The following is a 57671-nucleotide window of genomic DNA, read 5'->3' as shown; positions in this document are numbered from 1 at the left end:
CGTCGGCTCATTATATTGCGCAGCCTCTCGCTCCGCGGCAGCGGTCATTGCAGCGGCCTCACGCGCTTCGGCTTGCTCTTGAGCAATACGCGCTTTTTCAGCGTCGGCTGCCTCTTTTGCTTCACGCCGCTGCTGCGCCTCAAGCGCTTTACGCTCGGCTTCAAGTGCTTTACGTTCTGCTTTTTGCTTGGCTAGTGCTTCCGCACGTTTCGCCTTCTCTGCTTTCTTACGCTCTTTCTCTTTACGACGCTCAATCAAGCGACGTTTAAAGGAACGCCCAATGCCTTCGAAGTCGACCAAGCGGTATTCATCAACCTCGTCGTCATCTAGCTCTCTGTCTCCACCGACGGTATCAGAACGCAATTGACGCCGCCTGGGCGTATCAGCTGCATGTTGTACTGCATCTTCAGGTTCAACTCTTAGCGTCGGCTCTGCTTCTGCAGTCGGCTCAGCTGCAGCACTGGGTTCTTCTGACGCTTTTTCGATTGAAGCCTTTACGGTTGATGCAATTTGTTCACCAGTTCCAACTGATACCGCCTCTAGGCGGCTGTTAGCTTCAAGATTAGCAGCTTCTTCGTGTTGAGCCGTTGGCTGTTCTTTCTCAACATCAACTTGCTGACCGCTAACGCCTGACTCGTAATGCTCGGTGGGTTCAGGTACTGACTGTGAATCGTGGCTGTCAGGGCGACGGGCTTCAGCTGTAGCGGCAGGCTGGCTACTCGTCATTTGGTGAGTAGCGTCTGTGTGCTGAGTTTCATTGCTAACTGTATTGCTGGGATTCTCATCAGCCATAAATATGCTAGGCTCCCGGCGCTCGGGTTCAGGAATTGCAGACATGCCTAACGTGTGCTCGGCTGAAGCAGTATCTGGCTGAACGGATGTATGGCTCGTCGACGTGGGATGCCCGACAGCAGAAGACTGTTCATGTTTTCGAGGCTCATTTTTACGAGACCACGAAAAATGCGCATTGGCTTTTGACTTGGCCGAACTGGCAGAGTTGGAAAAAGAACGGCGAAAATCAGACAGTACTTTGGAAGGCCCTGGGTGCTCTTGGCGTTCCAGCTTAGGTTTTTGACCAAGGTTGCTGTAGTCAGCAGGCTTGACGACCCGGGCACCACCGTTAGGCAGTTCCCAGTTTATTTCCGCTTCTTTGACTTCATCATTAAATTCTTCGAATTTAGCGGCTGGCAAGTCTTTAACTGCTTGATCCAGACGGGGCACACGGCGTTGGCGCTGAAGCCTTCGCACACCGTCAACTACGATGAGCGAAACCAGTGCCAGTCCTAGAATGATTAACCACTCTCTTAATTCCATGTCGAGCATTCCATGGGTCAATATACCGGTTGCAAAGGCGCAATGCCTAATGACGTAACATATCCGAAATTAGCTAATTATCATCAAGCATAGCGCGGTTGCTACGAAAAGGGCCACTTTTTGCAGATTTTCACGCTTTAACACTCCTACAAGGTGGTTTTAGGCCAAATCTTTGACTATATCAACCAAGAAAAGTGCCATTTTAGCGCTAATTTATCCCGACAGGACACATCGTCACATCATCGTCTGCTTTCTATAGGGAGAAATTTCGCTCCCTTGGCTCGCCTTCTCACACCGTAACATGACAAGCCCACATTCAAACTTACGTAACGTAACGAAACGCCACTGCTCTTCTGCTCAATTGCCCAGCCAACTGCTGTTCGATCAAAAGCTATTCTGCTACAAACCTATCTATTACAAACATATCTATTACAAACCTATCTATTACAAACCTACGTCACCAAAAATTCCGTCGTAACGAGTAGTATTTAATAGCTAATGAAATCATAGCATATATGTTTTAAACCCTTAACTAACGCTATACAAAGGTAATGAAAGTTCACATTTCAGATTTGTCAATTTTAGATAGATGAACATGCTTAACTGCACGATACGCTTTAGCAGGAGCAGCCCTCAGCGCCCATGATCAAAGCAGTTAATCAGAAACCTAGAATAAATATAAATCATTGATAAAAAAGGAATTTTATAATAAAAAAATGAAGAAATAAACGCTATCAATAGCCACTAATGAACCTAATCTGGGATAGCTAAGCAAAAGCAGAAAGACTCACTATCGGTTCAGCACACAACCCGTCATAGGCTTGCTCTACCGCGATTTTTACATATTTCCCGAGGCTTTTAATGGGTGAAAACTCGTTTAGTTCACCACCATTGAAGGCGTCAAATTTGCTGAGAAAGCACTTAGTCAACCAGTGCTGCAGCCTCATCAATCCCTACCGAAACAAGCCTAGACACACCAGGCTCCTGCATGGTGACACCCATCAAGCGCTCAGCAGCCTCCATAGCAATTTTGTTATGGGTGATATAGATAAACTGAACGCTTTCAGACATTTCTTTAACAAGTTTGGCGTAGCGCCCTACGTTGGCATCATCCAGCGGCGCATCGACTTCGTCCAACATGCAGAAAGGCGCAGGGTTCAACTGGAAAATTGCGAAAACCAGCGACAGTGCTGTTAGCGCCTTTTCTCCCCCTGAGAGTAGGTGAATAGTGCTGTTTTTCTTACCAGGCGGCCGCGCCATAATTGCCACACCGGTTTCCAGCAAATCATCCCCGGTGAGGGTTAGCCAAGCAGCTCCCCCACCGAAAACCCGTGGAAATAGCGTTTGTAGACCCGTATTAACCTGGTCAAATGTTTCTCGAAAGCGAACGCGAGTTTCCTGATCGATGCGTTTAATCGCCCGCTCTAACGTTTCCAATGCTTCCGTAAGCTCAGCATGCTGAGCTTCCAAGTAGTTACGCCGTTCAGCTTGCTGATCGTACTCTTCGATCGCGGCAAGGTTAATGGCGCCTAAACGGCGAATCTTATCTGTGGTGTTTTCCAACCGCTCCTGCCAAGCAGTTTCACTGGCGTCGCTAGGCAAGTGCTCTGCTAAAGCATCGGGATCATGGCCTAGCTCAGCTAATTGTTCATCTTGGGTTGCCGCTTTCAGCGCCAGCGCTTGTACATCCATACGCCGCTGTTGTAACTGTTCACGACTCTGTTCCAAGTTGCGCTCGTGCTGCTGGCGAGCCAGCTCGTCGTTGCGCAGTTGCTCTGCCAATGCCTGAGCTTGCTGGCGGGTATCATTAAGACGCCGCTCCTGCTGCTCGCGCTGGTGTAGCAACTCCTCTAATTCTTCAGCAGCCAGTTCGTCTGGCTCTACCAGCATTTCCCGTGACTCTTCTAACTCAGCAATACGCAGCGAAAGGCGCTCTTCACTATCGCTACTACGACTTTGTTGGGCTCGCAGGCTATCCCGCTCAGCATTTAATCGCTCTCGCTCTAGCGCCAATGCCTGCTGACGCGCCTTCATGGGAGCATGTTGTTGATTTAACTGGTCACGCTGCTCACGTTGGCGACTACGCTGTTCAGCACTGGTTTCACGGGCTTCGGCAGCAGCTTCTAACTGCTCCATCGCTGCATGCCAGCGCGCGCGCTGCTCTTCTAAAGTGAGCGTTAACTCCGCCTCATCCTCTTGTAGTTGGGCGAGCTCATCATCCAACTCAGTGGCGCGGCTCTCTAAATGTTCTAGGCGCTGAGCTAGTCGCTGCTCTTTCACCGCAAGCTGTTGGAGCGAAGCGGCGTGGGCACGCTCTTGCTCAGCCTGCTGCTCACGGGTTTGCTCTAGCACTTCAATGGCTTCGCTAGCGGCTTCGCACTGCTCATCCAGCAACGCTAACGCGTCTTCATCCTGTGTAAGACGGGCGTCTAATTCGTCAAACCGACGGCGTGTCACCAACAGTGCATCAACACCTTCACCATTGGCCTGTTGATGCAACCAGCCGCGTCCACGCCATACGCCTTCGCGGCTGACAACACTCTCTCCAGGCGCCAAATTACCTAGTAGCGTCTCAGCATCTTCGTTCGTTTCTGCGAAGTGAATACTCGCTAACCATTCGCCTAACGCACCTGCCCCAGACACCAGAGAATCCAAGCGCTGCGCGGATGTCGCTGGCCGCTCAGCCTGGTCGATTAAGCACCAATCAGTGGCTAGGGCATTAGGCAGCGCGTTTAGCTGGTTCGCTGACACTAAACGGGCGTTTAACCACGGCGCAAGCAGCCAGGAAATCACTCGCTCCCAGCCAGATGCAACACTAATCGCTTCACCAAGACGTGGCGCATCGGCTAAGCCGTGAGCCACTAATGCATCGCTCAGATCTGGGTCGTGATCAGCTAAGGCGGCATCAATTAACGCCTTCAATGACGCGAGTTCGCCTTGATGTTGACTTAGTTCAGCACGCTGCTGATCTCGCGCCTGGGTGGCCTGCTGATAAGCGGCTTTGGCATCGCTATAGCGCTGCTGCCAATGGTCACGTTCGGTTTGAAAGGCTTCAGCACGCTGCTCAGCCTCTTCCCGCTGGGCTTGGCATTCGGCGTGTTCATTGCGCAGTTCAGTGACATCGGCAAGTTCGCCACGCTGCTGACGGCGGCGCTGGTTCTCCGCCTGCATGCGCGCAATACGCTGCTCTAAATCGCGTAATTGGTCTTGGCTACGGTCCGCTTCCCGACTAGCATCGCGCCAGTGATTTTCTGCATCGGCCCACTGCTGTTCGGCAGCTTCAAGAGCGGGGGTCGCATCCGCTAAGGTTTGCTCAAGCGTCTCTAGCTGCTCTTCAAGGGCTTCATGCTCTGGAAGCAAGTCCTCTAAACGAGCCTCTATCGCGACAAGTCGCTCTTGATCGCCTTCGCTGACTCGGCGCTGCTCATCAAGGTCGCGGCGCGCCGTTGCTATATCGCTCGCCAATTGAGCTTCACGACTGCGGCGGTGCGCTTGATCCTGCTCCAGGCGGGCAATACGGGTGGTGGTTTCAAAGAACTGTTGCTGGTGGCGTTCTAGCACATCGGCAAGTTCATCGTGCTGTTCACGCGCTTGTTCCAGGCGCGTTTCACACTGACGTACGCCAAATACGTCTTTCTCAACCGCAATTTCCAGCTCGCGCACTCGGCTTTCTTGGTGAGATTGCTCAGCACGCAATGCGCGTCCGCGTACTAACGCCAGCTCACCTTTTAGCCGGTACTCCTGCTGCTTTAACTCTTGGTAGCGCTTGGCTGCTTCTGCCTGACGCTTAAGGCGTTCGAGCTGTTTGTCCAACTCTTCACGGATATCATCCAGGCGTTCCAAATTCTCCTGGGTGCGGCGCATACGGTTTTCGGTTTCTCGGCGGCGCTCTTTATATTTTGAAATACCCGCGGCCTCTTCCAGCGTGGCACGCAGGTCATCGGGGCGTGCTTCGATTAGCCGTGAAATCATCCCCTGGCCGATAATGGCGTAAGAACGCGGGCCTAAACCAGTGCCCATAAACAGATCAGCGATATCTCGCCGACGGCACTTTTGACCATTAAAGAAGTAATTGGATTGGCCGTCGCGGGTGACTAAGCGCTTTACCGCAATTTCTGAGTACTGCGCGTAAACGCCCCCCATGCCTCCATCGCGGTTATCGAACTTGAGCTCGATAGAGGCTTGGCTGATCGGCTTACGACCGGTGGAGCCGTTGAAGATAACATCGGCCATCGATTCACCGCGCAGGGTTTTAGCTGAGGATTCCCCCATTACCCAGCGCACCGCATCGATGATATTAGATTTGCCACAACCGTTTGGCCCAACGATGGCGGTCATATTGCCATCGAAGGGCACCGTTACTGGATCGACAAAAGACTTGAACCCAACAAGACGAATAGAGGTTAAGCGCATTACGACCCTTAGCTGCGGTTGTTTGCGTGGACGTTATTCAAAAACGCGGTCAATAACAACATTTGCCGCATCATCCTCACTAATAGGTCCAACGCTTACGCTCTCTAGATCGCCAAACAGATCACCAGGCTGAGGGGTTGCCTGACCAGATTGCGAAACGCGAACAACTAAGCGTGCTTCGCGCACCTGGGAGATTTGCGCTTGGGGTGACATAGCCGCGTTGTCATCCAGCACAACAGTCATGGGAAGCTCTGACACTTGGGCACGAATAACAGCCAACGGCGGCAGCTCGCCTTTCATGTCTCGAGCAGTGATAAACACGCTAGCATCGTCACTGACGTTATCCATCAGTGCTTCGTCTAATGAGACAGTCACACGCACGCCCTGGCTTTGGGCGGCCTCAACCGCCGCTGCTTCAGGCTCTACCCCTAAACGCTCTTGAGCAACGCGAATACCTTCGCGCAAGGAAGATGCCGTTTCGGGATCTTCTATGTTTGCGACAGCACGACGCCAGCGGTCAATCGCTGTTTCATAGTCCCCATTATCAAACGCATGGATACCAAGCAAACCGAGCACTGTGGGCTGGCGTGGGTCTTGCGCTAGCGTCTCATCCACTAGCGACTGTACTTCGGGAGTCAGTTCGCGTTCCGCCATAAAAAAGCGCAGTTGAGCAAGTTGCGCTAACAGCGGAGGAATCCGCCCTTCAATAGCAATCAACCGCTCTAACGCATCGACAGCCTTGTCGGACTGACCAGTTTCACGGTAAAGCGGAAACAGTGAACTCCACACATTGGGGTTATTCGGCTGACGCTCGGCTTCTGCTTCCATGCGTTCTAAATACATGGCCAGTGAGCCATCGGGATCGTTTTGCACTTCTTGCTGAATAGCGTAAAGCGTTAAATCGCCTTCCGCGCCGTTTTGCTGATACCAAAACGTACTCGCCCCCACCACGGCTACCATAACCAAGGGAATAGCAAGCCTGCCCGCCGTCGCCGTTTTTAAGGGACGCTTAGTACGGCTGGCAGTGTCTTCCAACAGGCTACGCTCTAGCTCCAGACGGTCTTCTTTAAACCGCTCCTCATCCATATCGCCACGTTCGTGAGCAGCTTCCAACGAGGCCAAACGACGCTTAAAAATCGCCACGTTTTGCTCATCAGCGGTATCGTTAGCTTCGAAGTGATCTAGCTTGTCGCGTAGCGTGCGGGCATCGCGCATCGGCGCTATCAATAACCAAAGCGCGGGGAGTAATAGTAAAGCAATCGCAATCCACAGCGGTGTCATGAAGACCTCTCGCGGTTAATCAGGGCATCCAGACGGGCACGTTCTTCGGCGCTAAGCGCTTTCGCTGAGGCATTACGACGAGCGCGAACCATCATCACGACGACCACTACACCGAGCAGCACTAACCCTATCGGTAATCCCCACAACAGGTAAGTACGGTTTTCTAAACGCGGGTTATAGAGAATGTACTCTCCAAACCGCTGCACCATATGGTTAACAATCTCGATATCCGATTGACCATCCTGGAGCAATTGATAGACACGCTCACGCATATCAGCGGAAATTGGCGCATCAGAATCATCGATTGCTTGGTTCTCACATAAAGGGCAGCGCATCGAGGCAGTGAGATCATGGTAACGCTGCTCCATAACAGGATCGTCGAACTCACGTATCTCAATACCGCCGGCCAACGCGCCGCTAGTCAGTGTCAGCAGCGCGACGGTAAGCATTAAGCGTATTAGCGCCATTTTTCCACCTCCGGCAGAATGCGTTCACGAACGTCTTCCGGCGACACGTAACCTTTGTGGTGGTAGCGAATGACACCGTCAGCATCAACCAAGAAGGTTTCCGGTGCACCGTAAACCCCCAGATCAAAGCCAAGGCTACCGTCTGGATCAAACACATTAACTTCGAAGGGATCACCAAACTCGCTCAAGAACTCCAGCCCTTTTTCGCGAGTATCTCGATAGTTAATGCCGACCATGCGAATGCCCTGATCAGCCAACTCCAGCAACTGCGGCATTTCCTGCTTACAAGCGGGGCACCATTCGCCCCATACATTTACCAGGGTGACATCGCCAGTTAACAGGGTTTGATCAACTTGGCGATTTTCATCGCGCAGTGTCGTGGCTTCAAACGTAGGAAACTGCCTGGCCATTAGCGCCGAGTCGCGGTGCGAAGGGTCGCGCCCTAGCCCTTGATAAAGGAATAAGGCAATCCCCAGAAAGCCAATCGGTAGTAGTAAAAGCAATAGACGACGTGTCATACCATAGCTTCCTTCGACGTTGCAGACTCAGACGTTGCAGAAGCCGGGCTAGCAGGCGCTTTGCGCGATACGACACGACGGTACCGCTTATCAACTATCGCCAGAATGCCACCGAAAGCCATCAACAACCCACCGAGCCATAACCAGCGTACAAACGGTTTGTATTGAACACGCATCGCGTAGCTACCATCGCCAAGGTCTTCCCCCATGGCGACATAGAGGTCGCGGAAAAGCCCGGGACGAAGCGCCACCTGGGTCATGGGCATTCTGGTAGCGAGATAGAGGCGCTTTTCTGGGCGCATCACAAAACTGCGTCCGGAGTCGCCGCGCTGCACTTGAATGATGGACGTGTCCGCCAGGAAGTTCGGGCCGCGGCGATTGGTCAGTTCCGTCATGGTGAATTGATACCCCGCCACTTCAACAGTCGTGCCCGGTGACATCCGCACGTTGCGTTCGATGTTGTAATTGGAAACAACCGCCACGCCAACAATGGTAACCGCAATGCCCACATGACCAAGCACCATGCCCCAATACGCTAACGACAGCTTGCGCAGCCCAGCCAAAAAGGAGCTGGCATGGCGGACTTTATCGAGCACGTCACGCACGATAGGCAGTACGATCCAGAGCGCCGAAATAATGCCTAAAGAGACCCACAGATTCCATTCGCCGCCATATAGCAACGGCATAGCACTTCCCAGGACCAGCGCAGCAGCGCCTGACAGCCAAAGCTTACGCCACAGTTCACTGGCATTCATGCTTTTCCAGCGAGCGATCGGACCAAGTCCCATAAACATGCACATCACCACCGTTAGCGGTACAAAAAGTGCATTAAAGTACGGAGGCCCTACGCTGATTTTACCTAACCCAAGGGAGTCCAAAATTAGCGGGTAGACCGTCCCTAACAGTACGGTGACCGTCATAATGACCAGTAGAATATTATTGACCAGCAACAACGAATCACGGGATAACCAATTAAAGCCGACTTTGTGGCTCACACGGGGCGCGCGCAGCGCAAATACCAGCAGCGAAAGCGTTACGGTAATCGCCAACAGCATTAAGATAAAGAAGCCGCGGGAAGGGTCGTTAGCAAACGCGTGCACTGAGGTCAGGACGCCTGAGCGCACCAGAAACGTGCCCATTAATGACAGCGAGAAGGTTGAAATAGCCAGCAGTACTGTCCAGCTTTTAAACGAACCGCGCTTTTCAGTGACCGCCAACGAGTGCACCAGCGCCGTTCCTGTTAGCCAGGGCAGCAGTGAGGCGTTTTCAACCGGATCCCAGAACCACCAGCCGCCCCAGCCCAGCTCGTAATAAGCCCACCAACTACCTAGCGCGATGCCTACGGTTAGAAATGCCCAGGCCACATTAGTCCAGGGACGTGCCCAACGGGTCCAGGCAGCGTCTAAACGCCCACCTAGCAACGCAGCAATGGCAAATGCAAATACCACCGAGAAACCGACATACCCCATATACAGCATCGGGGGATGCACAACCAACCCGAAGTCCTGCAGCAGTGGATTAAGATCAGCCCCGTCTTGAGGCATATTCGGCAGTAGCCGCTCAAATGGATTGGAGGTCATCAAGATAAATAGTAGGAAGCCAACGCAGACCATCCCCATGACGCCTTGCACTCGCGCTACCATATCGCGAGGCAAATCACCGGAAAATACCGAAGCGGCATACCCCCAACCAGCCAGCATTAAGCTCCACAATAAGACCGAGCCTTCATGATTTCCCCACACGGCACTAAACTTGTAGTACCAGGGCAGTAGCGAGTTAGAATTGTTGGCGACGTTAGCAACGCTGAAGTCATCCAGCAGGTAACTGGCCGTTAGGCACAAATAGGCAATGGCAATAAAGAAGAACTGCCCTGTTGCCATGGGCTTGCCATAAGCCATCCATAGTGGACGCCGAGTAGCTGCCCCCGCCAGCGGCATCACAGCTTGTATCACGGCCATTAAAAGGGCAATGACCAGAGCAAAGTGGCCGATTTCAGGAATCATTTTGATGAACATGCGCGCTCCGAATTAGCAGTGGGCATAACCGCCTGCTTGACACGATAAGACATTAATAATCGCTTGCTTGGGGGGTGCCTTCCTGCTCCAAACGCTTACCCACCTCAGCCGCTTTTGCCTGATAATCTGCCGGGGAGTAACCTGCCTCTTCTAATGCTTGCGCCACTTCGGGCGGCATATAATTTTCATCGTGGCGGGCTAGGACTTTATCGGCATATAAGCGCCCATCTGTCTGAAGTTCTCCTACCACGACCACCCCCTGCCCTTCACGGAAAAGATCCGGCAGAATCCCGCTGTAGTAGACCTCCAAATCATCGACGTAATCCGTCACGGTAAACTCAACATCAAGGCTTTCAGGATCACGCGACACTGACCCCTCTTTAACCATTCCGCCCGCGCGAATCTGGCGTTCCATGGGTGCGTCGCCCTGAGCAATTTGCACCGGGCTAAAAAATAAATTGATGTTGGAGCGCAGCGCATAAAGTGTCAGCCCCACCGCTATCGCGGTTAATGAAACCAACCCTAAAATAACGAACAGCTTCTGTTTACGTTTAGGCGTCATTACGAACGTCCCTTTGAGCAGAGTTAACCGGTGCTTGCGCGGCCTGGGGATGGGCATTTTGGCGGCGCACACGGCGCTTCACGCCTTTCAGCAGTTGGCTGCGCTCGAGGCGCGCATGCCAAACTATCACCAGCATCAACAACGCAGTAATGCCCCAAGCAGCCCACACATAAAGCCCGTGGCCACCCATGGCAAAAAATTCATTAAGTGAGGAAAAAGCCATTATCTCACCTCCTCTACTAGCTCTTGCACCCAGCGCTTATTGGTTTCACGGCGCAGTATTTCACTGCGCGTACGCATCAGGGTTAACGCTATAAAAAAGCAGTAGAAACCGAGTACCATAATGAGCAGCGGTGCCCACATTTCCATGGGCATTGCCGAACGTCCGGTAATCGTAAACGAGGCAGGCTGGTGCAGGGTGTACCACCAGTCCACCGAATATTTGATGATCGGAATATTAATCACGCCCACCATCGCCAGCACTGAGGCTGCACGAGATCCGCTATCGCGACTACTGAAAGCGCCGCGCAGTGCAATGACACCTAAATACAAAAACAGCAAAATCAGCATGGACGTTAAACGCGCGTCCCACATCCACCAGGTTCCCCAGGTAGGCACGCCCCATACTGCGCCTGAAAAAAGTGCTACAAAGGTCATCGCCGCACCTAATGGCGCCATCACGGTGGCAGCCATATCGGCTACTTTGATTTTCCAGACCATAAATACCAAGCCTGAAATTGCCATTGAGACAAAAATGGATTGTGCTAGGAAAGCGGCAGGAACGTGGACATAGATAATCCGAAAGCTATTGCCCTGCTGATAATCCGCGGGAGCAAATACCAGCCCCCAAACGCTTCCCAGCAGTAACAGGAGCACCGCCGCTGCCCAGAACCAGGGCTGAAGCTTGGCGCTAATCGCGTAGAACCACTTGGGTGATCTCAGTTTATTTATAAAGGCCCACATGGTGTTTTCGTCCTTTAACCGTTGATGCTGATGCGTAGCGAGGCGGCAATAGCCCAAGGTGCTAGCATTAACGAAATCGCTAAAAGTGCGCCCAAAATAGCCAGATGCGCCGCGATACCATCGCCTAAAATAGCGGCCTGCACGGCGCCAGCACCAAAAATAAGCACTGGAATATAGAGCGGCAGCACCAGCAGTGACAGCAATACACCGCCGCGAGCTAATCCGACGGTCAGCGCGGCGCCAATCGCACCAATCAAGCTGAGGCTTGCGGTTCCTAATGCCAGCGATAGCGCTAAAACCATGTAACTACCGGCAGGAAGTGCCAACATGATACCTAAAATCGGCGCCATAAGTGCCAAAGGCAGTCCTGTCAGCAGCCAGTGAACAGCAACTTTGGCAAGGCTAAGCGCCGCCAGCGGCTGAGGGGCTAACAGTAGCTGCTCCAAACTGCCGTCGTCGTAGTCGCTCCGGAACAGACTATCCAGAGAAAGCAATGCCGCTAGCAATGCCGCCACCCACAGCAACCCAGGCGCTATTTCTGCCAGTAACTGGGGATCAGGTGAAATGCCGATCGGAAAGAGCGTAATCACTAAGGCAAAAAACACCAATGGGTTAAGCACTTCACCACGACGACGTAGCAACAGCGTTAGATCTCGCTTAAAGGTGGCACTAATGGCAACCATGAGCCCACCGGAGGGCGCATGCATCGACATTTCTGGGATGCCTGTCGTGGCGTGTGAGCTTGGCAACACTGTCTCCTTCTACCCCAGTTGAACGCGCCTAAGCACGGATGATGCGGTTAACTCATGATGTGTCGTCACTAACACACAGCCTCCCGCGTTGGCATGCGCAACAAGCTGCGCTTCTAGTGCTGCCACTCCGTGGCGATCAATTGCTGTAAAAGGTTCATCCAGGACCCACAATGCCCGCTTAGTAAGCGTCAGTCTCGCAAGGGCAATTCGCCGCTGCTGTCCAGCAGAAAGCTGCCCTGCGGGTACATCCTCAAAGCCACTCAGCCCAACCTGTTCCAGCGCTTTTTCACGCTGACAATCGTCGCCTTTTTCGCCGCTAAGCGCTTGGTACCACGCTAAGTTTTCCAGCGGAGAAAGACCCGCTTTTATGCCAGGGGCATGTCCTAAATAGAGTAGATTGGCGAGAAAATGTTCACGCACCTTGCGCATTGAGTCGCCATTCCAATAAATGTCGCCATGGTAGTCGCTCAACTGGCCTGAGAGAATTTTCAACAGTGTCGTTTTTCCGCTCCCGTTAGGGCCTTCGATGCGCACTATTTCGCCACGTTGAATATCAAGATCTAGCCCCTCAAACAGCCAACGATCATCGCGTTCACAGGCTAGCTGTCGGGCTTGTAGGCAGAGGCTCAAGGATATCTCCAGGCACGTAGATTTTGCGTCGAACTCTACACGGAAAGCCCCTTTCTCGCCAGTCGCTCTCTGCGGTCTGGGGTCGCATCACATTTCAACCAATCTTCGCTTAAGAACAATAGACAATGCAGAGCACTAGCACTGTATGCAAAAACAGGTCTATACTACAAACACTGTATGAAAAAACACTACCGATTATAAACACAGCAATCTGCTCAATTACACGCCTAGGGAGCGGGCGCTGCATTGGAGAAAACTGCATGACGATGACAATGCCAACACCCTTGAACATAACTCAACATGCGCTATCTCAAACAGCGTCGAATACAGGTCGCCCTATTTATTCGGCACCTCGTGTAACGCGGCGCAACACGTATGCGCTTCGCGTGCGTGGCAACAGAATGCGTGAATGCAATCTATTCGACGGCGATGTCATCATTATTCGCCGTTATCAGCACGGTAGCCATCAAGAAACCGCTATCGCGACGATTAACCAGCGAGAAGTTGCCCTAAAGCAACTTTCAATTAGTCGACTTGGCGTTCACTTATGGCCCGAAGATGCAGCCATGCCTGCCGTCTTCCTGCATAATTGTGATATTCAAGTGCTGGGAATGGTGATGGGCGTCGAGCATGGCGCTAACAACACTCGGCACCACTAATTCGCCACCCGCTTTAGGGAGCATCGATTGCGTTACCGAGTTCCAGACCTAGCACCCGCCACATGGCATACCGCTGAAATTGAGGTTGAAAAAAGTCGTTTCCTCACGTGGATATGCCATGCACCCAGCACAGCTGACTATTATGCAATGCTGCAGGCAGCAAAAACCGCTCATCCCAACGCAAGTCATCACTGCACGGCCTTTATTGCGGGCCCGCCAGGAGAGCAAACGCACATAGGGTTCTCTGATGATGGTGAACCCGGCGGCACAGCAGGCAGACCCATGTATCAAGCCTTGCTCGGTAGCCAGATGGGTGAAATAGGCTGCGTGGTGATTCGTTACTTTGGCGGCACCAAGTTGGGCACTGGTGGTCTTGCCCGGGCTTACGCACAGTCGGTTAACGCTGGGATTGAAACATTACCTACACGCGAAGTCGTCGAACGGGATAACTACCAACTGCGTGTCAACTTTGCCCATGAAGCAGTCGCGCGCGCTTGGTGTGACGAGCAGAAAATCCCCATCCAACAGGCAGAGTACGATGGCAGCGGCGTATGCCTCACGATTGGCTGGCCAAGAGATGAGGCCTTAAATTTCGCTACGCTTGAAAATCGCCTAAAGACAGCACTCGATATTCAAAAAGTGCCGCCACAATAAGATCATTGGTATCTCTGACAAAAAAACGCGACTTACGCGAGCAATTGCTCGGTAAGCCGCGTTTTAGTCGCTAACCATCACGTAACAATAACTGCGCAATGGCACTGCTAGCGGGTTCTAACCTAAATATTTAATCATCACACCCGCCGCAACGGCAGAACCGATAACACCTGCCACATTAGGGCCCATGGCATGCATCAGCAGGAAGTTATGCGGGTTCGACTCCAAGCCAACCTTATTAGCCACTCGCGCGGCCATCGGCACTGCCGAAACACCTGCGGCACCAATCAGCGGATTAATCGGCATTTTGCTGACCAGGTTCATCAGCTTCGCCATCAACACGCCTGCGGCCGTGCCAATACCAAACGCCACAATACCCAAGCCCAAGATACCCAGCGTTTCGAATGCCAGAAAGCTATCTGCCATCAGCTTGGAACCAACCGATAGTCCTAAGATAATCGTCACGATATTGATCAGAGCGTTTTGCGCTGTATCCGATAAGCGCTCAACCACACCGCACTCTCGCATCAAATTACCAAAGCAGAACATCCCTAATAGCGGCGCTGCATCAGGCAGGAAAAGCGCGACGGCAATCAATAACATCAGCGGGAAAACGATCTTTTCCAGCTTGGATACCGGACGCAGTTGCGTCATCTTAATTTGACGCTCTTTCTGGGTGGTCAGCAGACGCATAATCGGGGGTTGAATCAGCGGCACCAACGCCATGTAGGCGTACGCCGCCACTGCGATAGCACCCAGCAACTCAGGAGCCAATACGCTTGATACATAAATAGACGTTGGACCATCAGCACCGCCGATAATACCAATGGCAGCCGCTTGATTAAGCGAAAAGTCCATCACCCCCAGCGAGGTCAGCATCACAGCACCAAACAGTGTGGCAAAAATGCCAAACTGAGCAGCCGCTCCTAAAAAGAGCGTCCGCGGGTTAGCCAACAACGGGCCGAAGTCGGTCATGGCCCCCACGCCCATAAAGATAATCAGTGGCGCAATACCAGAGGCAATCGCTACTTTGTAGAAGTTATAGAGCATCCCATCGCTATAACCTACGCCAACCGCAATATCCTTTGCCGCACGTAATTGATCGGGAGCCGCTGCGTCGTGGGCAATCGCTTTAAGCGACTCTCGCCAAGCTTCCACACCACTTAATGGATCAAGGGTAGCGCCCAGTACGGAAGCTATCTGCTGCAGCACAGCAGGTTTTGCCACCTCAATCGCTTGGTCGAGCGCTGAGATTGCCAAGCCCGCCTCAGGGATATTGGCAAGAATGCCGCCAAACCCAATTGGCACCAGCAGCAACGGCTCAAACTTCTTGTGAATGGCAAGATAGAGCAGCCCAAGCCCTACCAAAATCATGGCCGCCTGACCAAGCTCAAGGTTATAAAGCCCCGAGCCCTCCCATAAGGTAATTAGTTTTTCCATTGCCAAATGCCCTTAAAGCTCGATCAGCGAATCGCCAACGGCGACGCTGTCACCCTCGCTGACGTTAACTTTCGATACGGTACCGGCACTACTGGCGCGCACTTCGGTTTCCATTTTCATGGCTTCCAAAATAATCACCACATCGCCATCCGCTACTTGGTCACCAGGGCGTACATTGACCTTGAAGATATTGCCAGCAAGCGGTGCATCAATGCTTTCTCCACTAGGTGCAGACGTTTCCTCTTTGGGTGCGTTAGTACTCACTGCCGCCTGTTCCTGCACCGCGCCTATCTCGCCACCTTCAGACACTTCCACTACAAACGCTTTGCCATTGAGCTTAACGGTGTACGTTTCCGGGCCACTCGAGACCACTGGCGCTTTGCTTTCGGCTTTTGCTGGTACGTTAGTGCTTTTCGCTTCAGCCACTTGGGGGGCAGGTTCGAAGGCATCCGGGTTGTCACGGTTTTTAAGGAATTTCAGACCAATTTGCGGGAACAGTGCGTAGGTCAGCACGTCGTCTACTGTCTGCTCGCCGCTGGCAATACGAATGCTGTCTGCGCTCGCCTTCTCTTTAAGCTCGGTCGCTAGTCGGTCCATTTCTGGTGACAGGTTATCTGCCGGGCGACAGGTGATCGGTTCACCACCTTCGAGCACGCGTTTTTGCAGCTCTGCATTAAACGGCGCGGGCGCGGAGCCGTACTCACCTTTTAGCAGCGCCTGAACTTCTTTGGAGATGGACTTGTAACGCTCACCCATCATCACGTTCATCACTGCTTGGGTACCCACAATCTGGGAAGTTGGCGTCACCAGCGGAATAAAGCCAAGGTCTTCGCGTACGCGGGGGATTTCATTCAACACATCGTCAAGCTTATCGCCGGCGCCCTGCTCTTTAAGCTGGCCTTCCATGTTGGTGAGCATGCCGCCAGGCACCTGGGCAATCAAAATGCGTGAGTCAATACCGCGCAACGAACCTTCAAACGCCGCATACTTTTTGCGCACTTCACGGAAATAGCTGGCGATATCTTCCAACAACTCCAGGTCAAGACCGGTATCGCGATCGGTATCTTTGAGCATGGCCACGACAGATTCAGTCGGACTATGGCCATACGTCATGGACATGGAAGAGATCGCAGTATCGACATTATCGATCCCCGCCTCGACGGCTTTCAAAATTGTCGAGGTCGACAACCCAGTAGTAGCATGACAATGCAAGTGAACGGGAATAGACAGCTCTTTTTTCAACCGCGTGACAAGGTCATAGGCAATATAAGGCGTCAGAAGCCCCGCCATATCCTTGATAGCCAGCGAGTCAGCACCCATTGCGGCAATGGTTTTAGCAAGCTCTACCCAGCTATCCAGGGTATGTACCGGGCTAACCGTATAAGAGATAGTGCCTTGCGCATGTCCACCTACTTGGCGAACCGCTTTGATGGCACGCTCAAGATTGCGCGGGTCATTCATCGCGTCAAATACGCGGAACACATCAACCCCGTTGGTCTTGGCGCGCTCGACAAACTTATCAACCACGTCATCGGCGTAGTGGCGATAGCCTAATAAGTTTTGGCCACGCAACAACATCGCTTGAGGTGTATTCGGCATAGCTTCTTTAAGTGCCCGAATACGCTCCCAAGGGTCTTCACCCAAATAGCGAATGCATGAATCAAACGTTGCTCCACCCCAAGTCTCTAATGACCAATAGCCAACATTGTCGAGTTTTTCGGCAATCGGTAGCATGTCATCAAGACGCAAACGGGTGGCAAACAGCGATTGATGGGCATCGCGAAGAACAACATCAGTGATCCCCAGAGGACGTTTTGTTTCATTCATGGTCGTGGCTCACAATTTTTACGTTATGGATTTGTAGTAAATTTAACAAAATAATTAGCAATTGAGCGGTAGGATAGCTACAAAACTAGGGCCTTACTTGCGGCGCGAAGAACGATAACGGTGCACTGCAGCACTAATCACTGCCATGACTTCATCATCCTGGCCTTTCGGTGCAGATGGTTTTGCATTATTTCGGCCGCTTGGCGCTGCTACAGGAGCAGGCTGGAAACGGCTAATCAACTTCGACATTAGCGTAACGCTAATTACCAAAACCGTAAGAAAAACAAACACAAAACCCATACCCAACCCCATAAGGGCAAGCCCTTCCTGGAGCAACTCTGACTCTTGCATACCGCACTCCCCCTCTTTCAAATGCTTTTCGGCACACCAATAGCCTCTAAAGGCGCTTGGCGCAGTGAGGCTAATACACTAACCTGCCACATCCAGGATAGATTGCAATCGCGCCATAGTGGAAGTCATGGTTGTTAATTTACTACATAAAGGCAGGATAGGCCTAGCGCCTATGGAAGGTGTCATCGACGCCTTAACGCGTGATTTACTGACTCAGCAGGCAGGTTTTGACTGGGCAGTGACTGAGTTTGTCAGGGTGGTCGACGCACGACTCCCACCTCGCGTGTTCTATAAACATTGCCCCGAACTGTCAGCAGGCAGCGTCGCCACCCCTAGCGGCGTTCCTGTGCATTTACAGCTTTTGGGATCAGACCCTGTGGCACTAGCCAGCAATGCGCAACAGGCACTCTCGCTGGGCGCTATCAGCATTGACCTTAACTTTGGCTGCCCCGCCAAACTGGTCAATCGTCATGATGGTGGTGCATCACTACTTCGCCAGCCAGATCGCGTTTATCGCGCCGTAAAAGCGGTCGCTGAAGCATTAGACGGCGAAATTCCAGTGACGGCTAAAATCCGCCTTGGCTTTTCTGATCGTCGCTTAGCAGTCGCTTGTGCCCAGGCCACAGAAGCTGGCGGCGCTGCACAGCTTGTTGTCCACGGCCGCACACGAGATGAAGGCTATCGCCCGCCTGCGCACTGGGAGTGGATTGGCAAAGTTCGCCATCAAGTATCGATCCCTGTCGTTGCGAACGGCGATATTTGGACATTAGAGGACTACTGGAAGGCTCGCACTCTATCAGGTTGCGAGGATGTTATGCTTGGCCGTAGCGCCCTCTCGGACCCATGGCTTGCAGCTCGCATACGCCACTGGCAGCGCACAGGAGAGCGCCTCCCTGACACTACCTGGACAATGCGCGCCAACGTTCTAAAGCGATACGCCGACTTACAGCGGCGACAACTGCCAGATCGAGTAGTCGTGTCACTCGTCAAGCAGTGGCTAGCACAAATGCGCCAAGGCAATAGCGAAGCGAACCAACACTTTCATCGCCTGAAACGCCTTACGGATCTCGACACGCTGCTTAACAACCTGATTCCCAGCACATCACTTTGCTGCGAGCCCGCATAAGTCGTTTTCGGCATTAGGTTAGTAGCACAAAAAAAAAGCGCCCGACCGCTGTGCGGGGACGCTTTAAACGATCTCAAGACCAAAGCACGAGCTACTATGGTCAGGCTAGAAATAAGAAAACCCGCTTTCTGTTGAAAGCGGGTTTTTCGAATTTGGCGCGCCCGGGAGGATTCGAACCTCCGACCCCCTGATTCGTAGTCAGGTACTCTATCCAGCTGAGCTACGGGCGCTTAACAGTTTTTAACATCACTTACATGAGCAAAAACATAGTAACATCAATAACTTCTAAATTCAAGCTGGCGCGCCCGGGAGGATTCGAACCTCCGACCCCCTGATTCGTAGTCAGGTACTCTATCCAGCTGAGCTACGGGCGCTTATCCAAATTGATGTTGCTTTATGCAGTTGGCGGAGAGAGAGGGATTCGAACCCTCGATAGGGCTATAAACCCTATACTCCCTTAGCAGGGGAGCGCCTTCAGCCACTCGGCCACCTCTCCTCAACGGCACGGCGCGAATATTACCGATTTTGATGACTGCTGTCCAGTCTTATGCCGATTTTTTTCGCACCGCCCCGCAGTTACCGCTTAAGCGCCCTGTAATGAGCGCAGCACAAACGGCCATTTACTCAGATTCGCTTTCGCTGTTGCGTTCACGCTGAATGCGCTGGTAAATCTCTTCGCGGTGAACCGCCACGTCTTTTGGTGCGTTAACACCAATGCGCACTTGATTACCTTTCACACCTAGCACTGTAACGGTGATTTCATCACCTATCATCAGTGTTTCGCCGACACGGCGGGTTAGGATGAGCATGGCTGATCTCCTTCTCAGACGTTTTATACAACGGGATGTGTCCGCTCAAAGCGGCACCACGCTATTATGCGGCATGGTGCCGCCACCACCAATGGCTCAAGCCCCTATGACACCTTAACCTCCCGTTGAAAGGAAGCTCACCACCACACGGCAGCAAGTCCTCTTCAGCGTAGAAGGTTTAGCGCATAATTGTTATTCAGATTCGATATCAGACTTATCTAAACCGAATGCTTTGTGCAAGGCGTTAACCGCAAGCTCCATATGCTTTTCATCAATGACAACGGAAATTTTAATTTCCGAGGTTGAAACCATACGGATATTGACGTTTTCATCTGCCAAAACACGAAACATTTTAGAAGCAACACCGGCATGAGAGCGCATACCAACCCCTACAAGCGATACTTTTGCAATGTTGTCATCGCCACGTAGTTCGCCGCCGCCCAAGTCAGGAATTACTGTCTCTTCAAGCAATTTCTTCGTTGCTTTGTAATCGCCTTTGGCTACCGTAAAGGTGAAGTCAGTGTAATCACCAGCAGGTGCTACGTTTTGCACAATCATATCGACTTCGATATTGGCATCGGCGATAGGACCAAGAATACGCGACGCTACACCTGGCACATCAGGCGTATTCAACAGGGTTAATTTAGCTTCATTTTTAGTAAAAGCGATACCGGAGATTAGCGGTTCTTCCATAGAGTCCTCGTCTTGGTCTGCGTCTGCAACAATTAGAGTGCCGGGGCCATCTTCAAAGCTCGACAGCACGCGAAGTGGTACGTTGTACTTACCAGCAAATTCGACGGCGCGAATCTGTAGAACTTTGGAGCCTAGGCTTGCGAGCTCAAGCATTTCTTCGACGGTAATGCTCTCAAGGCGCTGAGCCTTGGAACACACGCGAGGGTCAGTGGTGTAAACACCATCAACATCGGTGTATATCTGGCACTCATCAGCACCAAGCGCTGCAGCAAGCGCAACACCCGTGGTATCTGAACCACCGCGTCCAAGCGTCGTAATGTTGCCGTCTTCATCAACACCTTGGAAACCAGCCACCACAACTACTTTCCCGTCATCAAGATCAGATTTCAGGTCATCAGTTTCAATGCGCTGAATACGCGCTTTGGTGTAGGCGCTATCGGTATGAATGCCGACTTGGGCACCCGTATGGGAAGTGGCAGAAACACCAATTTGCTGAAGCGCCATTGCCAACAGCGAAATAGTTACCTGCTCACCGGTAGAGAGCAGCATATCCATTTCGCGTGGTGCAGGGTCTTCATTGATTGCGTTTGCCATATCGGTCAGGCGATTGGTCTCTCCGCTCATCGCGGACACCACCACTACAACTTGGTGGCCTTGGTCGCGAAAGCCTTTAACCTTTTCCGCCACGGCCTTGATACGGTCGACAGAGCCCACCGAGGTGCCGCCGAACTTCTGTACGTATAATGCCATATGCCGTTTTTTCCTATAGGTTCGGGAATGGAGAGTGAGTATTGTTATTACTATTTAACAAAATAGCCGATAGCAAATAGTGCCACCGGCCTTTGTAATTAGCTAAGCGTATTTTCCAACCAAGCCGGTACGCTGCTTAATGCCGCAGGCAAGGCATCAGGTAAACTTCCACCCGCTTGAGCCATATCTGGGCGGCCACCACCTTTACCGCCTACTTGCGAAGCGACATGATTAACTAGCTCACCTGCCTTAACGCGACCCACTAAGTCTTGGGTAACCCCGGCAATCAAGCTCACTTTACCTGCCGCAGTATCCGCAACCCCAAGCAAGATGACGCCAGAGCCAAGCTTGTTTTTCAGCTGATCAAGTACGCCACGCAACTCTTTACCGGAAACACCGTCAAGTTGGGTGACTAGTAAATTAATACCGTTAATTTCTTGCACCTGGCTAAGCATGTCACTGCCCGCAGCGCTTGCCAGCTTCGCTTTCAGTTGCTCAAGTTCTTTTTCCAGCGCACGGTTACGCTCAACCAGTGATTCAACCCGAGCTTCCACTTGCTCGGGTTTGGTTTTCAGTCGCTCACCTAACCGCTGAACACGCGCCTCCTGCTCACGGAAATAAGCCAGCGCATTTTCACCGGTAATCGCCTCAATACGACGCACGCCAGAAGCGATACCCACTTCGCTCACCACATGGCAACAACCAATATCGCCGCTTCGGTTCACGTGAGTACCACCGCACAGCTCGATAGAGAAGTCGTCAGCACCAATGGTCAATACCCGCACGTTATCAGCATACTTTGCTTCAAACAGCGCGGCAGCCCCTTTGGCTTTTGCTTCTGCGAGGCTCATCTGCTCTGTCTTGGTCGGTGCATTCGCTAAGATCTGCTCATTTACCAGACGCTCAACTTCCGCTAATTGCTCTACGGTCATCGGCTCGAAGTGGCTAAAGTCAAAGCGCAGGCGCTCTGCGTTTACCAGTGAGCCTTTTTGCTGAACATGGTCACCCAGCACCATACGCAGTGCTTTATGCAGCAAGTGAGTCGCCGAGTGATTACGGATGGTCGCGCTACGCAAGCTGGCATCCACCTCGCCTCGCACGTTAGCGCCGACGCTCAGCGCGCCATCGACCATAATCCCCTGGTGAAGGTGGTGGCCACTCTGTTTCTGCGTGTCGGTTACCTGGAAGCGACCGCCATCAACATATAAGTAACCGGTGTCGCCCACCTGGCCGCCCGATTCTCCATAGAATGGCGTACGGTCCAGTACAACGGTGCCTTTCTGGCCAGCTTCCAGAGCCGCTAACGCATTACCTTCGCTATCCACGATGGCAGTAACTGTCGCTTGGTCGGCCAGGTGTTCGTAACCGGTAAACTGGGTTTCCCCCTCCAGGTCAATAGCAGCGCTGTAGTCAGCGCCAAACTGGCTGGCCGCCCGCGCACGTTCACGTTGCGCTTCTAACTCGCGCTGAAAACCGGCTTCATCCAGTGTGACTTCACGCTCACGGCATACATCCGCCGTCAGGTCGAAGGGGAAACCGTAAGTATCGTAAAGCTTGAAGACGGTTTCGCCAGGTAGCACGTCACCCTGTAGCTCTTCAAGCGCCGCATTCAATAGCCCCATGCCGTGGTCCAGCGTGCGAGCAAACTGCTCTTCTTCTTTAAGCAGCACGCGGGTAATTTGTTCACTCGCTTCACGCAATTCAGGATAGGCGTCGCCCATCTCAGCATCTAGTGCGGTTACCAGCTTGTGGAAAAACGGCTCGGAAGCACCCAGTTTATGCCCATGGCGAATCGCCCGGCGAATAATCCGACGTAGCACATAGCCGCGCCCTTCGTTGGAAGGCAGAACGCCGTCTGTAATCAAGAAGGCACAAGAGCGAATATGGTCGGCAATCACGCGTAACGAAGGCGTCGTGGTGTCACCATGGCCTGTCGCTTCAGCAGCAGCTTTCAGCAGGTTTTGGAACAGGTCGATCTCGTAGTTGGAGTGAACGCCCTGCATTACAGCAGCCACCCGCTCCAAGCCCATTCCCGTATCGATGGAAGGCTTAGGCAGCGGATTCAATGTTCCAGCGGCATCACGATCGAACTGCATGAACACTAGGTTCCAGATTTCGATGTAGCGATCGCCATCTTCTTCAGGGCTGCCAGGCGGGCCGCCCCATACTTCCGGACCATGATCAAAAAAGATTTCAGAGCTGGGGCCACAAGGACCGGTGTCGCCCATTTGCCAGAAATTATCTTCATCAAGCTTTGAGAAACGCTCAGGGTCAATGCCGATATCATCTTTCCAGATACGCTCTGCTTCGTCGTCACTGATATGCACCGTTACCCAGAGCTTCTCTTTGGGCAGGCCCAGCGTTTCCGTCAGAAATGTCCAGGCAAAGCGAATGGCATCACGCTTAAAGTAGTCACCAAAGCTGAAGTTACCCAACATTTCAAAAAACGTGTGGTGACGCGCCGTGTAGCCAACGTTATCTAGATCGTTATGCTTACCGCCAGCACGCACGCAGCGCTGGGCTGACGTGGCGCGCACATAGGGTCGCGGGTCACGGCCAAGAAAAACATCTTTGAAGGGCACCATGCCTGCATTGGTGAAGAGCAGCGTCGGGTCATTGCCCGGCACTAGAGAGCTGGTGGGCACAATAGTATGCCCCTGCTTTTCAAAAAAAGATAAAAAGGCCTGTCTGATCTCTGCGCTTTTCATAGGGTATCCGTGACAAGAAAGCATGATGCCCCAGGGCGCTATCGCCGCCACCCGCTGGGGTCGCAAAAGGGGCATTATAACGCAGTTGTCAAACGACTAAAGCCGCAGTTAGTGGCAGAACTAAAACAGTGGGTGAAAAAACACCCGGAGAAGGCTTATATAAGGGGAGCTACAAGCAAGACAACGCGTAGCGGATTTGCTCAAAATTAAAGCCGCGTGTGGCGAGAAAACGTTCGCGTTTAGCACGCTCTTTGGGAGTATCACCTGGCGAGGAAAAGCGCCGAGCCAAGGTATCACGGGCTAGCTCAAACCAATCTACGGCTTCGCGCTCTTCTACTGCGGCAAAAGCCATCGTTGACGTTTCTTGATCTACGCCCCGCTGGCGCAGTTCACCCTTAATGCGAATAACCCCTTGCCCACGAAGAATCCGCGAACGTATAAAGCTTTCAGCAAAACGTTCATCGGACTGTAAATTCTGCTCTTCTAAGCTATTCAGACAGACATCAATCTCATCAGGCTGAAATGATTTTTGCTGCAACTTGCGCGCTAGCTCAGCGCGAGAGTACTCGCGCCGAGACAGCATTTGAATCGCCACTTCACGCGGCGTTAACTCACTACTGGGGGGGAACATACTGTTCTCTCAACGGTTAGAAGAGTGCGTCAATTCGCTCACTGATCAATGGCCAATTGGCGTCCTTTTCGGACACGACTGTGGGCGGGATAGGCCATTCGATCGCGAGACGCTCATCATTATAGCGCAAACCGCTTTCAGCCTCGGGATGATAGGCAGCCGACACCAGATAGCTAACTTCAACATCATCGGTCAGCGTCTGAAAGGAGTGCGCAAAGCCTGGCGGCACATAAAGCTGATACCGATTGGCCTCGGTCAGCTCGAACAGCTGATAGTGCAGGTAGGTTTCTGAGTCTTCACGAATATCCACAATGACGTCAACAATGCTCCCCCGGAGGCAGCGCACCAGCTTGGCTTCAGCGTGCGGCTCTCGCTGGTAATGCAGCCCCCTCAGAGTGCCTCTCTTGGCTGAGAACGAAGTATTCTGCTGTACAAAATCGCCCAGCAAACCATGGCGCTCAAACTCCGCGCGGCACATAGTCCGAGCAAAAAAACCCCGCTCATCACCATGAGCCTCAAGCTCTATCAGCTTGGCATCCTTGAGTTTCGTTTGATGAAATAGCATGGCTTACTCCACAAAAGTAGCGGCGGTGCCAGATAGGGGTTCCAAGGCAAACATGGCTTCTTGTTCAGCATACAGACGATCGATCAAGCGCAATGGTGGAATAACCACATCATCGAAGGTCAGTGCCTTGTCCTTTTCCACACGACCAGCCACCTGACACCCTAGTGCTAGACCGATAGGTAGTAGCCGTTCACGCCTTATCACCTCTATATTTTCAGCCATGCCGTAGACCTCGAATCCGCCGAGCTCTTCGATTTTATCGCCCTCATGCAAGGTCTTCTTGGCCATAGCGATCACACCCACCCTTGAGCCGCCTAAAGGAGATAAAACCGGATCACGGAACAACACTGCTCGCGCAACGGACGTAGGCACTTCAAAATGACAAAGGTGATAAGGCGTTGAAAAGCAGTAATACGGCCCTTCTCCCATTTTATAGAGCTCGAGATAATGCCGCTGACGGGGATTATCGATGGTACCCAGCACGAACACACCCGGCCCAGGCCGTGCTCCCACAACGTAATCCACCAGCCCCGGCCCTGCCGGATCAAGATAGGGCTCAAACGCTGACATCGTCTCCTCGATAGGTACTAAGGGTCCACCAGGCACACCACCGGAAAAATCAGGACCAAGCATGCCGCGTTGAGCGACTCGCATGCCGGTACCATTGGCGACAATCGCCTGTTCAAACGAAATCTTGGTGCCATCGGCAAAAGACGCCACCATCGCCGCCTTCTGTCCCCAGCGTTTAGCAAAACTTTCCTGGGTAGCCGGATTGCGATAAGGGTCATGCAGTCCCTTGATGTTGCCACACAGCACAGGCTTGACACCCAGCCCGGCGACAAAGCGATAGAGATTCATCTGTACGCCTGGTTGGTCACCATCGGCAAAACTATAGATAACGCCTGCAGCATCAGCCTTCACTTTTAAAATAGGGCCGATCGTGCCGTCGAGTTCCGCATTCATTTGAATGACGTCTTTACCACTTTCAAGTGCCGCCAGCACGACATGTGCGGCGAACTCCAACGAACCAGTTACCTCGATGATCGCATCCAATCCTTCCGCGCGAGCCAGAGCCACAGCATTCTCAGTAACTGCCGCTCGCCCCGCTGCAATCGCCATTTCAAGCTCCTGCTGAGTGTCACAGACGATTGGTTCAATATCGGCTTGTTGATAGACCTTGACCGCAGCATCCAGGTGACGATTGGCAATAGCGCAAAGACACATTCCCGCTGTTGCCGTCATAATCTGTAGGCCGATCCCCCTCGCTTGGAACCCGGCGCCTATCATTCCTACTCGAATGGGATTGCCTTGAGCTTCTCGCTTGGCAAGTGCTGTATCAACGATAATCATCGGAGATTCATTCCTTCCAAAGCTTCCAGGGAGCGCTTTCCGCCCAAGCGGCCTCAAGCACCATCTTGTCCCGCAGAGTATCCATGCTTTGCCAGTATCCGTTGTGATGGAAGTATCCCAACCTGCCCATTTCAATCATTCGCTGCATGGGCTCATTTTCCCATACGGTCTGGCTATCGTTAATCGTCTCGAATACTTCCGGTTCACAGACGAAAAAGCCGCCGTTGATCAGGCCACCATCTATTTCTCCCTTTTCGCGAAAGCCTTCCACCTGATTATTGCCTTCTTGCAAGCGCAGCGCACCATAGCGGCCCGGCTGCGTTACTGCCGTCAGGGTGCACCAATTTTTTGAGGCCAGATGAGAATCGATCAATGCTGTAATATTCAGGTCGCTCAGCCCATCGCCATAGGTCAAGCAGAAAGGCTCATCCGCCAGTAAATGCATGGCCTTCTTAAGCCGTCCACCTGTCATGGCATCGGCGCCGGTATCCAGCACGGTGACTTTCCAGTCATCGTTCACGCTTTGAAGCCAGGCGACTTTGCCTGTTTTCAGGTCAATGGTGTAGTCGGTTCGATTACCGCGATAATTGAGAAAGTAGTCGCGAATATACTCAACCTTATAGCCACCCAGCACGACGAATTCCTTCAAGCCGTGATGGGCATACATTTTCATGATATGCCAAAGAATCGGTCGCCCTCCTACTTCCACCATAGGCTTTGGACGAATCGCCGTTTCTTCACTCAAACGCGTGCCAAACCCTCCCGCAAAAATTGCAACTTTCATGGCTTAGCCTCCATTTCAGGCATCGAAGTAACCGAGGAAGAGCCCGGCGAAGCAGTGGGAGTCACTCCATTACGAATTTGCCAACTCAGGTTCTCGGACAGGCGCCCCTCGTCGATATGCGCTTGTAGCGCATGCAGACGCACATAGCGTGAGGTTCGGAATTGGGCATCAGTAAACTTCATGCCTTTTAGCCCATTAACCACCCCCATTATCGAATCCAAAAGTGTCATTTTTGGCTGATGTTCAGGTGCTAACTTAGCGAATAGGCTGAAATCTACTTGGTAGGAACGGCTGTCCGCCGGTGCTTGGGTATTGATACTCAGAGTGGTACCAGGAATTGCCTGGGCAACCGCCGTCGCTAGATCCCGTACCTGATGGTTGCGTTCGTTAGAACCGGTATTGATATTGAGGATGCGCCCCCCATTTTCGGGCTTACGCTGTATCGCCCAACTAATGGCCCTTGCCATGTCGGAGACATCGATCAAGGGTCGCCAGGGTGACCCATCGCTAAGCACGGTAATATGCTGCTGGCTAAGCGCGCAGGCGACAAAATCATTGAGCACTAAATCCAGGCGTAGACGTTCCGACATTCCACAAGCAGTCGCAAAGCGTAAACTAGTAATCACCATGTCCCCCTCGATGCCCGCCAAGGCTTCTTCTGCGGCAATTTTCGAACAGGCGTAGGCGGTAACCGGAGCCACAGCATCTGCTTCACAACGCGGCGCACCGAGAGCAATGCCATAAATACTGCAACTCGAAGCAAACACGAAGTTTTCTACTCCCGCTTGAGCCGCTGCTTTGGCCATGGCCACCGTAGCGTATTGATTGACTTCAGCCGTTACGGCAGCGAAACGGTCTCCCATAGGATCATTGGAGATAGCAGCCAGTTGCACCACGGCCGTGTAGCCTTCAAAAAAACCAGCAGGAATATCCCTAACGTCGCCCAAAAACTGTTGGGCGAGATAACGCTCAGGAAGGAAATCTGCTCCCGTGAGGCAGTGCGCGAAATAGGCATTGTCGTAACCATGAAGAGTGGCAGATGGATAGCGTGCGGCTAACTCTCTTACCAGTACGGAGCCGACGTACCCCATATTGCCCACGATCAAGATTTTCAAAATATCACCCCATCATTTAGCGCCTGAGCGTCATTAAACCAAGTGTTTTTATGACCCTGTCTTAAAGCTGCTTTTATTTTTTATCCTGGTTTTTTTCTTCACGTCAGCTTGCTCTTGGCATAGCTGGTCTAACCTCCACGTGGAAGTTTGCATTTTTTCGATAGGTGTATCTGCAGCTTCAGGCTCAGGATAAAACCACAAACTTTCTAACATTCCATGCAGAACTATCTTGGCCTTACGGATTTCACCTCTAAATAAAAGTATAAAAAACAACCGAGAAACTCGATAAACCTCTGAAATCATAAGGTAGCGATAATTAGGGAAATGGCGATACTTACGAGCGATATAAATTTTATTTCGAATAAAGTACCGGTATAACCTAAAACGCGCTGGATTAGTTTCATTAAGAATACTGATAGGACCATTTTCTTGGCGTAAATGTTGTACTTTACTCATACCAACAACATAACCGGGGCTGTCTTGAGTGACTCTTAAGGTAAATTCACTATCTTCCCCCCAGATGAACATCGCGGTTATTGGCAGGCCATGTTGCGCCAAGGTAGTCCGCGGCAGCAGTATTGAAACGAAAGTAGCGCGATGCACAGCCACTACACCCAGTTCAAGCAACTCGTGCCAGTCTCGATAACCAATGGCATTTTTCAAAGGACTAATAATAGGAGTATTAGTAACCAGCCCATTTTCAGTGAAGGCCTGAGAAAGAAGAAAAGCTGGTTTTTTTCCTTTATCTTTAAGCGCTTCATCGGCTAATAACAAGAAGTGAAGTGCGTCTGAATCAGGTATGACATCATCGTCCATTGTCCAAATAAAATCGGCACCCTCTTGATAGGCGAGATGCATACCTGCATTAAATCCCCCAGAGGCGCCAATATTATCCTTAAGCACATGTACCATAAGACCAGGGTAACTGCTTTCGGACAACATCTTTTGGGTACCATCACTGCTTGCATTATCAATGACGATGACACGATCGCAAGAGCGGCACTGGGAATACACTGCATCGAGACATCGCTTCAGTAGTTCCTTTCGATTATAAGTAAGGATTACCGCGAATACTTTATGCATAGCACACTTCCCCAAAGATGAGCTTTTTCTTTTCGCGATAAAGGTTAGCCTTTAAATTTAACCACCAGGCTCTCCATCATATGAAAAGTTATATTTCATTCTTTTATAATTATATAAGCAGCCCCTAACCTACAATCACCGAACGCTCCGTCATAGAAACGTAGTAGCAACGGCAAAAGTTACAATCTGAAACCTAACGACATTAAAAGTTACATTTAAAAATAAGCGACATGTTTTTTTCTGTCAAGCGCATGGCCAGATCAAAAATCTAGTTTGCAGTACCATTTTTCTCATGCAGAAAAGCAAAAGGGACACCTTTTTAGGTACCCCTTTTTTCATGCTAAAAACACAGGCTAGGCTTTCGCCAAATTTAGCTTGCTACTGCAGGCAGCAAGCTCATCAGGCTGAAATGTTTTTTTTGGTGTAACTTGCACACTAGCTCAGCGCGAGAGTACTCGCGCCGAGACAGTATTTGAATCGCCACTTCACACGGCGTTAACTCAACAGCTTAAAAAAACAGCATCATAAAGAGGCTTACAGCAAATCATCATCGCTCTCAGCTGCAACATCTGCCTCTGGGGCTTCTTCTTTTTTTGCATCCGGCGGAGCAAGCAGCTGAGCTCGGATTTGCGCTTCAATCTCTTCCATGGTCTCAGGATGCTCTTCTAAATACTGAGCTGCATTGGCTTTGCCCTGACCAATCTTTTTGCCTTTGTAGCTGTACCACGCGCCCGCCTTGTCTACCAAGCTGCACTGCACGCCCAGGTCGATCACCTCGCCCGCATGGTAGATACCCTTGCCGTAGAGAATTTGGAACTCTGCCTGACGGAATGGCGGCGCCACTTTGTTTTTAACTACCTTCACACGGGTTTCGTTACCAGTAACTTCATCACCCGATTTTACTGAGCCTGTGCGCCGGATATCCAGGCGCACGCTGGCGTAGAATTTAAGCGCGTTACCGCCGGTCGTGGTTTCGGGCGAACCGAACATTACGCCGATCTTCATGCGGATCTGGTTGATAAACACCACTAAACAATTGGCGTTTTTGATATTACCGGTAATTTTACGCAATGCCTGAGACATTAAGCGTGCTTGAAGACCAACGTGGGAGTCGCCCATTTCGCCTTCGATTTCAGCACGCGGTGTTAATGCAGCCACGGAGTCGATCACGATCACATCTACCCCGCCAGACCGTACCAACATGTCGGTAATTTCCAGCGCTTGCTCACCGGTATCAGGCTGGGAAACCAGCAAGTCGTCTAGATTAACCCCTAGTTTTTCTGCATAGCTTGGGTCCAGAGCGTGCTCTGCATCGACGAACGCACATACTTTGCCCTGTTTTTGCGCCTGCGCAATGACTGATAGAGTCAGAGTCGTTTTACCCGATGACTCTGGGCCATAAATTTCACATACGCGCCCAAACGGCAACCCGCCGATACCAAGCGCGATATCAAGCCCCAGTGAACCGGTGGAGACAGACGGCATTATCACGCGCGGTGCATCGCCAAGGCGCATAACAGTCCCTTTACCAAACTGGCGATCAATCTGGCTAAGTGCAGCATTTAGCGCTTTGGTGCGGTTGTCATCCTGAGCCATGCAGAAATTCCTCATTACAAACTGTATAATTAGCCAGTAGTATGCCAAAGATTAGCGGCTAAACAAATCCTCAGCACCATATTTAATGTTTATTTCTTTTCACTGCCTTGGGCCTGGGCCATCAAGCGCGCAACTAGGCCTGCCAATGCTTCACGTACGGCTTGTTCGCGTACCGCCTGTCGGTCGCCGTGAAAGTGGAAACACGCTGCCTGTTGGCTTTCTGCACTGCCCCAGGAAAGCCATACGGTACCAACAGGCTTCTCTTGACTGCCACCATCAGGACCAGCCACTCCACTGACGGCAACCGCTAAATCAGCACCACTTGCTAAGCAAGCACCTTTAACCATTGCATTAACTACTTGCTCGCTGACCGCGCCATGGGCTTCGATAAGCGCCTCGGGCACATCCAACATACGCGCTTTAGCAGCATTGGAGTAGGTCACATAGCCTGCTGTAAAATACGCAGAGCTACCTGCCACAGAAGTAATTGCGCTGGCGATACCACCGCCTGTACAGGACTCTGCTGTGGAAACTTCAACCCCAAGCTGCTGACACAGCCTTCCCAAGCGTTGAGCGAGCAGTGATAGGTCAAGATTCTTCAGGCTTGAAACGCTAGGTGCCATGGTGACTCCTTCATGTGAGACCTCAGTTCAGCGTAGAATACCGTGTTTAACTTTCTCAAAGAAATTGCTCAAAGAAATTGCCCAAAGAAGTCGTTTAAAGTAACTGCCAAAGAACATGCCGCAAGCTGAGACTGCTTGCGCAACGCTCAACCAGGACGCCCATGTCACAGGCCAGCCCCGCTCATACGCCAATGATGGCGCAATATCTTAAGATCAAACGCGATCACCCCGAGGTACTTCTGTTTTACCGGATGGGGGATTTTTACGAGCTATTTTTCGATGACGCCAAGCGCGCCGCAATGCTGCTGGATATCACCCTTACCCAGCGCGGCCAGTCAGGTGGCAAACCTATTCCTATGGCAGGCGTGCCCTACCATAGCGCTGAAGGCTATTTAGCCCGCTTGGTGTCAGCCGGTGAATCCGTCGCTATCTGCGAGCAAATCGGCGACCCTGCCACCAGTAAAGGCCCCGTTGATCGACAAGTAGTACGCATTGTCACCCCTGGCACGCTTCACGATGAAGCCTTACTGGATGCTCGCCGAGATAACGTGCTGGTCGCCGTTGCACCCGGCAAAGACGGCTGGGGCCTTGCATGGCTGGAGCTTTCCAGTGGGCGCTTCAATGTTTTGGAAGTAGAAAGTGAAGCCGAGATGCAGGCAGAGCTAACCCGCCTGTCGCCCGCCGAACTGTTAGTGCCCGAAAGCTTAACACTGCCCGACGCATGGTCACAAAAGCGCAGCCTGCGACGCCAAGGGGAGTGGCTGTTTGACTTAGACAGCGCCACGCGCAGCCTATGCGATCAATTTGAAGTCCAGGATTTACGCGGCTTTGGTTGCGCGCACTTAACCACCGCACTCATCGCGGCGGGTGTACTAATCGATTACGCCCGAGACACCCAACGTTCACGACTGCCCCACGTAACGGCCATTAGCGTCGAAAACCGTGATGATGCCGTAGTGATTGACGCGGCCAGTCGGCGTAATCTGGAAATTGATATTAATCTCGGCGGCAACAGCGATAACACCCTGGCCAGCGTGTTAGACACCTGCACCACCGCGATGGGTTCGCGATTACTAAAGCGCTGGCTTAACCGCCCGCTGCGCCAGCGTAACGTCGTGGAAGATCGTCACGCGGGCGTGGCGTTGCTCTCTATTGAAGCAGCCTACCTGCCGCTACGCGATACGTTGAGTGATGTAGGCGACGTCGAGCGCATCCTGGCTCGCGTCGCACTGTATAGCGCACGTCCCCGGGATTTGGCGCGCCTGCGCGACGCCCTGGTAACGCTACCCGCGCTTGAGCAATTGCTAAGCGAAATTGATAGCGGTAGCGCTATCGATAGTCTTAAACCTCACATTCGCCCCTACCCAGAAATAGCCGATACCTTAACTCGCGCATTGGTTGAGAATCCGCCCGTGGTGATTCGCGATGGCGGCGTGATTGCGAACGGCTTTGACGCCGAGCTAGATGAACACCGTGGCATGGCTGAAAACGCCGGTGAGTACTTAGTGCAGTTGGAGCTGCGCGAGCGCGAACGCACTGGCCTGGCCAATTTGAAAGTCGGCTATAACCGGGTTCATGGCTACTTTATTGAACTGCCTCGCTCTCAGGCTCAGCAGGCACCCGCCGACTACATCCGTCGTCAAACGCTAAAAAATGCTGAACGCTTTATTATTCCAGAACTTAAAGAGTTCGAAGACAAAGCACTCTCGGCCAAGTCCAGGGCCCTCACGCGTGAGAAATGGCTCTATGAGCGCCTGATGGGCGAGCTCAACGCGGCGCTTCACGCACTGCAAAACACCTCGCGGGCATTGGCTGAACTTGACGTGCTCTGCTCCTTTGCCGATCGTGCAGAGGCACTCAATTGGGTAAGGCCTCAGCTACGAGATGCCACTGGCCTTAGAATTACCGCTGGACGGCACCCTGTTGTCGAACATGTCAGCGACACACCCTTTGTACCCAACGATGTCACGCTAACACCTGATCAGCACATGTTGATTATCACCGGCCCCAACATGGGCGGTAAATCAACCTATATGCGCCAAACCGCGCTCATCGCACTGTTGGCTCATAGTGGCAGCTTCGTACCTGCTGATAGCGCTGAAATAGGCCCTGTAGATCGTATCTTTACCCGCATAGGCTCGTCAGATGATCTAGCGGGTGGTCGCTCTACATTTATGGTGGAAATGACCGAAACCGCTAATATTTTGCACAATGCTACTGAGCATAGCTTGGTATTAATGGACGAGATTGGTCGTGGTACCAGTACTTTTGACGGCCTTTCACTGGCCTGGGCAAGTGCTGAGTACCTAGCCGAAGCAAAGGCACTCACCCTATTTGCCACGCACTATTTTGAAATGACCGCGCTGCCGGAACAAGCAGAGGGTGTGGCAAACATTCACCTAACCGCCACTGAGCACGGCGACAGCATCGTGTTTATGCACCGCATCGAAGCTGGTCCTGCGAGCCAGAGCTATGGCTTACAGGTAGCCCAGTTGGCAGGTGTTCCCAACCATGTGATACGCAGAGCCCGTGAAAAGTTAATGGCCCTCGAGCAGCGCGATGTGGATGAGTTGCAGCGCCCAAGCGGCATTTCTACAGCACCGCAACAAAACGACTTGTTCGCCAGCGCACCGCACCCCGTGGTGGAAGCGTTAGGCAAAGCCGATGTAGACGATTTAACACCCCGCGAAGCGCTAGCGCTGCTATATCAGTGGCGAGAGCTACTGTAATGGTATGAAAGGAAAGCCATGAGCGCTTGCCGCCGCGTAAGGGCACCACTAGAATGTCGCCCATACTGTTTTATCTTATAAGAAACGGCCGATTTATAACCATTAACTATTGACCACGACCGGGAAGCTCCCGGTCCCGCAAGAGGGATAGCAAGATGACGTTTGTCGTTACCGAGAACTGCATCCAGTGTAAATACACCGACTGTGTTGAAGTCTGCCCGGTCGACTGCTTCTACGAAGGCCCCAACTTCCTGGTCATTCACCCAGACGAGTGTATTGACTGCGCCCTGTGTGAACCGGAGTGCCCCGCAGAAGCTATCTTCTCAGAAGATGAGCTACCGGATGGCCAAGAGCAGTTTATAGAAATTAATGCTGAATTAGCCGATGTATGGCCGAATATTGCCGAGAAAAAAGATCCGCTGCCCGATGCAGAAGAGTGGGACGGCAAAACAGGTAAGCTGGAAAAGCTCGAACGCTAATCTTAGAAGCCACGCATTTTCAGACCAGCGTTCGCGCTGGTTTTTTTGTGTGCCACGGGCTGTGCACACAAAAAAAGGCGGCCCGTAGGCCGCCCGCTCCAAGCACTTCCTCTGACCTCTCCCTGTGTCAAACTCCTCAGATACCATCCTTGCCAGAGCCCACATCACTGTGTCACCTAGCGTATCTGACCTGCATCCCGTTGCATCCTGCCTGAAGCATCCTTGCCTCCCCTGTCCTGAATGCATTGTGGCACAAAGCCATCACAACTCAAGCAGACCAAAACGGCAACGGGCGAGCCACTGCGGCTCGCCCGTTACAAAAAAACCATAAAAATCAAAAACATAAGATAAAATAAAAAAGCATTTGAGCGATTAGCGCCGGCATTTGTAAGATATCTCTTACAAAATCTTGAGACATCTCTTACACGCCGACGCTCATTTTCGCTTACTGCCCTTTAATGGCTTTCAAGCCAGGGTAAGCCACATCACCCAATTCCGCTTCGATGACGAGCAGGCGGTTATATTTCGCGACGCGGTCAGAACGACACAGAGAGCCCGTTTTAATTTGGCCTGCACAGGTGCCCACGGCCAAATCGGCAATCGTCGTATCTTCAGTTTCACCACTACGGTGTGAAATAACCGCGGTAAAACCAGCGTCCTGGGCCATTTTGATCGCATCCAGCGTTTCAGACAGCGAGCCAATCTGGTTGAATTTGATCAGAATTGAATTACCAATTTGCTCGTCTATACCACGCTTAAGAATCTTGGTATTGGTAACAAACAAATCGTCGCCAACCAGCTGTACTTTGTCGCCCAGCTTGTCAGTCAGTGCTTTCCAGCCCGCCCAGTCTGATTCATCCATACCATCTTCGATGGAAACGATCGGATAGTCCGCACAAAGGCCTGCCAGGTAATCGGCAAACCCTTCGGCATCGTAGCTTTTACCTTCACCGGAAAGATTGTACTGGCCATCTTTGTAGAACTCGGAAGAGGCACAGTCTAGCGCCAAGGTAACGTCTTTACCCAGTGCGTAACCGGCATCAGCAACAGCTTGCTTAATGACCGCCAGGGCATCTGCGTTAGATGCCAAGTTAGGGGCAAAGCCGCCTTCGTCACCCACGGACGTAGAAAGGCCTTTAGCAGACAGTACTTTTTTTAGCGCGTGGAAAATTTCCGCACCCATGCGTAGGCCTTCACGGAAGTTTGCCGCGCCTACTGGCTGTACCATGAATTCCTGGATATCAACGTTATTATCGGCGTGCTCACCACCGTTAAGAATGTTCATCATCGGTACCGGCATGCTGTACTGCCCCGGCTGGCCATAAAGCTCGGCAATGTGCGCATATAACGGCACACCTTTAGCATTGGCAGCGGCTTTAGCCGCAGCCAGCGACACCGCCAGAATGGCATTCGCACCCAGATTCGCCTTATTTTCAGTGCCATCCAGGGCTAACATTGCGTCGTCCAGCCCACGCTGATCACGCGCATCCATTCCTAACAACGCAGCACTGATTTTGCCATTCACGGCCTCAACGGCTTTTAAAACGCCTTTGCCAAGGTAGCGTGTCTTGTCGCCATCGCGCAGCTCGAGCGCTTCGCGGGAGCCTGTAGAAGCGCCGCTTGGCGCACATGCTTCACCTACGGCGCCACTCTCCAGGCGAACCATGGCCTGAACGGTAGGGTTGCCGCGGGAATCGAGCACTTCTAGTGCGCTGATTTCAACAATTTTGGTCATAACAGTGTCCTTTGGTTGTCAGTCTAATGGATGATTGTGGGTCCAATGTATACCATATTTGCCGTCGCGGTTAACGGATGGTCAAAGGCGTAAACCCCTTCACCAAGGCATCTAGCTGCGAAAGCTGAGTCAAAAATGGCTCTAATTGATCTAATGGCAGTGCGCAGGGTCCATCGCACTTAGCATTATCTGGGTCAGGGTGAGCTTCTAGGAAGATACCCGCCAAACCAACGGCCACACCCGCACGGGCCAACTCTGCCACTTGGGCACGACGGCCATCGGCACTGTCCGCACGGCCACCCGGGCGCTGTAAGGCATGGGTGACATCGAAAAACACCGGGTAACCGGTCTGTTTCATATCGCCAACGCCTAGCATATCCACCACCAGGTTGTTGTAGCCGAAGCTAGTACCACGCTCGCATAGCATCAGACGGTCGTTACCGGCTTCCTGAAACTTAGTGAGGATATGGCGCATTTCGTGAGGTGCTAGAAACTGCGGTTTTTTGATATTAATCGCCGCACCGGTGTTAGCCATCGCCACCACTAGATCGGTCTGGCGGGCAAGAAACGCTGGCAGCTGAATTATGTCAGCGACTTCAGCCGCAGGCTCTGCCTGCCAAGGCTCATGAACGTCGGTAATGATGGGCACGCCATAGCGCGCTTTAATATCCGCTAGAATCTGCAAACCTTTTTCTAGCCCAGGTCCACGATAAGAGTGGATAGAACTACGGTTCGCTTTATCAAAGCTTGCCTTAAAGACATAAGGCATTCCGAGCTTTTGCGTCACATTAACGTAGGCCTGCGCCACTTCATCAGCAAGCGTCGCTGACTCCAGCACATTCATGCCGCCCAATAACATTAGCGGCAAAGAATTGCCGGCGGTTAGGCCGGCAACGTTAATATGACGCTCTGGAAAGGATGATTGAGAAGTCGAAGACATATTATTCGCTCTCCCTCTTATTCCTGAGTCGTTGTATGAGCGCGCGTACGTGCCGTTTTGTGCTCTAAGGCAGCATTAACAAACCCAGAGAACAACGGGTGTCCGTCACGTGGCGTCGAGGTAAATTCCGGATGGAATTGACACGCCACGTACCAAGGGTGGTCAGCCAGCTCGACGACTTCTACCAAGGACTGATCGACGCTCTTGCCAGAAATGACCAGACCTGCCTGCTCTAACTCATCAATAAACTGGTTATTGACTTCAAAGCGGTGGCGATGACGCTCGACAATCTCATCAGCACCGTAGGCTTCGCGAGCTTTGCTACCGGATTTCAAGTGACAGACCTGACCGCCTAGACGCATGGTGCCACCTAAGTCAGATGCAGCGTCACGCAGCTCGATCTTACCTTCAGCGTTAATCCACTCGGTAATCAGGCCCACCACAGGGTGCTTGGTGTCGTGGGTAAACTCGGTAGAGTTAGCATCTTCCCAGCCAGCCACATTGCGGGCAAATTCGATGACCGCTACCTGCATGCCCAAACAAATACCCAGGTAGGGAATGTTGTTTTCACGCGCGAACTGAGCGGTAAGAATTTTGCCTTCCACACCGCGCTCGCCAAAGCCACCAGGTACTAAGATGGCATCTTTGCCAGCTAGCCGCTCGGTGCCGTGATGCTCGATATCTTCGGAGTCGATATAGTCAACATTGACCTTAATACGCCCTTGAATGCCTGCGTGAATAAGCGCTTCGTTGAGCGACTTATAGGCGTCCAGCAGCTCCATGTATTTACCGACCATGGCAATACTTACCGACTTCAGCGGATTCAATTTGGAATCCAGCACTTTGACCCATTCGGAAAGGTCGGCAGGCTCTGCTTCCAGGCGCAGCTTATCGCAAACAATGTCGTCCAGACCGTGCTCGTGCAGCATCAACGGAATCCGATAAATAGTATCGGCATCCTGTAACGGTACAACGGCACGCTCTTCCACGTTAGTGAACAGGGCGATTTTACGGCGCTCGCTCTCTTCAAGCTCTACTTCGCTACGGCAAATCAAAATATCCGGCTGGATACCAATCGAGCGTAGCTCTTTGACGCTGTGCTGAGTCGGCTTGGTCTTGGTCTCGCCTGCCGTCTTGATATACGGCACCAGCGTAAGGTGCATGTAAATCGCTCGACTAGCGCCAAGCTCACTACGAATCTGACGAATAGACTCTAAGAACGGCAGTGATTCGATATCCCCCACCGTGCCACCGATTTCTACCAGCGCCACATCAAAGCCTTCACCGCCAGCATAGACGCGCTGTTTAATTTCATCGGTAATATGAGGGATGACCTGAACGGTACCGCCCAAGTAATCACCACGGCGCTCTTTGCGCAGTACATTTTCGTACACGCGCCCCGTCGTGAAGTTGTTCCCTTGGGTCATTTTGGTGCGAATAAAACGCTCATAGTGCCCTAAGTCCAAGTCCGTCTCGGCGCCATCTTCGGTGACGAACACCTCGCCGTGCTGGAAAGGACTCATGGTGCCCGGGTCCACGTTGATGTAGGGGTCGAGCTTGAGCATGGTGACCTTAAGGCCGCGGGCCTCTAGAATCGCCGCCAGCGAGGCCGACGCGATGCCCTTGCCAAGAGAGGACACAACGCCGCCGGTCACGAAGATATATCGTGTCATGGAAAACCTGTCGAAACGTGATCAAAAGGCGTAACAGAAAGCCACACCAGGATGGGATGACAGAATAGCAGAGTACGCCTAAAGGCTCAATTTGAACTGCAGGTGGCAGAGGGGCGAAGACGCCCCTCACTATCAAAACTAAACGCCTAGGTAATCCAAAATCCCCTCAGCAGCTTGGCGGCCTTCGTAAATCGCGGTGACCACCAGATCAGAGCCGCGCACCATATCGCCACCAGCAAAAATTTTCGCATTGCTGGTTTGGTAGGCGTACTGGCCATGCTCTGGCGCTTTTACGCGATCACGCTCATCGACCTGGATATTGGCGCTATCGAACCACGGTGCCGGGCTTGCCTGAAAACCGAAAGCTACCACTACTGCGTCGGCGGCAATAATTTCTTCAGACCCAGGCACCACTTCAGGACGTCGACGGCCGTTTTCATCGGGCTCACCCAAACGGGTACGCACGACCTTAACCCCTTCGACCTGCTCTTCACCTACCACCGCAACCGGCTGGCGGTTGAACAGAAACTCAACGCCCTCTTCTCGCGCATTAGCAACTTCACGGCGGGAACCGGGCATGTTTTCTTCATCACGGCGATAAGCGCAGATCACGCTGTCGGCGTGCTGGCGAATCGAGGTCCGATTACAATCCATCGCCGTATCACCACCGCCAAGCACCACCACACGTTTACCTTCCATCGAGATAAAGTCGTTAGGATCTTTTTCAAAGCCTAAGCGACGATTAACGTTGGCGATCAGGAAATCGAGCGCTTTATACACGCCAGGTAAATCTTCGCCGGGGAAGCCACCTTCCATGTACTTGTAAGTCCCCATACCCAGGAAAACAGCATCGTACTCCTGCAGCAGCGTATCGAATTCGATGTCGGTACCAATTTCGGTATTCAGACGAAACTCGACGCCCATCTCTTCAAAGACGGCGCGGCGACGCTCCATCACGTTCTTTTCCAGTTTAAATTCTGGAATACCGAAGGTAAGCAGACCGCCAATCTCGGGATACTTATCAAATACGACGGGTTTGACGCCATTACGTGCCAGGATATCAGCGCAACCAAGACCCGCAGGCCCGGCACCTACGATGGCGACCTTCTTATCGGTCCACTCCACCTTAGACATATCCGGACGCCAACCCATCGCAAACGCGGTGTCGGTAATGTACTTCTCTACCGACCCAATGGTAACCGCACCAAAGCCGTCGTTCAGCGTACAGTCGCCCTCACACAAACGATCTTGCGGGCACACGCGGCCACACACTTCCGGCAGCGAATTGGTTTTGTGTGAAAGCTCGGCTGCTTCAATAATATTGCCTTCCACCACTAGCTGAAGCCAGTTGGGAATGTAGTTATGTACCGGGCACTTCCACTCGCAGTACGGATTGCCGCAGTGCAGGCAACGGTGCGCCTGACTCGCCGCATCGGTGGGCTTAAAGGGCTCGTAAATTTCAGCGAACTCTTTTGACCGTGTGTGTGCGGCTTTTTTCTGTGGGTCTTGACGACCCACATCTACAAACTGGAAATCGTTATTTAAACGGTTAGCCATGATCTCTCTCCTCGAAGCGTAGGCTCTGGCGGGTTATTCCGGCTGACGCCGAGATTGATTCAGCAAACTACCCAAGCTCGCCGCTTTTGGCTTCACTAGCCAGAAGTGGCGCGCGTAGTCGCCGAAGTCTTCCAGAATCGCCGCGCCCCGAGCGGAGCCTGTCGCCGCAACGTAGGCTTCGATCATTTCACGCAAATGACGGCGATACGCTTCCATCGCTTCGGTATTGACCCGGTGGATTTCGACCAGCTCGTGGTTGTACTTGTCCACAAAGGTACGGTCTTCATCCAGGACGTAAGCAAAACCTCCGGTCATGCCCGCGCCAAAGTTAACGCCCGTTTCACCCAATACGCAGACCAAGCCCTCGGTCATGTATTCACAACAGTGGTCACCTGCGCCTTCAATAACAGCAGTAGCCCCAGAGTTACGCACGGCAAAACGCTCACCCGCAGTACCTGCGGCAAACAGCGTGCCGCCCGTCGCACCATACAGACAGGTGTTACCGATAATGGCGGTTTTGTGACTTTCAAACTGGCTAACCTTGGGCGGCACAATCACAATGCTGCCACCGTTCATGCCTTTGCCCACGTAGTCGTTGGCATCGCCTTCGAGATAGAGATTTAAGCCACGGGCGTTCCACACCCCGAAGCTTTGGCCAGCTACCCCGGTAAAGCGCGCAGTGACCGGGGCTGATTCCAAGCCATCTTCACCGTAGCGTTTGGCAATCGCGCCAGAACTCAATGCACCTACGCTGCGGTCACAGTTAGTGATGGTGAAATCAAACTCTCCGCCAGACTGACTTTCAATGGCCTCTTTTAGTGCTGCCAGCACTTCCTGGTTCTTAGCGCCTGGATCGTGGGGCACATTACGACTCACCTTACAGAACTGCGGTGCATCTGCAGGCACAAAATCATTCGAAAGCAGCGGGGTTAGATCCAATTTACGCTGAGCGGCCGTATTGCCTTCCAACACTTCAAGCAGATCGGTGCGGCCAATCAGGTCCGTCAACTGGCACACCCCTAGCATCGCCATCAGTTCACGCACTTCTTCAGCAATAAAGCGGAAGTAGTTTTTCACCATATCGACAGTGCCGCGGAAGTGCTCGCCACGCAGGAAATCATCTTGCGTCGCTACGCCGGTGGCGCAGTTATTCAGGTGGCAAATACGCAGGTACTTACAGCCCAGCGCCACCATCGGCGCCGTACCAAAGCCAAAGCTTTCAGCCCCCAGAATCGCCGCCTTAACGACATCAAGACCCGTTTTGAGACCACCATCGGTCTGCAGGCGAATTTTGTCGCGCAGGCCGTTAATACGCAGTGCTTGGTGCACCTCAGGTAACCCAAGCTCCCAAGGGGAGCCCGCGTGCTTAATAGAGGTCAATGGACTTGCCGCAGTACCACCGTCGTAACCAGAAACGGTAATCAGATCCGCATAGGCCTTCGCCACACCAGTGGCAATAGTGCCAATACCTGGCTCAGAGACCAATTTTACGGAAACCTGGGCATCTGGATTGACTTGCTTAAGGTCGAAAATCAGCTGCGCCAAGTCTTCAATCGAGTAGATATCGTGGTGTGGCGGCGGTGAAATCAGCGTCACACCTGGCACCGCGTAGCGCAACCGGGCAATCAACTGGTTCACTTTACCGCCCGGCAGCTGACCACCTTCGCCGGGTTTGGCACCCTGGGCAACTTTGATCTGCAGTACTTCCGCATTGACCAAATAGGCTGGGGTAACGCCGAAGCGGCCAGAAGCAATCTGCTTGATTTTCGAACTACGGATGGTGCCGTAACGGGCTGGGTCTTCCCCACCCTCGCCGGAGTTGGAGCGCCCGCCCGACTCATTCATTGCTTGGGCCAACGCCTCATGGGCTTCCGGAGAAAGCGCACCTAGCGACATACCGGCGCTATCAAAGCGCGGAATCAGCGCCTCAATCGGCTCAACATCCTCTAACGGAATGGGCGTTGCAGCAGGTTTGAGCTTAAGCAAGTCACGAATAGTGGCAACCGGACGCTCGTTGACCAACTGAGCAAACTTTTTCCACTTTGCGTAGCTGCCTTCTTGCACCGCCGCCTGGAGCGACTTCACGACATCGGGGTTGTAGGCGTGATATTCGTAGCCATGAACATACTTCAGCATACCGCCTTGGGAGATGCCTTTGCGGGCAATCCAGGCATCCTTCGCCAGCAGCTCTTGCTGCATTTGCAGCTCAGCAAAGCCAGCGCCCTGAATGCGTGATGCCATGCCGACAAAGCAGGTATCCATGATCTCATCGGATAGCCCCACCGCTTCGAACAGCATAGAGCCGCGGTATGAAGCTAACGTTGAAATACCCATCTTCGAAAGAATTTTGAACAACCCTTTCTGCAGACCTTTGCGGTAATTCTCACGAGCATCAGCAGGGTTGCCAGTTAGCTCACCGGTGCGATGCATATCCGCCATCACTTGGTAAGCAAGCCATGGGTACACAGCCGTTGCGCCCACGCCAAACAGCACTGCCATTTGGTGGGCATCCCTTGCATAGCCGGTTTCCACCACAATGTTGGCGTTCGGCCGCAGCGCCAAACGACCAAGATGAGAGTGAACGGCTCCCACTGCTAAAGCCGCCTGGATGGGCAACTGCCCTTTGGGAAGGTCAGCATCGGTCAACACCAGAATCACCTTGCCCGCTTTTACCTGCGCTTCAGCTTCCTGGCAAAGCAAGGTGACTGCCCGCTGCAAACTGGTGTGCTCCGGGTCGTACCCGAGTGACAGCGTGTGGCTAGCAAAGGCAGGATCATCCTGGCTGACCAGCGCAGTAAATTTACGTGGTGACAGCACCGGCGTTGTCAAAATCAAGCGGTGAGCATGCTCAGGCGTTGCCTTAAAGACGTTCAGCTCCGCACCACAGCAAGTCTCCAACGACATAACAATCGCTTCACGCAAGGGGTCAATCGGCGGATTGGTCACCTGGGCAAACTTTTGACGGAAGAAATCAGTTAGCAGACGCGGACGGCTAGACAACACCGCCATGGGGGTATCATCACCCATCGAGCCAACCGCCTCCTGGCCACTTTCTGCCAACGGGCGCAGCACCTGATCACGCTCTTCAAAGCTCACCTGAAACATTTTCTGCTGAACATTAAGCGCGTCAGTGTCCATTGTCTGGAAACGCGCAAGCTCAGTCAGCGCTGACTCTAGGTAATGGGCTTCCTGCTTGAGCCAGCGCTTATAGGGATAAGCTGACTTCAGGCGGTTATCGATATCCTGGGTGTGCAGTACTTCGCCAGTCTGAGTGTCTACCGCCAGCATCTGGCCTGGGCCAACACGCCCCTTAGCGACGACATCCTCAGGGCGATAACCATAAGTGCCAATTTCAGACGCTAGCGTGATGTAGCCATTCTTGGTAATCACCCAGCGCGCGGGGCGAAGGCCGTTGCGATCCAGCATACAAACAGCTTGACGACCGTCGGTCATTACCACACCGGCCGGGCCATCCCAAGGCTCCATGTGCATGGAGTTGTATTCATAGAACGCGCGTAACTCGGCGTCCATGGTCTCAACGTTTTGCCAAGCAGGCGGCACCATCATGCGCACCGCACGATGTAGCTCCATACCGCCAGTCAGCAGCACTTCCAGCATGTTATCCATGCTTGAGGAGTCTGACCCAGTGGTATTGACGATTTCGTCAAGCTCAGCAATATCAGGCAAGCGCTCGTTAACAAAATTGGCTTTACGAGAGTTCGCCCAGCCGCGGTTGGCTTCAATCGTATTGATCTCGCCATTATGAGCCAGCAGGCGGAATGGCTGGGCTAGCGGCCAGCGCGGTGCAGTGTTAGTAGAGAAACGCTGGTGGAACACGCAAATGGCGGTTTCCAGACTTGGATCATTCAGGTCTTTGTAGAATGCCGGCAAATCTTCCGGCATGACTAAGCCTTTATAGGAAACAACTTCTGATGAGAGTGAAGCAACATAAAAGTCTTCATCGCTACGTAGCGCTTGCTCTGCATAACGGCGCGCCATAAACAGATCAACATCGAAGCGATCACTGCCTGAATTTCCACTACTAGCTGGCTGAACAAACAGCTGCTCAATGCGCGGCAGACAGTCCAGCGCCATTGGGCCACATACACTAGAGTCGGTGGGCACTTCGCGCCAGCCCAATACATCTAAACCACGGCTGCTTAGTTCGCGCTCAAGGGTTTCTTTAGCATGAGCGGCACGCGTATCGTCATCTGGCAAAAAGATGACGCCTACAGCAAAGCGCTCGCCAAGCTCCGCATCAAGCGCTTGCTTCGCGGCAGCGCGCATGAATTGCACCGGCATTTTCAGCAGTAAGCCGCAACCGTCACCGGTTTTGCCGTCTGCCGCAATACCGCCGCGATGGGTCATGCAGGTAAGTGATTCAATAGCAGTTTTCAGCAAGTCGTGGCTGGCCTGCCCTTCCATATGGGCAATAAGGCCAAAGCCACAGTTATCGCGAAACTCGCCAGGCTGGTGAAGACCTCTATTCATGGGCGTGCCTCTAGTCAGCGTATTTACTTAGCAGTGTTTTCATGTTATCGTAACGGGTTTTTCTTATTTTTGACTTCTTACTACCCATTAAAAACAGGGCATTTCCCGCTTCCACCGCTTCAAGAAAAGGTCGCTCAGCATAGCGATTTGCCTGCATGTAGCGCAATCACCCAGAACCAGCCAATCCTTAAAAAACCTTGTCAAATCTTACATTTGCATTCGCGCTTAATAAAAAAAACATATTAACTTCAACCACTTGCAAAGCAACTAAACGATTTTTAAACGATTTGAATACATAACTAGACTTTAGTATCAATTGGCTCAAAAAACCCATGCCGATAGCGCATAAGGCATACGGATTACATGCAGAACGATCATCACTTAACGGCCAGACAACAAAAAACCCACGCGATGGTGGGTTTTCTGTGCAGCTTTGTTTGTAAAACTGTTTAGCAATACGGTCTATCAGTACTATTTATAAGCACTGTTTATCAGTACCGCTTATCAGTACTGATTCCCCATACTGGCTTTTGATTGTTTATAGCCAATACGCCTAGGCATTTAGTCGCGCGGATAGTGATGAAGTAGCTCACGCAGCATATCAGGCGGCGTGGCGTCACTTACGCAGGCGTCACCCAGGGCATTGAGCAGCACCAAACGTAGACGAGTATCAATATTCTTCTTATCTAGCTTCATGCGGGCTAAAAAGTCATCTACAGACATTCCGGCAGGTGCGGCTAGCGGTAGTCCAGCGCTTTCAACAACCGCCTTAGCACGCGCGAGTGCATTGCTATCTATCCAGCCAAGCTGATGCGAGAGCGTTGCTGCCATCGCCATACCTGCACCCACGGCCTCACCGTGCAACCAGTTGCCATAACCTTGATGAGCTTCAATAGCATGACCGAACGTGTGCCCCAGGTTCAGCAACGCGCGAACGCCCTGCTCAGTTTCGTCATCCGCCACAATGTCGGCTTTAATTTGACAACTCTGAGCAATCGCTTCAGCAATCACTGCAGGCTCAACACTACGTAGTGCCTGCATATGCTCTTCTAACCAGCTTAGGAAGCGCTCATCACGGATTAACCCGTACTTGATCACTTCTGCCAAGCCTGCGGAAAGCTCCCGGCTAGGCAGAGTGGTCAAAGTGTCGATATCCACGATGACGGCTTTTGGTTGCCAAAAAGCACCAATCATATTTTTACCCAGCGGGTGGTTAACACCGGTCTTCCCACCCACCGAAGAGTCTACCTGGGATAATAACGTAGTAGGCACCTGAATAAAGGCAACGCCACGTTGATAAGCTGCCGCCGCATAACCGACCATATCGCCAATCACACCTCCCCCTAAGGCAATCAGCGTACAGCGACGATTGAAGCCGGCCTCTAACAGCGCGTCCCAAATCCGACTTACCTGCTCGATGGTTTTATACTGCTCCCCGTCAGGCAGCACTACCGTGCGAATGTCTAAATGACCAGGCAGACCGGCGCAAAGCGTTTCTAAATAAAGCGGTGCGATAGTCTCATTGGTGACTACCATCACCTGCTGACCCGCGAGATACGGCTCCAGCACATTGGCGCGTTTTAGAAGCCCAACACCAATATGGATCGGGTAGCTACGCTCACCCAATGCGACAGTTAGCGTACGCTGGGCACTTGTCATTTCAGTCATTGTGATACCTTTTTACTTTGAGCCCGCGCAATTTCTAAAGGGTCCACCATGCGATGGACACGACGCAGAATTTCGTTGACCACCGCACGTGGGCTGCGCCGATCCGTGCGCACCGTAATATCAGATGTTGCTCGATACAGCGGATCTCGTGTGGCGAACATGTCGTTCAGCACCTGTTCACGATTATCACACTGTAATAGCGGTCGATTTCGATCTTTGGCAGTGCGCTTTAGTTGCTGGTCAACGGTGGTCAGCAAATAAACCACGGCGCCTCGCTCACGCAGAGCACGTCGATTCTCTTCGCGCAGCACTGCGCCACCGCCGGTAGCCACTACCACACCAGATAACTGAGTGAGCTCGTCAATCATCTGGCTTTCGCGCTGACGAAAGCCGGGTTCACCTTCAACGTCAAAAATCCAGGGGATATCCGCACCACAGCGGTCTTGTATGGCGTGATCACTGTCAAAGAACGAGCGCGACAACTCAGCCGCGAGTAAGCGGCCTATCGTGCTCTTGCCAGCCCCCATGGGGCCAATTAAAAAAATATTGGGTAACTCTTGCATCAGCGAACCGCCAAACCATCATCAAGTAGTCGTGGAGTAATAAAGACCAATAACTCTACCTTTTCATTGCTCTCTTCGGTATAGCGGAATAGCCGCCCAAGCCAAGGAATATCTCCTAGCAGCGGTGTTTTCGCTATTTGGCTCAACTGCTCTGTTGTCAAAATACCGCCTAACACTACCGTTTGCCCATTATCGACCAACACTTGAGTCTCTATCTGGTTGGTATCAATCGGCGGCTCACCACCAAACTCACTTTCCCGGAAGCTATCGTTTTTAATCACCAAATCCATAATGATGCGGTTATCCGGAGTAATTTGTGGCGTTACCTCCAAGGAGAGTTCAGCCTCCTTGAACTCTGTATCTGGATTCCCTTCTGTATCTACGCTCTGAAAAGCCCGCTCTTCGCCTTGACGAATAATAGCTGTTCGTTGGTTAGCTGTGATCACTCGGGGCTGAGAAATCGTCTGGCTTTTGCCCTCACTTTCCAGCGCTCGCAGCTCAAGATCTAGCAGCACGTCCCCTGATAGATAACCAAAACTAAACCCCGTGTTGGCAGCAGCCACTGAACCTAGATCTACTGCGAGGCCACCCTGAGCACGGTTAATGTTGTTAGGGTTAATATTACGCCGAGAAAACGTGCCATCATCGTTTTCTAAAAAGCCGCGAGTACTCGACGCGCCCCAGTTAATCCCTAACTCCCGAGATGCAGTATCTCGGGCAATGACAATTCTTGCCTCAATTTGCACCTGACGGACGGCGACATCCAAGCGATCTAAAGTGCCGATAATAGCGCGCACCTGCTCTGCAGTATCTTGTACCAGTAACATATTAGTACGCTGATCAATACTGACTCGCCCTCGGTCAGTTAACAGCCCAAAGCCATCGCCACCACGTAACAGCTGGGCAAGGTCTTCGGCGCGGGCGTACTTTATCTCAATGAACTCAGTGACTAATGGCGCAAGCGTTTGGCGTTGATTGCGTGTTTCTATCTCTTGCCGTTCAAGAGCCGCTAGCTCGCTGGCAGGCGCCACTACGATCACATTACCCTGCTCCCGACTTGCCAGCCCTTGGCTTTGTAAGATCAGCGCTAGCGCTTGATCCCAGGGAACATCGTTCAAGTTAAGCGTAATGCGTCCAGCAACGCTATCACTGGCCACTAGGTTTAGGCCAGTAAACTCTGCCAGAGTAGCCAGCACTGCACGCACTTCAATATCTTGAAAGTTCAGGCTTAACCGCTCTCCGGTAAAAGATATTCCCTGCTGCTCTCGCTGCTGTTGTGTAGCTTGACTCACCGGCTGCACTTCAATCGTCAACGTACGCCCGCTTTGCGATGAAGCCATCGCGATGGGGCCGTTCGTTTGTAGCTCCAGCCGCACATCACGCTGTCCAAGATGAGGGGTAATACGGGTAACCGGCGTCGCAAAATCAGTGACATCGTAAACCTGGTTAAGCGCATCAGGCAGCGCCACATTACGCAGCTCCGCAATAATGCTGCCCTCACTACCTTCATGCACATTAGCGACCACACCAGCACGATCAAATGTCACCACGACACGCCCTGCACCATCACCTCCACGCCGGAAATCAATATTTTCAACACGCGGCCCCTGGATGAACGGGGAAGTCTGGATAGCGTTAGTCGCTTGGGGTGCCGGCATAGATACAGAACTACCTGATGCTAGCGTGACTCTTAACTGCTCACCGACTACTTGAGCGGTATAATCAAGGGATTCATTCGAATCAACCACGAGACGCGTCCGCCCACTGCCCTCTAACACCGTCACTTGTTCAACAACACCACTACTGACGCCGATACGGCGTTGGGCAAGCGCACTTTGTGTATCTGCCAAATCCAGCGCTAGACGAGGAGGTGCATCTAATCGATAGCCACTTAGCTGGGCAACGCCGCCACTGAACTGCAGCACTAGCTCAACGTCACCGCTATGAGTTTGGCGCACATCGACATTAGTAAGCACTGATGCCATGCAGACCGATGGCACTACCGCAATTAATAACAGCAACGTTCGATAACATATAGCAGCCATAAGCGATATCCATATCTGATAGCGAGTGAAGAAGCTATTCCTCAAGGGTGAGCGTTACCTGGCGTTGCTGCCACCCTTGCTGAGGGCTAAAAACACGTTCAACAATAGTGATTCCTTGTGGTTCAATCTGGTTAATAAGGCCATGGTTGGTGCCTAAATAATCACCTTCTCGAACACTAACAACCTCCCCTTCGGGAGGCTCAATCAATGCAACTTGCTGCGCCCCCATACGTAGCGTACCCACTAAGCGCAACGTCTGGAGTTGAAAACGCTCTAAAGGCTCTTGAGCGCGCTGCTGTTCGGGGGCAAACTCGCTCACTGCCTGCTCCACTTGCAATACGTTTTCGCGCACATCCTCCGGTGCTAAGAAGGGACTGCGCGCATCGCTAAAGCGATAATCGAGCGACTGATACGTTGGCAATTCCTCCACTACCTCGGGCGCTTTCCCATCAGCAGTACGGCGTATTTCTGCAAGGGTTTGATCTAACTGCCCCAGCTGAGGGTCACTGCAGCCAGCTAAGCCAGCAATACACAGCAGGCCTACCAAACGCTTCATGGTGCAGCCTTTTCGCTGTAAGTGCGTGCAAGCAGCGACATGCGTAGCGTGTCGCCACTCTGATCAACAGGCGCTAGTGTTAAATCGTGCTGGGTAATAATTCGCGCCAAACCGCTAATGTCCGAAACAAACTGCGCCAATGCATGGTAATCACCGCGTACCTGTATATCTAAGGGGTGCTCTATATAGTGCGTGTTACTCACCGTAGGTCGCAAACGGATAGTTTCAATGGTTAGTCGATTTTCGATAGCGGCATCACTGATGCTATCTAATAAAGAAGGAATTTCTGCACTGGTAGGCAGCATCGCCTGCATCTGCACCATTTGATTTTCAAGAGCAGCCAACTGACTGCGAATATCCGGCAGAAAAGCGGCTTCAGACGCTTTGCGTCGATACTCGACCAGCAGACGCTCCTCTTGACGCTGCTCTGCTGCAAGCGAATCGCGAGCCTCCCCCACCAGCCACCCGTTGATAGCTAATAGAGCAACTAAAAAAACAAGTACCGCTATCACGGCTTTAAGCAGCCAAGGCCATTCACCTGCTTCTTTGATATCCAACGATTGCCATTCAACGCTGCGCAGACGCAGCCAATCATTTTTTATGCGTTCACGGATAGGCGTCATGGTGCCGCCTCCATGGAAACGGCTTCTTCAGGAGACAGTTGCCTTACTTCAAACTGGAAAACACGCCGACTGTCATCTTGGCCACTAGCAACCTCGGAAAACAGCGGTACGCCTAACCCTGGTATAGCTGCAATTTGGCGTAGTTGCTCAGAGACCTGACGTTCATTACTGGCAACCGCTGAAAGACTGATTCGCTGTCCGCTACGTGACAGACGCTGATAGACAACCCCATCGGCGACGCTAGCAGCAATATCGTTAAACAGCCTCACTGTACTCATGCGTTCGTTATTAAGCGTGTGGAACAGCGCCAGTTGCTCTTCCAACCGCCCGATATCGCCCCGATAGCGTTGTACATCAGCGATTTCATTGTCTAACTGCTCAATACCAGTAGCGATATGGGCATTGCGCTGCTGCTGGGCAGCTAACTGCTGTTGATATACGTGCAATACCACAACGCCACACGCCACGCCCAGCAGCAACATAAACAACATAACACCGTAAAATTGCCGCGTCCGTCTCTCTCGCCACCCCTCACGCCAGGGTAAAAGATTAATATTAATGCTCATTGGCTAACTCGCATCGCCAACCCACCCGCCGTTAGCATCGCTGGGGCAGCGTTTCTTAACGCTTCTTCACTTAGCCGTTTGTTAATGCGCAAACGTTGCAATGGGTTGGCGATACTCACCGACATACCACTATCATCAGCAATACGCTCAGCGAGGCCTGGAATGACACTAGAACCACCCGCGAGTACAGTATGTTGCACCTCATACTGACGACCCGCGGTGTAATAAAGCTGCAGCGAGCATCTCCCCTGCTGCACCACCGTTTCTAGAAAAGGCGTGAGCACTTTCTCTTGGTAGTCGCCAGGAAGACCACCATGCTTTTTAGCAACGCCAGCCTCTTCTATGCTCATGTGGTAATACTCGCAGATGGCATCTGTTAGCTGGCGTCCGCCAAACGCCGTATCACGGCTATAAACGATATGCCCACCCCGCACGACATGGAAGGCGCTCATATTGGCCCCGATGTCGAATAGCCCCACACAAGCAGCTGAGTCGTTTGCCACGCTTGACTGCTTACGTAGCTCGGCCAATGCGCGCTCTAAAGCGAACGTCTCTACATCGACAGCGGCAGGTTCCAGCCCCGCACGCTCTAGCGTTTCGGTAAGCAGAGTCACGTCTTGCTGACGACACGCTACTAAAACAACTTCTTGCTGGCTCTCATCGAAAGGAGCAGGACCTAGGCACTGAAAATCAAACGCCACCTCACTGAACGGAAAGGGAATATAGCGGTCAGACTCGGCGGTTATTCGCTCTTCGATCTCCTCTTCGCTTAACGAAGCAGGAAAAGTAAGCGTTTTAGTAATGGCAGCGCTCGCTGGGACGGCCACTGCCGCTTTACGAGTAAAGGGCTTTGCATGCTCGACAGTACGCCGAAGCACACTCGCCACTTCATTAATGTCGCGGATGCGGCGCTCAACAACTGCACCTTCGCGCAGCGGTTGAACAGCGTAGCTGTCTACTTGGTAGCTATCGCTATACTGTTTGAGCTCTAACAGCTTGACGGTCGCCGATGTAATATCGACACCAATCAACCCTTTACCGGGCTTGAGTAAACGCATCCTGGGTTCGGCTCCGCCTGCCTATCGTGCGAATTTTGAGGTTACATGATTTTTAGTGAAGTCACACGCGAATGGCATTACGGCATATCAACACTGGTGACTGCTGCCTCGCCTTCCTATAATGGCAGCCAATTGCGTGATACGGTCGTTTAGTTACCGTGTCTATTCTCCTTTTCACGGGTGCACTCTGTTCATGACGTTTTTTCGAACCCTCATCCTGTCACTTTTTTCGCTAATCGTTGCGCTCATTGGCGCCACCGTGTTGGCAGTGGTGGGCGCCGCTATCTATTTTTCACCTGGCCTGCCTGATGTACGCCAGTTGCAAGATTTCGAGCTACATACACCACTTCGCATCTTCACCAATGATGGCAAACTCATTGGTGAATTTGGCGAAGAGCGCCGTATGCCCGTCGACTTCGCTGATATTCCAGAGGACATGATCAACGCGCTGATCGCAGCGGAAGATGCCAGTTACTTTGATCATGCAGGCGTTGATCCTCGTGGTATCGCCAGGGCGGCGGTTGAACTGGTCCAGAGTGGCGGCTCCATTCAGTCTGGCGGCTCGACCATTACCATGCAGGTTGCGCGTAACTATATGTTGACGCTCGACCAGACATTCACGCGGAAAATTCGCGAGATTCTGCTTGCCCTGCAAATGGAGCAGATTCTTGATAAAGATGAAATCTTCGAGCTCTACGTCAACAAGATATTTCTCGGCCATCGCGCCTATGGCATCGCAGCCGCATCAGAAACTTATTATGACAAGCCATTGGCTGAATTAACGCTGGCTCAAACAGCAATGATTGCGGGACTGCCTAAAGCACCCTCAGCCTTTAACCCACTGGCTAATTCAGAACGCTCGCTTATTCGTCGCAACTGGATTCTGTTCCGCATGCGCGAGCTAGGACATATTGATAATGATGCTTATCTAGCGGCTGTGCAGGAGCCGGTGACAGCCCGCCGGCACTACACCCAAACCGAAGTAGACGCGGCTTATGTTTCAGAAATGGCTCGCCAATATGCTATCGAACGATTTGGAGATAAGGCGTATACCGGTGGCTACCGAATTTACACCACGATTGATAGCGAAATGCAGCCCTATGCCCACCAAGCATTAGCAAATGGCCTGCTAGCTTACGACCTTCGCCATGGCTGGCGCGGTTCAGAACAGCAAGATATCGCAGCCAGCTTGGTAGAAGCTCAAGAGCAAACCGCTACTCAAGGGCTTGAAGAGGAACTTTCAGAATCACCGGAAATTCGTCAAACCGCTCGCCAAGCAGCTGAGCGTAGCCAAACACAAGTTGAGGGTGTCGATGGTGACGTCAGCAACTGGTTGCAAGTATTAGAGCGCACGCCCAACTATGGCCTGCTTCAGCCAGCGATTGTGGTTAAGAGCAGCGGCCGTGAAATGCAGGTACTTACTCGCGGTGGCGAACTGCAAACAATTGCCTGGAGCGGCCTAAACTGGGCACGCCCCTATTTGAGCCCACGCAGTCGTGGTGCCGAACCAAGTAGCGCGGATCAAATTGCTGTTCGCGGCGACTTAGTCCGCGTGATTGAAAACGAAGACGGATCTCTACGCTTGTCGCAGCGCCCCGACGCCGAAGGCTCTTTGGTTGCCCAAGATCCTCGCACTGGCGCTATTTTGGCCTTACAAGGCGGGTTTGATTTTAATGCCAGTAAGTTCAACCGTGCCATCCAGGCTCAGCGCCAATCCGGCTCCATCTTTAAACCGTTCATCTATCTTGCAGCCCTAGAAGACGGCGGCATGAACGCAGCAAGCGTGGTCAATGACTCCCCCGTCGTACTAGATGACGGTAGTAATTCATTATGGCGCCCAGTCAATTCAAGCCGTGACTTCCTAGGCCCGATGCGCTTGCGCCCAGCGCTTGCTCGTTCGCGTAACTTGGTCACCATTCGTGTGCTTCAAACCACTGGGTTAGACCATACTATTCGCTATCTAGAAGGGTTTGGCTTCTCTCCCGACCGCCTACCACGCGGGCTATCTCTCGCCTTGGGCAGCGCCAGTTTAACGCCCATGGAAATGACCAACGCGTATTCCGTTCTTGCCAACGGTGGCTTTCAGGTCGCACCATGGTTTATCGAACGCGTCACGCGTAACGATGATGAGGAGCTTGTGGATGAGGCAACGCCTCAGGTTGCTTGCCCTAGCTGCGCTGAAGGGCAGGAAACAGTTGAAATCGACGGCAAAGAGTACCCAGTGGCTACTCGGGTAGCTGACCCAGCTGCAGTCTATATTCTGCGCGACATGCTGCGTGACGTCATTACGTCTGGCACCGGCCGTGGTGCTCTTAGCCTGAACCGCGACGATATCGTCGGCAAAACGGGTACCACCAATAGCCAGCGTGATGCCTGGTTTGCAGGCTTTAACAGCGACTTAGTGACCACAGTATGGGTAGGCAAAGATAGCAACGACTCCATCGCTGAATATGGCTCTAACGCAGCACTACCTATCTGGGTTGACTTTATGGGCGATGCACTAGAAGGCACCCCCTCAGCACTCCCCGAACGCCCGGATACTGTTGTTAGCGCACGGGTAGACCCCACCACCGGATACCGCTTGGCGGATGGTCAGTCAGGGGGTATTTCTGAGCTCTTCCACCGTGACCATCTTCCCGGCTACCAGCAACGTCGCATTAGTCGTGAACTGGAAGAAGCTAGTGGCTCGCAAGGGTCTGGTACCGCAGAGTCCATTTTCTAAGCCGTACCTGCACAAAGCAAAAGCCCGGAGACCTAATGGTCTCCGGGCTTTTTTTATGGCGCACATTAACACCCTACGATTAGCCGCCCATAGGCAGACGTTCTCGCTTGCTGGCAAACCAGTTAGCACCAATCGCGGCAATCATCACCACCACGCCAGCCATTTCCGTTAGTAGATTTGGGTAGAAAACCCCGAAAATGGCAGCGCCAATCGCCAAGCGCGGTAACCAAGACATCTTGGTAAACAGATAACCTTCAAGCGCGGCAGCAAATGCACACAGCGCCAAAATAGCAATCAGCGCATTCCAAACCACCACGGGCACGGGGCCACCGACAATGATTTCTGGATTAAACACCATAAATAGCGGAATTAAATAGAGACCTTTGGCAAATTTCCAAGCTTGGAAGCCAGTCTCCATGGGTTTACTGCCTGCAATTGCTGCCCCCGCAAAACCGGCCAGGGCGATAGGCGGTGTCACATTGGAATCCTGGGAATACCAGAACACCACTAAGTGAGCAATCAGTAGCGGCACTCCAAATTCAGCGGTCAACGCTGGGCCCACCAGTACAATCAAGACAATATAGCTCGCGGTAACCGGCAGCCCCATCCCCAAAATCAAGCTTGCCAGCAGCACCATCACCAACGCCAACACTAGGTTGCCACCAGAAAAAGCCAGCATCATTGAGGAGAACTTCAACCCTAACCCTGTCAGACCCACAACGCCGACAATAATCCCAGCCACGGCACAAGCCATAGAAACCGCAACGGCATTCCGCGCACCCAGCTCCAACCCCTGAACCAACTTAACGAGCCCCGCCCACACCACACCTTTGGTGCGGCTCATGGTTACCGGCTGACCTTGCTTAGGAGCAATAAAGAAGTACCAAAGCGCATAGCGAAGAACCGCCACAGCGATGATGGTGACCACGGCGTAATACCCCACGCGCATTGGCGACATACTCATCGCTAGCAGCCACACTAGCACCGCTAGAGGAAGCAGGAAGTGCCAGCCATCTTTCATGACTTGGCGCATTTGCGGCAACTCGCTTTTCGCCAACCCCTGCATTCCCTGCTTCAATGCAATGATATGGACAAATAGATACACCGTTGCAAAGTACATAATCGCCGGCAGAATGCTGATCTTAACGATTTCCAAATAGGGCGTATTGGTATATTCCGCAATTAAAAATGCCCCCGCCCCCATTAAAGGCGGCATAATTTGTCCACCAGTAGAGGCGGCTGCTTCTATTCCTCCCGCCTGCTTTGGCTGATAGCCCAGCTTTTTCATCAGCGGAATGGTAAATGCCCCGGTGGTCACCACGTTGGCAATCGCACTACCCGAAATAGAGCCCATACCGGCTGAAGCCAGCACGGCAGCTTTCGCAGGGCCGCCCCGCTGGCGGCCAGTGGCAGCATAGGCCATATCAATAAAAAACTTGCCAGCGCCAGTGCTTTCCAAAAAGGCACCAAAGAGTACGAATATAAAGATGTAGGTCGCCGCAACTCCCAAAGGCAAACCAAAGATGCCTTCTTGTCCTAAATAAAGCTGCCCTGCGACGCGCTCCAAGGTATAGCCACGATGCTCTAAAATGCCGGGCATCCATTCACCTAGCCATGGCAGTTCACCCCTAGGCCCTGCAAATGCGTAGATAATGGCAAGCAGGCCGATCACCGTCATGCCAAACCCAACGGCTCGACGACTTGCTTCCAACACGGTAACCGTCGCAATACAGGCCACTAAAATATCGGTGTCACTCCAGAAGCCGGCTCGATTGATAATCTCATCTAAAAAGAGCACCAGATAGCCACCGGTAGTCAAAGCTCCAGCAAAGAAAATCAGATCAATGCCCCACCCCAGCACTCCACGTTTGCGCGTTGGCCCAAACACAGGAAACATCAAAAATGCCAGCAACATAATCAACGCTAAGTGAATACTGCGCTGATAGAAAAGCCCAAGGGGCTGGATACCAGCAGAATAGAGCTGGAAGAGTGAGAGCCCCACCGCAACCACGGTGATACACCACAGAACCATGCGGGGCTGCATCGCATTCGCGCCGGGCATCACAACCGGCGGTGGAGTGGATTCGTTCATGAACGTCCTCGGAAGCGTTAACTACTATCGTTTTTATTCACGCGGAGCGGTGCTAGGTGATAATAATTGGATAATCACACGTTGCCCGGCTGCGTACTTACTTAAACTCACCGGTGAATGCTCACCATTCGGCCACACCACTTGGTGATTGACGGCAGAAGAACCGACTCTTAATGCATAACGGTTATTTGCTACGGGCTCATCAATAGCATTAATCCAATAACCGCCCTCACCATCTGAGACTTGTTCTCCACGGCCAAAGATATGACCAAGCCCTGCGGCAAAGTCTGGTTGATGACTACGCTCAAGTTGCATAACGCCTGCCGCATTGCGATAACAATCCAGTACCGTAAAGTGCTCAACGGAGTGTTGCCACTGGATACACCAGCGCCCTTCTGAAGGCACCAGCGCATCCACTAGAGTATCGCCTTGTTCAGTCACCACAGCTAAACGCATAGACGCATTCACCGAAGCGGGGGAAGCCCCCACTTCGGT

Annotated in this window: 45 protein-coding genes and 3 tRNA genes (2 of these 48 cut by a window edge); 6 read left to right on the top strand and 42 right to left on the bottom strand. The window is 52.4% G+C overall.

What is annotated here, in order from left to right; genetic code table 11:
- The 11 genes from zipA to ccmA all read right to left on the bottom strand — a co-directional run.
- Positions 1–1314, bottom strand: partial view of a cell division protein ZipA gene (gene zipA, locus K7H08_RS04375; RefSeq protein ID WP_231657290.1) — the 5' portion only. The gene continues 606 nt to the left of window position 1, outside the view; only the first 1314 of its 1920 coding nucleotides appear in the window; the start codon lies at positions 1312–1314; its stop codon lies off the left edge, out of view.
- A gap of 921 nt (positions 1315–2235) precedes the next feature.
- On the bottom strand, positions 2236–5727 hold the full coding sequence (smc, locus tag K7H08_RS04370) for a chromosome segregation protein SMC (RefSeq protein WP_120385685.1): 3492 nt from the start codon (positions 5725–5727) through the stop codon (positions 2236–2238).
- A gap of 33 nt (positions 5728–5760) precedes the next feature.
- Positions 5761–7008, bottom strand: a complete 1248-nt coding sequence (gene ccmI / locus K7H08_RS04365; RefSeq protein WP_198348584.1) for a c-type cytochrome biogenesis protein CcmI — start codon at positions 7006–7008, stop codon at positions 5761–5763.
- A complete protein-coding gene (locus K7H08_RS04360) occupies positions 7005–7475 on the bottom strand; it encodes a cytochrome c-type biogenesis protein (RefSeq protein WP_038481721.1) in 471 nt (156 codons plus the stop codon). The genes ccmI and K7H08_RS04360 overlap by 4 nt, the downstream gene beginning before the upstream one ends.
- A complete protein-coding gene (locus K7H08_RS04355; RefSeq protein ID WP_038481718.1) occupies positions 7466–7993 on the bottom strand; it encodes a DsbE family thiol:disulfide interchange protein in 528 nt (175 codons plus the stop codon). The genes K7H08_RS04360 and K7H08_RS04355 overlap by 10 nt, the downstream gene beginning before the upstream one ends.
- Positions 7990–10008: a heme lyase CcmF/NrfE family subunit gene (locus K7H08_RS04350; RefSeq protein WP_038481715.1), complete on the bottom strand. Its 2019-nt coding sequence runs from the start codon at positions 10006–10008 to the stop codon at positions 7990–7992. The genes K7H08_RS04355 and K7H08_RS04350 overlap by 4 nt, the downstream gene beginning before the upstream one ends.
- Positions 10009–10060: 52 nt before the next feature.
- The gene (gene ccmE / locus K7H08_RS04345) at positions 10061–10570 is read right to left on the bottom strand and encodes a cytochrome c maturation protein CcmE (protein WP_038481712.1); all 510 of its coding nucleotides are present in this window, start codon (positions 10568–10570) and stop codon (positions 10061–10063) included.
- Positions 10560–10793 carry a heme exporter protein CcmD gene (ccmD, locus tag K7H08_RS04340; RefSeq protein ID WP_198348585.1) on the bottom strand — a complete coding sequence of 78 codons (234 nt, stop codon included), beginning with the start codon at positions 10791–10793 and terminating at the stop codon, positions 10560–10562. The genes ccmE and ccmD overlap by 11 nt, the downstream gene beginning before the upstream one ends.
- Positions 10793–11533, bottom strand: a complete 741-nt coding sequence (locus K7H08_RS04335; RefSeq protein ID WP_038481706.1) for a heme ABC transporter permease — start codon at positions 11531–11533, stop codon at positions 10793–10795. Before K7H08_RS04335 ends, ccmD begins: the two co-directional genes overlap by 1 nt.
- 14 nt (positions 11534–11547) lie before the next feature.
- Complete coding sequence (gene ccmB / locus K7H08_RS04330) at positions 11548–12246, bottom strand: heme exporter protein CcmB (protein ID WP_172422509.1); 699 nt, start codon at positions 12244–12246, stop codon at positions 11548–11550.
- Positions 12247–12294: 48 nt separating this feature from the next.
- Entirely contained in the window at positions 12295–12915 is a 621-nt protein-coding gene (ccmA, locus tag K7H08_RS04325) for a cytochrome c biogenesis heme-transporting ATPase CcmA (protein WP_038481699.1), read from the bottom strand.
- A 260-nt stretch (positions 12916–13175) separates the two neighbouring features.
- Here ccmA and K7H08_RS04320 point away from each other — a divergent pair, with 260 nt between their 5' ends.
- Positions 13176–13574, top strand: coding sequence for a LexA family protein (locus tag K7H08_RS04320; RefSeq protein WP_038481696.1), 399 nt, complete (start codon positions 13176–13178; stop codon positions 13572–13574).
- A 27-nt stretch (positions 13575–13601) separates the two neighbouring features.
- The gene (locus tag K7H08_RS04315; RefSeq protein ID WP_038481693.1) at positions 13602–14228 is read left to right on the top strand and encodes an IMPACT family protein; all 627 of its coding nucleotides are present in this window, start codon (positions 13602–13604) and stop codon (positions 14226–14228) included.
- Positions 14229–14345: 117 nt separating this feature from the next.
- Here K7H08_RS04315 and K7H08_RS04310 read toward each other — a convergent pair whose 3' ends face one another.
- From K7H08_RS04310 to K7H08_RS04300, 3 genes are all read right to left on the bottom strand, one after another.
- Complete coding sequence (locus tag K7H08_RS04310) at positions 14346–15668, bottom strand: sodium ion-translocating decarboxylase subunit beta (protein WP_038481690.1); 1323 nt, start codon at positions 15666–15668, stop codon at positions 14346–14348.
- Positions 15669–15680: 12 nt separating this feature from the next.
- Complete coding sequence (gene oadA, locus K7H08_RS04305; RefSeq protein ID WP_038481687.1) at positions 15681–17495, bottom strand: sodium-extruding oxaloacetate decarboxylase subunit alpha; 1815 nt, start codon at positions 17493–17495, stop codon at positions 15681–15683.
- A 93-nt stretch (positions 17496–17588) separates the two neighbouring features.
- The gene (locus K7H08_RS04300) at positions 17589–17846 is read right to left on the bottom strand and encodes an OadG family protein (RefSeq protein ID WP_038481684.1); all 258 of its coding nucleotides are present in this window, start codon (positions 17844–17846) and stop codon (positions 17589–17591) included.
- Between the two features lie 127 nt (positions 17847–17973).
- On the opposite strand from K7H08_RS04300, the gene K7H08_RS04295 reads away from it, so the two are divergent.
- Entirely contained in the window at positions 17974–18972 is a 999-nt protein-coding gene (locus K7H08_RS04295) for a tRNA dihydrouridine synthase (RefSeq protein WP_231657289.1), read from the top strand.
- Between the two features lie 153 nt (positions 18973–19125).
- Here the strand turns inward: K7H08_RS04295 and K7H08_RS04290 are convergent.
- The 14 genes from K7H08_RS04290 to K7H08_RS04225 all read right to left on the bottom strand — a co-directional run bounded on the left by K7H08_RS04290 (position 19126) and on the right by K7H08_RS04225 (position 31679).
- Positions 19126–19202 (bottom strand) — tRNA-Arg (locus K7H08_RS04290).
- A gap of 67 nt (positions 19203–19269) precedes the next feature.
- A tRNA-Arg gene (locus K7H08_RS04285) sits at positions 19270–19346 on the bottom strand.
- A 29-nt stretch (positions 19347–19375) separates the two neighbouring features.
- A tRNA-Ser gene (locus tag K7H08_RS04280) sits at positions 19376–19468 on the bottom strand.
- Between the two features lie 124 nt (positions 19469–19592).
- Complete coding sequence (gene csrA / locus K7H08_RS04275) at positions 19593–19781, bottom strand: carbon storage regulator CsrA (RefSeq protein WP_009722197.1); 189 nt, start codon at positions 19779–19781, stop codon at positions 19593–19595.
- Positions 19782–19973: 192 nt separating this feature from the next.
- Positions 19974–21224: an aspartate kinase gene (locus K7H08_RS04270; RefSeq protein WP_038481678.1), complete on the bottom strand. Its 1251-nt coding sequence runs from the start codon at positions 21222–21224 to the stop codon at positions 19974–19976.
- 98 nt (positions 21225–21322) lie between these two features.
- Positions 21323–23932 carry an alanine--tRNA ligase gene (alaS, locus tag K7H08_RS04265; RefSeq protein ID WP_095602649.1) on the bottom strand — a complete coding sequence of 870 codons (2610 nt, stop codon included), beginning with the start codon at positions 23930–23932 and terminating at the stop codon, positions 21323–21325.
- A gap of 169 nt (positions 23933–24101) precedes the next feature.
- Positions 24102–24563: a regulatory protein RecX gene (locus K7H08_RS04260; protein ID WP_038481672.1), complete on the bottom strand. Its 462-nt coding sequence runs from the start codon at positions 24561–24563 to the stop codon at positions 24102–24104.
- 16 nt (positions 24564–24579) lie between these two features.
- Complete coding sequence (gene rfbC, locus K7H08_RS04255) at positions 24580–25128, bottom strand: dTDP-4-dehydrorhamnose 3,5-epimerase (RefSeq protein WP_038481670.1); 549 nt, start codon at positions 25126–25128, stop codon at positions 24580–24582.
- Between the two features lie 3 nt (positions 25129–25131).
- A complete protein-coding gene (locus K7H08_RS04250; protein ID WP_231657288.1) occupies positions 25132–26478 on the bottom strand; it encodes an NAD(P)H-dependent oxidoreductase in 1347 nt (448 codons plus the stop codon).
- A 7-nt stretch (positions 26479–26485) separates the two neighbouring features.
- A complete protein-coding gene (gene rfbF, locus K7H08_RS04245; RefSeq protein ID WP_038481664.1) occupies positions 26486–27262 on the bottom strand; it encodes a glucose-1-phosphate cytidylyltransferase in 777 nt (258 codons plus the stop codon).
- Positions 27259–28377 (bottom strand): NAD-dependent epimerase/dehydratase family protein, encoded by a 1119-nt coding sequence (locus K7H08_RS04240; protein ID WP_231657287.1) that lies wholly within the window; start codon positions 28375–28377, stop codon positions 27259–27261. Before K7H08_RS04240 ends, rfbF begins: the two co-directional genes overlap by 4 nt.
- Positions 28378–28425: 48 nt before the next feature.
- Positions 28426–29460, bottom strand: a complete 1035-nt coding sequence (locus tag K7H08_RS04235) for a glycosyltransferase family 2 protein (RefSeq protein ID WP_084183659.1) — start codon at positions 29458–29460, stop codon at positions 28426–28428.
- A gap of 534 nt (positions 29461–29994) precedes the next feature.
- Complete coding sequence (gene recA / locus K7H08_RS04230) at positions 29995–31056, bottom strand: recombinase RecA (RefSeq protein WP_038481661.1); 1062 nt, start codon at positions 31054–31056, stop codon at positions 29995–29997.
- A gap of 89 nt (positions 31057–31145) precedes the next feature.
- Positions 31146–31679, bottom strand: a complete 534-nt coding sequence (locus K7H08_RS04225) for a CinA family protein (RefSeq protein WP_038481658.1) — start codon at positions 31677–31679, stop codon at positions 31146–31148.
- Between the two features lie 161 nt (positions 31680–31840).
- Between K7H08_RS04225 and mutS the strand changes: the two genes are divergently transcribed.
- Together mutS and fdxA are read left to right on the top strand one after the other, a co-directional pair.
- The gene (mutS, locus tag K7H08_RS04220) at positions 31841–34408 is read left to right on the top strand and encodes a DNA mismatch repair protein MutS (protein ID WP_231657286.1); all 2568 of its coding nucleotides are present in this window, start codon (positions 31841–31843) and stop codon (positions 34406–34408) included.
- Positions 34409–34563: 155 nt separating this feature from the next.
- Positions 34564–34887, top strand: a complete 324-nt coding sequence (gene fdxA / locus K7H08_RS04215; protein WP_009722190.1) for a ferredoxin FdxA — start codon at positions 34564–34566, stop codon at positions 34885–34887.
- A 445-nt stretch (positions 34888–35332) separates the two neighbouring features.
- On the opposite strand, the gene eno is transcribed toward fdxA, so the two are convergent.
- From eno to pilM, 12 genes are all read right to left on the bottom strand, one after another.
- Entirely contained in the window at positions 35333–36622 is a 1290-nt protein-coding gene (gene eno / locus K7H08_RS04210; protein WP_038481651.1) for a phosphopyruvate hydratase, read from the bottom strand.
- 70 nt (positions 36623–36692) lie between these two features.
- The gene (gene kdsA, locus K7H08_RS04205; RefSeq protein ID WP_038481648.1) at positions 36693–37562 is read right to left on the bottom strand and encodes a 3-deoxy-8-phosphooctulonate synthase; all 870 of its coding nucleotides are present in this window, start codon (positions 37560–37562) and stop codon (positions 36693–36695) included.
- 17 nt (positions 37563–37579) lie between these two features.
- Positions 37580–39235 carry a CTP synthase gene (locus tag K7H08_RS04200; RefSeq protein WP_038481645.1) on the bottom strand — a complete coding sequence of 552 codons (1656 nt, stop codon included), beginning with the start codon at positions 39233–39235 and terminating at the stop codon, positions 37580–37582.
- Positions 39236–39373: 138 nt separating this feature from the next.
- Positions 39374–40792, bottom strand: coding sequence for an FAD-dependent oxidoreductase (locus K7H08_RS04195; RefSeq protein WP_120385696.1), 1419 nt, complete (start codon positions 40790–40792; stop codon positions 39374–39376).
- Between the two features lie 33 nt (positions 40793–40825).
- Positions 40826–45283, bottom strand: coding sequence for a glutamate synthase large subunit (gene gltB, locus K7H08_RS04190; protein ID WP_231657285.1), 4458 nt, complete (start codon positions 45281–45283; stop codon positions 40826–40828).
- Between the two features lie 561 nt (positions 45284–45844).
- Positions 45845–46951: a 3-dehydroquinate synthase gene (aroB, locus tag K7H08_RS04185; RefSeq protein ID WP_120385698.1), complete on the bottom strand. Its 1107-nt coding sequence runs from the start codon at positions 46949–46951 to the stop codon at positions 45845–45847.
- Positions 46948–47514: a shikimate kinase AroK gene (gene aroK / locus K7H08_RS04180; RefSeq protein ID WP_038481630.1), complete on the bottom strand. Its 567-nt coding sequence runs from the start codon at positions 47512–47514 to the stop codon at positions 46948–46950. The genes aroB and aroK overlap by 4 nt, the downstream gene beginning before the upstream one ends.
- Positions 47514–49559, bottom strand: coding sequence for a type IV pilus secretin PilQ (gene pilQ, locus K7H08_RS04175; protein WP_231657284.1), 2046 nt, complete (start codon positions 49557–49559; stop codon positions 47514–47516). Before pilQ ends, aroK begins: the two co-directional genes overlap by 1 nt.
- Positions 49560–49593: 34 nt before the next feature.
- Positions 49594–50115, bottom strand: a complete 522-nt coding sequence (locus K7H08_RS04170; RefSeq protein ID WP_198348592.1) for a pilus assembly protein PilP — start codon at positions 50113–50115, stop codon at positions 49594–49596.
- Positions 50112–50738, bottom strand: a complete 627-nt coding sequence (locus tag K7H08_RS04165) for a type 4a pilus biogenesis protein PilO (protein ID WP_231657283.1) — start codon at positions 50736–50738, stop codon at positions 50112–50114. The genes K7H08_RS04170 and K7H08_RS04165 overlap by 4 nt, the downstream gene beginning before the upstream one ends.
- Positions 50735–51304, bottom strand: a complete 570-nt coding sequence (locus tag K7H08_RS04160; RefSeq protein ID WP_231657282.1) for a PilN domain-containing protein — start codon at positions 51302–51304, stop codon at positions 50735–50737. The genes K7H08_RS04165 and K7H08_RS04160 overlap by 4 nt, the downstream gene beginning before the upstream one ends.
- Positions 51301–52362 (bottom strand): type IV pilus assembly protein PilM, encoded by a 1062-nt coding sequence (pilM, locus tag K7H08_RS04155; RefSeq protein WP_231657281.1) that lies wholly within the window; start codon positions 52360–52362, stop codon positions 51301–51303. Before pilM ends, K7H08_RS04160 begins: the two co-directional genes overlap by 4 nt.
- A gap of 193 nt (positions 52363–52555) precedes the next feature.
- Between pilM and K7H08_RS04150 the strand changes: the two genes are divergently transcribed.
- Complete coding sequence (locus K7H08_RS04150) at positions 52556–55084, top strand: penicillin-binding protein 1A (RefSeq protein ID WP_198348596.1); 2529 nt, start codon at positions 52556–52558, stop codon at positions 55082–55084.
- Between the two features lie 79 nt (positions 55085–55163).
- Here K7H08_RS04150 and K7H08_RS04145 read toward each other — a convergent pair whose 3' ends face one another.
- On the bottom strand, positions 55164–57176 hold the full coding sequence (locus K7H08_RS04145) for a TRAP transporter permease (RefSeq protein ID WP_198348597.1): 2013 nt from the start codon (positions 57174–57176) through the stop codon (positions 55164–55166).
- Between the two features lie 33 nt (positions 57177–57209).
- A protein-coding gene (locus K7H08_RS04140; RefSeq protein WP_231657280.1) for a DUF1850 domain-containing protein crosses the window boundary here: on the bottom strand, positions 57210–57671 show its 3' portion. It continues 51 nt past the right edge of the window; 462 of the gene's 513 nt are visible here — the last part of the coding sequence; its start codon lies off the right edge, out of view; the stop codon is at positions 57210–57212.

The sequence above is a fragment of the Halomonas sp. IOP_6 genome, from assembly GCF_021151565.1.
GTDB classification, from domain to species: domain Bacteria; phylum Pseudomonadota; class Gammaproteobacteria; order Pseudomonadales; family Halomonadaceae; genus Vreelandella; species Vreelandella alkaliphila.
Note: the sequence above shows the minus strand (reverse complement) of the source record. Positions and strands in the feature narration are given on the sequence as shown.

Excerpts from the sequence above, each read along its gene's own strand:
- smc (WP_120385685.1), bottom strand. The coding sequence starts at position 5,727 with ATGCGCTTAACCTCTATTCGTCTTGTTGGGTTCAAGTCTTTTGTCGAT.
- ccmI (WP_198348584.1), bottom strand. The coding sequence starts at position 7,008 with ATGACACCGCTGTGGATTGCGATTGCTTTACTATTACTCCCCGCGCTT.
- K7H08_RS04360 (WP_038481721.1), bottom strand. The coding sequence starts at position 7,475 with ATGGCGCTAATACGCTTAATGCTTACCGTCGCGCTGCTGACACTGACT.
- K7H08_RS04355 (WP_038481718.1), bottom strand. The coding sequence starts at position 7,993 with ATGACACGTCGTCTATTGCTTTTACTACTACCGATTGGCTTTCTGGGG.
- K7H08_RS04350 (WP_038481715.1), bottom strand. The coding sequence starts at position 10,008 with ATGTTCATCAAAATGATTCCTGAAATCGGCCACTTTGCTCTGGTCATT.
- ccmE (WP_038481712.1), bottom strand. The coding sequence starts at position 10,570 with ATGACGCCTAAACGTAAACAGAAGCTGTTCGTTATTTTAGGGTTGGTT.
- ccmD (WP_198348585.1), bottom strand. The coding sequence starts at position 10,793 with ATGGCTTTTTCCTCACTTAATGAATTTTTTGCCATGGGTGGCCACGGG.
- K7H08_RS04335 (WP_038481706.1), bottom strand. The coding sequence starts at position 11,533 with ATGTGGGCCTTTATAAATAAACTGAGATCACCCAAGTGGTTCTACGCG.
- ccmB (WP_172422509.1), bottom strand. The coding sequence starts at position 12,246 with ATGTCGATGCATGCGCCCTCCGGTGGGCTCATGGTTGCCATTAGTGCC.
- K7H08_RS04320 (WP_038481696.1), top strand. The coding sequence starts at position 13,176 with ATGACGATGACAATGCCAACACCCTTGAACATAACTCAACATGCGCTA.
- K7H08_RS04310 (WP_038481690.1), bottom strand. The coding sequence starts at position 15,668 with ATGGAAAAACTAATTACCTTATGGGAGGGCTCGGGGCTTTATAACCTT.
- oadA (WP_038481687.1), bottom strand. The coding sequence starts at position 17,495 with ATGAATGAAACAAAACGTCCTCTGGGGATCACTGATGTTGTTCTTCGC.
- K7H08_RS04300 (WP_038481684.1), bottom strand. The coding sequence starts at position 17,846 with ATGCAAGAGTCAGAGTTGCTCCAGGAAGGGCTTGCCCTTATGGGGTTG.
- K7H08_RS04295 (WP_231657289.1), top strand. The coding sequence starts at position 17,974 with ATGGTTGTTAATTTACTACATAAAGGCAGGATAGGCCTAGCGCCTATG.
- csrA (WP_009722197.1), bottom strand. The coding sequence starts at position 19,781 with ATGCTCATCCTAACCCGCCGTGTCGGCGAAACACTGATGATAGGTGAT.
- K7H08_RS04270 (WP_038481678.1), bottom strand. The coding sequence starts at position 21,224 with ATGGCATTATACGTACAGAAGTTCGGCGGCACCTCGGTGGGCTCTGTC.
- alaS (WP_095602649.1), bottom strand. The coding sequence starts at position 23,932 with ATGAAAAGCGCAGAGATCAGACAGGCCTTTTTATCTTTTTTTGAAAAG.
- K7H08_RS04260 (WP_038481672.1), bottom strand. The coding sequence starts at position 24,563 with ATGTTCCCCCCCAGTAGTGAGTTAACGCCGCGTGAAGTGGCGATTCAA.
- rfbC (WP_038481670.1), bottom strand. The coding sequence starts at position 25,128 with ATGCTATTTCATCAAACGAAACTCAAGGATGCCAAGCTGATAGAGCTT.
- K7H08_RS04250 (WP_231657288.1), bottom strand. The coding sequence starts at position 26,478 with ATGATTATCGTTGATACAGCACTTGCCAAGCGAGAAGCTCAAGGCAAT.
- rfbF (WP_038481664.1), bottom strand. The coding sequence starts at position 27,262 with ATGAAAGTTGCAATTTTTGCGGGAGGGTTTGGCACGCGTTTGAGTGAA.
- K7H08_RS04235 (WP_084183659.1), bottom strand. The coding sequence starts at position 29,460 with ATGCATAAAGTATTCGCGGTAATCCTTACTTATAATCGAAAGGAACTA.
- recA (WP_038481661.1), bottom strand. The coding sequence starts at position 31,056 with ATGGCTCAGGATGACAACCGCACCAAAGCGCTAAATGCTGCACTTAGC.
- K7H08_RS04225 (WP_038481658.1), bottom strand. The coding sequence starts at position 31,679 with ATGGCACCTAGCGTTTCAAGCCTGAAGAATCTTGACCTATCACTGCTC.
- mutS (WP_231657286.1), top strand. The coding sequence starts at position 31,841 with ATGTCACAGGCCAGCCCCGCTCATACGCCAATGATGGCGCAATATCTT.
- fdxA (WP_009722190.1), top strand. The coding sequence starts at position 34,564 with ATGACGTTTGTCGTTACCGAGAACTGCATCCAGTGTAAATACACCGAC.
- eno (WP_038481651.1), bottom strand. The coding sequence starts at position 36,622 with ATGACCAAAATTGTTGAAATCAGCGCACTAGAAGTGCTCGATTCCCGC.
- kdsA (WP_038481648.1), bottom strand. The coding sequence starts at position 37,562 with ATGTCTTCGACTTCTCAATCATCCTTTCCAGAGCGTCATATTAACGTT.
- K7H08_RS04200 (WP_038481645.1), bottom strand. The coding sequence starts at position 39,235 with ATGACACGATATATCTTCGTGACCGGCGGCGTTGTGTCCTCTCTTGGC.
- K7H08_RS04195 (WP_120385696.1), bottom strand. The coding sequence starts at position 40,792 with ATGGCTAACCGTTTAAATAACGATTTCCAGTTTGTAGATGTGGGTCGT.
- gltB (WP_231657285.1), bottom strand. The coding sequence starts at position 45,283 with ATGAATAGAGGTCTTCACCAGCCTGGCGAGTTTCGCGATAACTGTGGC.
- aroB (WP_120385698.1), bottom strand. The coding sequence starts at position 46,951 with ATGACTGAAATGACAAGTGCCCAGCGTACGCTAACTGTCGCATTGGGT.
- aroK (WP_038481630.1), bottom strand. The coding sequence starts at position 47,514 with ATGCAAGAGTTACCCAATATTTTTTTAATTGGCCCCATGGGGGCTGGC.
- pilQ (WP_231657284.1), bottom strand. The coding sequence starts at position 49,559 with ATGGCTGCTATATGTTATCGAACGTTGCTGTTATTAATTGCGGTAGTG.
- K7H08_RS04170 (WP_198348592.1), bottom strand. The coding sequence starts at position 50,115 with ATGAAGCGTTTGGTAGGCCTGCTGTGTATTGCTGGCTTAGCTGGCTGC.
- K7H08_RS04165 (WP_231657283.1), bottom strand. The coding sequence starts at position 50,738 with ATGACGCCTATCCGTGAACGCATAAAAAATGATTGGCTGCGTCTGCGC.
- K7H08_RS04160 (WP_231657282.1), bottom strand. The coding sequence starts at position 51,304 with ATGAGCATTAATATTAATCTTTTACCCTGGCGTGAGGGGTGGCGAGAG.
- pilM (WP_231657281.1), bottom strand. The coding sequence starts at position 52,362 with ATGCGTTTACTCAAGCCCGGTAAAGGGTTGATTGGTGTCGATATTACA.
- K7H08_RS04150 (WP_198348596.1), top strand. The coding sequence starts at position 52,556 with ATGACGTTTTTTCGAACCCTCATCCTGTCACTTTTTTCGCTAATCGTT.
- K7H08_RS04145 (WP_198348597.1), bottom strand. The coding sequence starts at position 57,176 with ATGAACGAATCCACTCCACCGCCGGTTGTGATGCCCGGCGCGAATGCG.